The sequence below is a fragment of the Streptomyces sp. NPDC030893 genome, assembly GCF_055571535.1.
The window spans coordinates 56,426-114,096 of the sequence record NZ_JBVIFC010000003.1; the positions used below are offsets into that span (position 1 = coordinate 56,426).

The 57,671-nt window shown below is 73.0% G+C and carries 43 protein-coding genes and 1 pseudogene (2 of these 44 running past the window's edge); 19 read left to right on the plus strand and 25 right to left on the minus strand.

Translation table 11 applies throughout. The features are described from left to right. Positions 1-2,431, minus strand: the 5' portion of a protein-coding gene (locus ACZ434_RS08035; RefSeq protein WP_468453044.1) for an ATP-binding protein. 257 nt of this gene lie to the left of the window's left edge; the window shows 2,431 of its 2,688 coding nt (coding positions 1-2,431); the start codon lies at positions 2,429-2,431; the stop codon falls past the left edge of the window. 251 nt (positions 2,432-2,682) lie between these two features. Here ACZ434_RS08035 and ACZ434_RS08040 point away from each other — a divergent pair, with 251 nt between their 5' ends. Continuing rightward, complete coding sequence (locus ACZ434_RS08040) at positions 2,683-3,648, plus strand: DUF2510 domain-containing protein (protein WP_468453046.1); 966 nt, start codon at positions 2,683-2,685, stop codon at positions 3,646-3,648. 141 nt (positions 3,649-3,789) lie between these two features. Here the strand turns inward: ACZ434_RS08040 and ACZ434_RS08045 are convergent, their stop codons facing one another. The 6 genes from ACZ434_RS08045 to ACZ434_RS08070 form a co-directional block, all read right to left on the minus strand. Then, positions 3,790-4,404, minus strand: a complete 615-nt coding sequence (locus ACZ434_RS08045) for a TetR/AcrR family transcriptional regulator (protein WP_468453048.1) — start codon at positions 4,402-4,404, stop codon at positions 3,790-3,792. Positions 4,405-4,595: 191 nt separating this feature from the next. Next, positions 4,596-7,247 (minus strand): hypothetical protein, encoded by a 2,652-nt coding sequence (locus ACZ434_RS08050; protein WP_468453050.1) that lies wholly within the window; start codon positions 7,245-7,247, stop codon positions 4,596-4,598. Further along, on the minus strand, positions 7,244-10,699 hold the full coding sequence (locus ACZ434_RS08055) for a DUF5682 family protein (RefSeq protein WP_468453052.1): 3,456 nt from the start codon (positions 10,697-10,699) through the stop codon (positions 7,244-7,246). Before ACZ434_RS08055 ends, ACZ434_RS08050 begins: the two co-directional genes overlap by 4 nt. 95 nt (positions 10,700-10,794) lie before the next feature. After that, positions 10,795-15,837, minus strand: coding sequence for a DNA-binding protein (locus tag ACZ434_RS08060; protein ID WP_468453054.1), 5,043 nt, complete (start codon positions 15,835-15,837; stop codon positions 10,795-10,797). Positions 15,838-15,877: 40 nt separating this feature from the next. Beyond that, positions 15,878-16,759, minus strand: coding sequence for a DUF4132 domain-containing protein (locus tag ACZ434_RS08065; protein ID WP_468453056.1), 882 nt, complete (start codon positions 16,757-16,759; stop codon positions 15,878-15,880). A 165-nt stretch (positions 16,760-16,924) separates the two neighbouring features. Further along, positions 16,925-17,584: an MmyB family transcriptional regulator gene (locus ACZ434_RS08070; protein WP_468453058.1), complete on the minus strand. Its 660-nt coding sequence runs from the start codon at positions 17,582-17,584 to the stop codon at positions 16,925-16,927. Positions 17,585-17,806: 222 nt separating this feature from the next. Here ACZ434_RS08070 and ACZ434_RS08075 point away from each other — a divergent pair, with 222 nt between their 5' ends. The 3 genes from ACZ434_RS08075 (at position 17,807) to ACZ434_RS08085 (ending at position 19,406) form a co-directional block, all read left to right on the plus strand. After that, the gene (locus ACZ434_RS08075; protein ID WP_468453060.1) at positions 17,807-18,463 is read left to right on the plus strand and encodes a helix-turn-helix domain-containing protein; all 657 of its coding nucleotides are present in this window, start codon (positions 17,807-17,809) and stop codon (positions 18,461-18,463) included. A 32-nt stretch (positions 18,464-18,495) separates the two neighbouring features. After that, complete coding sequence (locus ACZ434_RS08080) at positions 18,496-19,035, plus strand: toxin-antitoxin system, toxin component (RefSeq protein WP_468453676.1); 540 nt, start codon at positions 18,496-18,498, stop codon at positions 19,033-19,035. A 152-nt stretch (positions 19,036-19,187) separates the two neighbouring features. After that, positions 19,188-19,406: a hypothetical protein gene (locus tag ACZ434_RS08085; RefSeq protein WP_468453062.1), complete on the plus strand. Its 219-nt coding sequence runs from the start codon at positions 19,188-19,190 to the stop codon at positions 19,404-19,406. Positions 19,407-19,564: 158 nt separating this feature from the next. Here the strand turns inward: ACZ434_RS08085 and ACZ434_RS08090 are convergent, their stop codons facing one another. Continuing rightward, the gene (locus ACZ434_RS08090; RefSeq protein WP_468453064.1) at positions 19,565-20,242 is read right to left on the minus strand and encodes a 4'-phosphopantetheinyl transferase family protein; all 678 of its coding nucleotides are present in this window, start codon (positions 20,240-20,242) and stop codon (positions 19,565-19,567) included. Further along, positions 20,239-21,150: a metallophosphoesterase family protein gene (locus ACZ434_RS08095; RefSeq protein WP_468453066.1), complete on the minus strand. Its 912-nt coding sequence runs from the start codon at positions 21,148-21,150 to the stop codon at positions 20,239-20,241. The genes ACZ434_RS08090 and ACZ434_RS08095 overlap by 4 nt, the downstream gene beginning before the upstream one ends. 240 nt (positions 21,151-21,390) lie before the next feature. Here ACZ434_RS08095 and ACZ434_RS08100 point away from each other — a divergent pair, with 240 nt between their 5' ends. After that, the gene (locus ACZ434_RS08100) at positions 21,391-22,521 is read left to right on the plus strand and encodes an ATP-grasp domain-containing protein (protein WP_468453068.1); all 1,131 of its coding nucleotides are present in this window, start codon (positions 21,391-21,393) and stop codon (positions 22,519-22,521) included. Positions 22,522-22,681: 160 nt separating this feature from the next. On the opposite strand, the gene ACZ434_RS08105 is transcribed toward ACZ434_RS08100, so the two are convergent. Beyond that, on the minus strand, positions 22,682-24,019 hold the full coding sequence (locus tag ACZ434_RS08105) for a 6-phospho-beta-glucosidase (protein ID WP_468453070.1): 1,338 nt from the start codon (positions 24,017-24,019) through the stop codon (positions 22,682-22,684). 201 nt (positions 24,020-24,220) lie between these two features. Between ACZ434_RS08105 and ACZ434_RS08110 the strand changes: the two genes are divergently transcribed. From ACZ434_RS08110 to ACZ434_RS08155, 10 genes are all read left to right on the plus strand, one after another. Further along, positions 24,221-25,417: a sensor histidine kinase gene (locus tag ACZ434_RS08110; RefSeq protein WP_468453072.1), complete on the plus strand. Its 1,197-nt coding sequence runs from the start codon at positions 24,221-24,223 to the stop codon at positions 25,415-25,417. Then, entirely contained in the window at positions 25,414-26,082 is a 669-nt protein-coding gene (locus ACZ434_RS08115; protein WP_468453074.1) for a response regulator, read from the plus strand. The genes ACZ434_RS08110 and ACZ434_RS08115 overlap by 4 nt, the downstream gene beginning before the upstream one ends. A 130-nt stretch (positions 26,083-26,212) precedes the next feature. Then, positions 26,213-28,324 (plus strand): MMPL family transporter, encoded by a 2,112-nt coding sequence (locus ACZ434_RS08120; protein WP_468453076.1) that lies wholly within the window; start codon positions 26,213-26,215, stop codon positions 28,322-28,324. A 315-nt stretch (positions 28,325-28,639) separates the two neighbouring features. Continuing rightward, complete coding sequence (locus ACZ434_RS08125) at positions 28,640-30,052, plus strand: glycoside hydrolase family 16 protein (RefSeq protein WP_468453078.1); 1,413 nt, start codon at positions 28,640-28,642, stop codon at positions 30,050-30,052. Between the two features lie 481 nt (positions 30,053-30,533). After that, positions 30,534-32,255, plus strand: a complete 1,722-nt coding sequence (zwf, locus tag ACZ434_RS08130) for a glucose-6-phosphate dehydrogenase (RefSeq protein ID WP_468453080.1) — start codon at positions 30,534-30,536, stop codon at positions 32,253-32,255. Beyond that, complete coding sequence (opcA, locus tag ACZ434_RS08135; protein ID WP_468453082.1) at positions 32,252-33,187, plus strand: glucose-6-phosphate dehydrogenase assembly protein OpcA; 936 nt, start codon at positions 32,252-32,254, stop codon at positions 33,185-33,187. Before zwf ends, opcA begins: the two co-directional genes overlap by 4 nt. Then, positions 33,180-34,823, plus strand: coding sequence for a glucose-6-phosphate isomerase (gene pgi, locus ACZ434_RS08140; RefSeq protein ID WP_468453084.1), 1,644 nt, complete (start codon positions 33,180-33,182; stop codon positions 34,821-34,823). The genes opcA and pgi overlap by 8 nt, the downstream gene beginning before the upstream one ends. Positions 34,824-34,829: 6 nt before the next feature. Beyond that, on the plus strand, positions 34,830-35,714 hold the full coding sequence (gene gnd, locus ACZ434_RS08145) for a phosphogluconate dehydrogenase (NAD(+)-dependent, decarboxylating) (RefSeq protein WP_468453086.1): 885 nt from the start codon (positions 34,830-34,832) through the stop codon (positions 35,712-35,714). A 5-nt stretch (positions 35,715-35,719) separates the two neighbouring features. Then, the gene (locus tag ACZ434_RS08150; RefSeq protein ID WP_468453088.1) at positions 35,720-36,304 is read left to right on the plus strand and encodes a histidine phosphatase family protein; all 585 of its coding nucleotides are present in this window, start codon (positions 35,720-35,722) and stop codon (positions 36,302-36,304) included. Positions 36,305-37,021: 717 nt separating this feature from the next. Beyond that, the gene (locus ACZ434_RS08155; protein WP_468453090.1) at positions 37,022-39,415 is read left to right on the plus strand and encodes an ATP-binding cassette domain-containing protein; all 2,394 of its coding nucleotides are present in this window, start codon (positions 37,022-37,024) and stop codon (positions 39,413-39,415) included. Positions 39,416-39,443: 28 nt separating this feature from the next. Here ACZ434_RS08155 and ACZ434_RS08160 read toward each other — a convergent pair whose 3' ends face one another. Continuing rightward, positions 39,444-39,890, minus strand: coding sequence for a PPOX class F420-dependent oxidoreductase (locus ACZ434_RS08160; RefSeq protein WP_468453092.1), 447 nt, complete (start codon positions 39,888-39,890; stop codon positions 39,444-39,446). Positions 39,891-39,937: 47 nt separating this feature from the next. Between ACZ434_RS08160 and ACZ434_RS08165 the strand changes: the two genes are divergently transcribed. Further along, positions 39,938-41,167, plus strand: coding sequence for a serine hydrolase domain-containing protein (locus ACZ434_RS08165; protein WP_468453094.1), 1,230 nt, complete (start codon positions 39,938-39,940; stop codon positions 41,165-41,167). A 1-nt stretch (position 41,168) separates the two neighbouring features. Here ACZ434_RS08165 and ribA read toward each other — a convergent pair whose 3' ends face one another. Continuing rightward, positions 41,169-41,828 (minus strand): GTP cyclohydrolase II, encoded by a 660-nt coding sequence (gene ribA, locus ACZ434_RS08170; protein ID WP_468453096.1) that lies wholly within the window; start codon positions 41,826-41,828, stop codon positions 41,169-41,171. Positions 41,829-41,869: 41 nt separating this feature from the next. Here ribA and ACZ434_RS08175 point away from each other — a divergent pair, with 41 nt between their 5' ends. After that, positions 41,870-42,652: a creatininase family protein gene (locus ACZ434_RS08175; RefSeq protein ID WP_468453098.1), complete on the plus strand. Its 783-nt coding sequence runs from the start codon at positions 41,870-41,872 to the stop codon at positions 42,650-42,652. A gap of 239 nt (positions 42,653-42,891) precedes the next feature. Here the strand turns inward: ACZ434_RS08175 and ACZ434_RS08180 are convergent. The 5 genes and pseudogenes from ACZ434_RS08180 to ACZ434_RS08200 all read right to left on the minus strand — a co-directional run. After that, positions 42,892-43,740 (minus strand): annotated as a pseudogene (locus tag ACZ434_RS08180) (lysylphosphatidylglycerol synthase transmembrane domain-containing protein); the annotation flags it as partial. Further along, positions 43,737-44,783, minus strand: coding sequence for a class I SAM-dependent methyltransferase (locus tag ACZ434_RS08185; protein ID WP_468453099.1), 1,047 nt, complete (start codon positions 44,781-44,783; stop codon positions 43,737-43,739). The gene ACZ434_RS08185 and the pseudogene ACZ434_RS08180, both read right to left, overlap by 4 nt. Then, positions 44,780-45,997, minus strand: coding sequence for a glycosyltransferase family 4 protein (locus ACZ434_RS08190; RefSeq protein WP_468453101.1), 1,218 nt, complete (start codon positions 45,995-45,997; stop codon positions 44,780-44,782). The genes ACZ434_RS08185 and ACZ434_RS08190 overlap by 4 nt, the downstream gene beginning before the upstream one ends. Then, on the minus strand, positions 45,994-46,392 hold the full coding sequence (locus ACZ434_RS08195; protein WP_228970310.1) for a 6-pyruvoyl trahydropterin synthase family protein: 399 nt from the start codon (positions 46,390-46,392) through the stop codon (positions 45,994-45,996). The genes ACZ434_RS08190 and ACZ434_RS08195 overlap by 4 nt, the downstream gene beginning before the upstream one ends. 115 nt (positions 46,393-46,507) lie before the next feature. Beyond that, positions 46,508-47,503 (minus strand): zinc-dependent alcohol dehydrogenase, encoded by a 996-nt coding sequence (locus ACZ434_RS08200; RefSeq protein ID WP_468453104.1) that lies wholly within the window; start codon positions 47,501-47,503, stop codon positions 46,508-46,510. 108 nt (positions 47,504-47,611) lie between these two features. Here ACZ434_RS08200 and ACZ434_RS08205 point away from each other — a divergent pair, with 108 nt between their 5' ends. Further along, a complete protein-coding gene (locus ACZ434_RS08205; protein ID WP_468453106.1) occupies positions 47,612-48,373 on the plus strand; it encodes a CDP-alcohol phosphatidyltransferase family protein in 762 nt (253 codons plus the stop codon). Between the two features lie 111 nt (positions 48,374-48,484). On the opposite strand, the gene ACZ434_RS08210 is transcribed toward ACZ434_RS08205, so the two are convergent. Next, on the minus strand, positions 48,485-49,027 hold the full coding sequence (locus ACZ434_RS08210; RefSeq protein ID WP_468453108.1) for a hypothetical protein: 543 nt from the start codon (positions 49,025-49,027) through the stop codon (positions 48,485-48,487). 176 nt (positions 49,028-49,203) lie between these two features. On the opposite strand from ACZ434_RS08210, the gene ACZ434_RS08215 reads away from it, so the two are divergent. After that, positions 49,204-49,794: an HD domain-containing protein gene (locus ACZ434_RS08215; RefSeq protein WP_468453110.1), complete on the plus strand. Its 591-nt coding sequence runs from the start codon at positions 49,204-49,206 to the stop codon at positions 49,792-49,794. A 65-nt stretch (positions 49,795-49,859) separates the two neighbouring features. Here ACZ434_RS08215 and betT read toward each other — a convergent pair whose 3' ends face one another. The 7 genes from betT to ACZ434_RS08250 form a co-directional block, all read right to left on the minus strand. Beyond that, on the minus strand, positions 49,860-51,986 hold the full coding sequence (gene betT, locus ACZ434_RS08220; RefSeq protein WP_468453112.1) for a choline BCCT transporter BetT: 2,127 nt from the start codon (positions 51,984-51,986) through the stop codon (positions 49,860-49,862). A gap of 129 nt (positions 51,987-52,115) precedes the next feature. Continuing rightward, positions 52,116-53,675, minus strand: coding sequence for a GMC family oxidoreductase (locus tag ACZ434_RS08225; protein WP_468453114.1), 1,560 nt, complete (start codon positions 53,673-53,675; stop codon positions 52,116-52,118). A 46-nt stretch (positions 53,676-53,721) separates the two neighbouring features. Beyond that, positions 53,722-55,188 carry an aldehyde dehydrogenase family protein gene (locus ACZ434_RS08230; RefSeq protein WP_468453116.1) on the minus strand — a complete coding sequence of 489 codons (1,467 nt, stop codon included), beginning with the start codon at positions 55,186-55,188 and terminating at the stop codon, positions 53,722-53,724. Positions 55,189-55,316: 128 nt separating this feature from the next. Then, on the minus strand, positions 55,317-56,762 hold the full coding sequence (locus ACZ434_RS08235) for a tetratricopeptide repeat protein (RefSeq protein ID WP_468453118.1): 1,446 nt from the start codon (positions 56,760-56,762) through the stop codon (positions 55,317-55,319). Next, complete coding sequence (locus tag ACZ434_RS08240; RefSeq protein ID WP_468453120.1) at positions 56,678-57,184, minus strand: hypothetical protein; 507 nt, start codon at positions 57,182-57,184, stop codon at positions 56,678-56,680. The genes ACZ434_RS08235 and ACZ434_RS08240 overlap by 85 nt, the downstream gene beginning before the upstream one ends. Before the next feature lie 31 nt (positions 57,185-57,215). Further along, positions 57,216-57,623, minus strand: a complete 408-nt coding sequence (locus ACZ434_RS08245; RefSeq protein WP_468453678.1) for a CHAT domain-containing protein — start codon at positions 57,621-57,623, stop codon at positions 57,216-57,218. A 42-nt stretch (positions 57,624-57,665) separates the two neighbouring features. Next, positions 57,666-57,671 carry the 3' end of an Hsp70 family protein gene (locus ACZ434_RS08250; protein WP_468453122.1) on the minus strand. Its footprint extends 2,094 nt past the window's final position, so only the last 6 of its 2,100 coding nucleotides appear in the window; its start codon lies beyond the right edge, outside the window — the gene reads right to left on this strand; its stop codon occupies positions 57,666-57,668.

Sequence of the window (57,671 nt, forward strand, 5' to 3'; positions counted from 1 at the left end):
CGGTGTCCGTGCCGAGGCGTTCGGCGTGTCGGCGGACGTCGACGGCGAGCCGGGCGGCACGGGCGGGGTCCTCGGTGGCGAGGGCGCGGGCGAGGTCGGCGGCGCCGAAGACGTGCACGGGGTGGTGGTGACCCCGGGCGGCCGCCGCCTTCTCCGCGGCCTCCAGTTCGTTGATGCCGTCCTTGGTGCGGCCGACGGCGAGCAGCAGCCGGCCCCGTACGGAGCGCGGGTCGGGCAGCACGATGGTGGACGGGTAGGGCGGGGTGAAGCCGTGCCGTTCCGCCATCGCCCAGGCCTCGTCGACATGACCGCGGGCGAGCAGGGTGTCGACGAGATTGCAGATGGCCGTCCAGTACAGGGGCAGTCCGCGGCCGACGCGCTCGGCGAGGCGCAGGGACTCGCGCAGTGACTCCTCCGCCGCCTCCAGCCGGCCCCGCCTGCGGTGTGCCAGACCGACGTAGGCGTGCGCCAGGGCGAGGTGGCCGCCGCTCCAGCCCGCCGTGTCGTAGGCGTGCAGGGCCTCGCTGTAGAGGCTTTCGGCGCGGTCGAGACGGTCGGTGTAGGCGTAGGAACTCGCCAGCATCAGCAGGAGTTCGACACCCCACTCGGAGTCGGTCCAGCCGAGCCCGGGTGCGAGGCGGCCGTTGACCAGGGCCCGGTCGCAGACCTCGACGATCTCCTCGGCGTTCTCGCCGCGCATCATGGCGTCGAAGCCGCGCAGGATCAGCAGCGCCCGTTCGGCGTTGTCGCGGCCGGTGCAGGTGGCGGCGAGGCCTGCGAGGCGCTCGGAGCGGTCGGGTGTGACGGTCTGGCCCGCGTGGATGCCCTCCCACATGAACTGCACCGCCTGGAGCCGCATGCGGGCGGGGCCGGGTTCCAGCCGGGCGGCCTCCGCCTCGACCGTGCGGACGGCCTCTTCCATCTGGTCGTTGTGGAGCAGGGCCTGGGAGAGGCGGATCACGGCGTCCACGCGCCGGCCGCCGTCGAGGCCGGGCATGCCGAGCGCGGTGCGCAGATGGCCGATGGTGCGGGCGGGCGCGGTGAGGAAGGTGGCGCTGCCCAGTTCGTACAGGACGTGCGCGTGGACCTCGGGGCGGGGTGGTTCCTCCAGCGCGCGTTCCAGGCAGCGGCGGGCGGCGTCCGGGGCGCCGACGGCGAGGTGTTCGCGGGCCGCCTCGCGCAGTTGCCAGACGAGTTCCTCGTCGTCGTCCGGGTGCACTTCGAGGAGGTGGCGGGCGGCCGCCGCGGCGCCGCGGCCGGAGTCGGTGACGATCCGGGCGGCTATACCGTGCATGGCGCGGCGCAGGGCGTCGGGGATGGAGTTGTAGACGGCGGTGGCGATCAGGGGGTGGACGAACTCGAGGTCCGCCGGTCCCGTGCCGCCCGTCGCCGCGGGGTCGGGGGCGGTGAGGATGCGGGCGCTGCGCAGGAGTTCGGCGCAGCGGGCGGCGGCGTCGGGGCTGAGGGTGGCGAGCCGGGCGACCAGGTCGACGGTGATGCCGGTGCCGAGGATGGCGGCGGCCCAGGCGAACCGGGTGGCGTCCACGCCGAGTTCTTCCAGGCGGGCGACGAGTCCGCCGCCGCGGGCGGAGCGGTTGAGGTCGCGCAGTTCACCGGCGTGGGCCTCGACGGGGTCGAGTTCGCTGTCCTGGACCTTGGCGAGGAGTTCGACGGTCTCGTAGGGGTTGCCGGCGGTGACGGCCCACACCTCGCGGCAGAACGCCGCGTCGGCGTTCTCGCCGAGTGTGGCGCGGGTGAGTCCGGCCGCGGCGTCCGGGGTGAGGGCGCTGAGGGTGGTGACGGGGCGGTCGGCCGCGGCGGCGACGGCGTCCAGGTGCCGGGCGCTCGTGCCGGAGATGTCGCCGGGGCGGCGGGCCACGACGACGAGGACGGACAGGTCGGCGAGGCGTCCGGCGAACGCGGCCAGCCAGTACAGGGTTTCCTGGTCGGCCCAGTGGGCGTCGTCGATGAGCAGCACCAGCGGCCAGTCCCGGCGGGCCAGCCGGCGCACGGCGGCCACGAGTCCCTCGCACACGCCCTGCGGGTCCGCGTGCCGGTCGCCGGGGTCGGCGATGCCGAGGGCGGGGCCGGCGATGTCGTACCAGTCGCCGAGGTATTCGCGGGCCTCCTCCGGCAGCATCGACACCAGGGCGGGCTGCAGGAGTTGGCGTACGACGTTGAAGGGGACGGAGCGCAGGGTCTCGCCGCCGCGGGCGGACCAGACGGTGCAGCCGCGCCGTTCGGCGATGCGGCGGGTCTCCGCCAGCAGGGCGGTCTTGCCGAGTCCCGCCTCGCCCCGGAGCACCAGCAGGCTGCCCGGCGAGGAACGGTCGGCGCACAGGATGTCGACGGCCTCCGCGATGGCGGCGACTTCCTCGTCGCGCTCCCACAGGGAAGCCGAGGGAGCGGCCGGGGGCCGTACCTCCGTCATCCCGCTACCTCCCCGAGTCGCCCGAATGACGTACCGGTCCCGAGCGTAGTCCTCCGTCCGCTCGAGCGGTGCCCGCTCGGCGCACGTGTTGCCGTGACGGGTGACACGGAACACGACGAGTCGACGCAAGTCGCCCCCCACCAGGGGTCCTGACGGTCGACAGCGGTCGAGGGCGGGGTACCGAAACCCCGGGACGGGTGGGGCGGGGGCTCTCTCATCCGGCTTTCACCGTCGCCGAATACGGTGGGGGCATGACGCAGGTGACTCCTCCCGGGTGGTACCCCGACCCCGGGCAGACGAATGACGGACCGGCCACCGAACGCTGGTGGGACGGCGCGGCCTGGACGGATCGGGTCCGGCCGGCGGGGTCGGCCGCCGCATGGGGTCCGCCCGCGCCGGACGCCGCGGCCGGGCCGGCGTATCCGGCCTACCCGGTGTATCCCGCTCCGCCGCCGCCCGGACGGAGCCACAAGGTGCGCAACGGCATAGCCGTCGCGGTGGCCGTCGCCGTCCTGGCGAGCATCGGGGTGGGCGTGTACGCGCTGACGGACGACGGCGGGGGCGGGGACGCCACGGCCTCGCAGTCCCGGGGCGGCCCGGACGGACGGGACGGCCGGCCGGACGGCGGCCCGGACGGCGGCGGGGGCGAGGAGTCCGGACCGGACGCCTCCGAGCCGCCCCGGGTGGAGAGCGGTTCGGTGACGGACGCGCTGAGCGGCATCAGTCTGCCCATTCCCGACGGCTGGTACGGCCAGGAGCTCCAGGTGGGCGCCTCGGTGACGTCGGAGGACTCCTACGACTGCCCCGGCAACACCTCCAAGAGCTGCACCAAGGGCGGTGCGTACTCGGCGCCGGCCCTGGTGTTCGGCAGTCGCGGCTCCACCGCCGAGGAGGTCGCCAAGGCGGACATCGCCGAGAACGCCGAGGAGAGCTACGGCGGGGACGCCTACGGGAAGATCACCTCGCACGACGTCCTCGCCTCCAAGGCGGTGACCGTGGCCGGGCAGAAGGGCTACCTGGTGCGCTGGAAGGCGGTGACCAGCAAGGGCTCGGACGGGTTCGTCCAGTCGCTCGCCTTCCCCTCCCCCGCGCAGCCGAAGCAGCTGGTCGTGGTGCGTTTCGGGGTGGACACCGACCAGACGCAGGCCGTCCTCGACGAGATCACCGAGGGCATCGAGGCGGCGTCGGGCGGCGGCGGCAACGGCCAGGACGTCTGACGCGCCGTGGGTCGACGGCCGGGCGGGGCGCCCCTCCGCTCAAGGGGCGTCCCACCCGGCCGGGGTGCGCGCCGCCCCCGTCCCCACGGTGCGGCGCGGGCGGGCCGTCGTCCGGTCGTGCCGGTGACGGCGGCCCGGGTCTCATTCGAGGCCGAGTGCCGGCAGTACGGCGGCCTCCACGAACCGGATCAGGTAGTCCGCGTCCGCGTTGCGTCCGTCCAGCAGGGGCCGCACGCGCAGGACTCCGAAGATCTGCGCCGGGACGTACTCCAGCGCGGGATGGCCGGCGTCGACCTCGCCGCGCTCGGCCCCGCGCCGCAGGATCCGCGCCAGCGCGGCGAGCTCCGGGTCCACCAGCGCCTCGCGCAGCGCCTGCGCCAGTTCCTGGTCCTGGGTGACCGCGTGCCCGAGCGCCTGGAGCAGGGCGGTGTCCTTCGGGGACCACTCCCCCGCGCGGCGCGCCACCTCCCGCAGGTCCCCGGCGAGGGTGCCGGTGTCGATCCGGGCGAACCGTGCCTGACCGCTGGACCGCAGGGCCGCGGCGACGAACCGGGGCTTGGTCCCCCACTGCCGGTAGAGGGTCGACTTGCTGCACCGTGTGCTGGCGGCGACGCCCTCCATGGTGACGGCGTCGTAGCCGCACTCACGGATCTGGTCCAGCACGGCGTCGAAGAACTCCCGCTCGCGCTCCGGGGTGATCTTGGAGCGGCGCGAGGCACCGGCCGGCGCGGGCCGGTCCGTGTCCTGCGACGTCATCGTCTCCTGCTCCTCGTCCCTCGGGATGTGTCCTGTCCGCCGGTTTCCACTGTACCGGTACGCGAGCGTATCGGTACATCACCGTATCGGTACGTGATCGTTTCGATGGGCGGGCGCGGCGCTGTCCGGCGCGCCGGCCCTCCGGGGTTCCCGCGTTCCCGCGTTCCCGCGTTCCGGGCGGGGCGCGCCTCTCATCCCCGCCAGGTTTCGCGGCGCAGGGCCGCCTCGGTGCCGGCGAGGTAGACGGCCGTGGCGAGCCACTGGGCCGCGTACCGGTCCGGGCCGCCGTCCTCGAACCGGCCGAAGGCGTCGCGGGTGCGGTGCGCGGCGACCGCGGCGAGCGCGGCGGCGAGTTCCGCGCCGGTGGTGAAGCCGTCGCGGCGCAGCGCGGCCACATGACCGCGGTGCTCGTCGTCACGCGCGGGTTCCGCGGCGGCCCGGCGTCCGCCCGCGACGGCCAGCTCGACCAGCCGGCGTATCCGCCACAGCGGGGGGTCGCCGGCGGAGGCGGCGGGCGCGGACGGGGCGGGCAGGTCGGGTGGGAAGTGCTCGTCCTCCAGGTGGTCGTAGCCGAGATCGGCGCGGCCCCGCCGGTCGGGCGGGAGGCGCAGGGTCGCCCCGGTGCCGGGTACCGGGGCGACGGCGAGCGGGCGGAGTGACGACGGGCGGCCGGGGTCGGGGCGGCCGGCGACCCGGATCCGCAGCCCGGGGTGGGCGCCCAGCCGGCGGAGGTTGGCGGTGTGGGCCAGGCCGGGGTGGCGGTGGGCGGGGGCCAGCCGGACGGGTGCGGCACCCTGCTCGGGCAGTACCCGGACCAGCAGGTCCTCGCCGTCCGTGGCGAGCACCTCCACATCGCACACGGTCAGCGGGCCGGCCTGTCCGGGACCGTAGGAGGCCGCCGGGAAACCGTCGTCGGTCCCCGTCGTGCGGGAGGTGACGGTCCAGGGCCGTCCGGCGGCGGAGGCGGCGCGGACGCCGGGTTCCGGGAGCAGGCGGCCGTCCGGGGCGACGACCGCTCCGGAGAGGACCAGGCCGCCGCGGGAGAGCCGGAAGTGGTCGGTCAGGAAGGACCGGATGGCGACATGGGCGCCGCCGGCGCGGCGGGCCCGGACGGGGCCGCCGGGCTTGACGTCGGGGAGCATGTACCAGCGGCCGTCGTCGTCGGTGAGGTGGGTGACCACCCCGCCGAGGCCGTCGGGGCCGATGACCGGTTCCCGGCAGACGCCGTACAGCCGCAGCGGCCCGTCGGGGCGGAGGTGCCGACGGACGGTGCCGATCAGTGCGGGCTCGGCGTCGGCGGACTTCAACCGATGGGCGACGAGGAGGAGTTCGGTGAGCGAGGCCACCAACGCGGTGAGGGCACGCGGACGGTGCGGGTCGCGCTCGTCCCGCAGACGGCGTACGACGTCCAGCGCGGCGGCTTCCGCACGGTGGAGGCCCGCGAGGCGAGCGGTGTGGGCGGCGCGGAGCAACTCCGCCTGGACCACCGCCCCCGCACCGCCGGCCCCGGCGGACAGCACGGCCGCACCGGCCGCCCAGACCGCGGAGGCGGCACGGACCTGCTCGCCGCAGGGACCGACGGACGCGGCGACCGGGGCACGGGCGGATACCTCGCCGGGACCGGTGGCACGACCCCGGCCCGACGGATGCCCCTCAGCTGACGAACGCTCCTGGCCCACCGAACGGCCCCGGCCCGACGGGGGCTCCGGGGCGGTGGGCGGCTGATGATCCGGGTCCGGGCACCCGTCCCCGTCCGACAGGCGGCCCCGGTCCGACAGGCGGCCCCGGTCCGTTAGGCGGTCTCGGCCCGGCGGCTGCTCCGGGACGGTGGGCGGCAGGTGTTCCGGGGCCGGGTGGCCGCCCCCGTCCGACAGGCGGTCCACGTCCGGCGGGCAGTCTCGGCCCGGTGGGCGGGCCGGGGTGGTGAGCGGCTGGTGGGGCGGGTGACCGTCCCCGTCCGGCAGGCGGTCTCGGCCCGGCGGCTGCTCCGGGACGGTGGGCGGCAGGTGGGCCGGGGACGGGTGACCGTCCCCGGCCGACAGGCCGCCCCGGTCCGACAGGCGGCCTCGACCCGACGAGCGGTTCGGGCTGGTGGGCGGCAGGTGGTCCGGGGCCGGGCAACCGTCCCCGGCCGACAGGCGGTCCACGTCCGACAGGCGGTCCACGTCCGACAGGCGGTCCACGTCCGGCGGGCAGTCTCGGCCCGGTGGGCGGGCCGGGGTGGTGAGCGGCTGGTGGGGCGGGTGGCCGGCTCCGTCCGACAGGCGGTCTCGGCCCGGCGGCTGCTCCGGGACGGTGGGCGGCAGGTGGGCCGGGGACGGGTGACCGTCCCCGGCCGACAGGCCGCCCCGGTCCGACAGGCGGCCTCGACCCGACGAGCGGTTCGGGCTGGTGGGCGGCAGGTGGTCCGGGGCCGGGCGACCGTCCCCGGCCGACAGGCGGTCCACGTCCGGCGGGTGGTCCACGTTCGGCGGGCAGTCTCGGCCCGGTGGGTGGGCCGGGGTGGCGGGTGGCTGGTGGGTCGGGGGTGGGGCGTGGTTCGGGGCGGGCGGTGTCGGGCAGGCCGTGAGGATTGCTGCCCGGTGCAGGCAGCGGGGGGCCAGCAGGCAGGTGCAGTGGACCTGTCCGGCCTCCGTGAGGGTGCCGGACGCGGCGGGGGTCAGGGTCACCCAGGTGTCCTCGCCGCAGCGGACGCGGAGCGTTCCGGCGCCGGTGGTGACCGGCGTGCCGGCCAGTGCCTCGACGGCCGCCTCCAGTCGGCCCCGAAGGCGCGTGGTCAGGCTCTCCACCGCGGAGGCGACCACCTCCGGCGCGGCCGGCGGGAGGGGGAGGGAAGGGCTCATCGGGTCGCTCCACGGACGCGTTCGCCCACCCAGCGGGCGAGTGACAGGGGGCTGAGGGCGGCCACCGGCATACCGGCGTCGACGAGTTGCCCGGCCACCGGCACCGAGTAGCGGGGGATGCCCTCGTCGTTCAGCGCGGCGCAGCCCAGCAGATGGACACCGGAGGTGACCAGGGCCTCGACCTCGGCCAGCAGTCCCTCGACGCCGAAGCCTTCCTGGAAGTCGCTGACCACCACCATCAGCGTCCGGTCCGGCACCTTCACCAGCGTGCGGGCGTGCGCCAGCCCGGCCGCGATGTGGGTGCCGCCGCCGACCTTCACCTCCAGCAGCAGGGAGAGGGGATCGTCGACCCGGTCGGTGAGGTCGACGACCTGGGTGTTGAAGGTGAGGAAGTGCGTGGAGAGCGCGGGGACGCCACCCAGTACGGCGGCGGTCAGCGCCGACCAGATGACCGCGGCCTCCATCGAACCCGACACGTCGACGACCAGAATCAGCCTCCAGTCGCTCTGCCGGGCCGCGCGGGTCTTGAACACCGGCCGTTCGGGGACGACTTCGACCGTGCCGTCCTCCAGCCGGCGGCTGTGGACCAGGTTCTCCCGCAGGGTGCGGGCCAGGTCGAGCCGGCCGCCCGGACGCCGGGTGGGGCGCGGCGTGCTGAGGCCGGTCAGCGTGGGGCGCAGCCGGGTGGCGAGCTCGCGGGTGAGTTCCTCGACGAGCCGTCTGACGAGCGGCCGCAGGTGCGCGATCCGCTGCTCGGGCATGCCCCTGGCGACCGTGAGCACGGCGGAGAGCAGTTCCACGGACGGACGTACCGAGGCGGGGTCGAGGTGGGCGATCACGTCCGTACGACCCTTCGCGGCGGCGCGTCCCAGGACCTCGTCGCGGATGTCCACGCCGAAGAGCGCCTCGACTTCCTCGGCCCAGTGCCGGACGCTGGGGTAACCGGGCTCGCCCTGGCCGCCGGTGAGTTCGTCCGCGTCGCTGTCGGGGGCCCCTGCCGCCTCCCCTGCCTCGCCATCGGCGCCGCCCTCCATCTGCCCGTCCCGTCCGAACAGTTCGTCGAGGGCGTAGGCGTACGGTCTGAGTTCCGGGGGCAGTTGCGCCGTCTCGTGGCCGAGCAGCAGCCGCCAGCGGTCGGCGGGACACAGCCGTGCAGTGCCGCGCCCCGGCCCGTCCGGCGTGCGCGGCGGCCCTGCGGGAACGGACGTGTCCGCGGGCGCGGGGCCCGCCAGGTCCGCCAGGCCCACCCCGCTCAGCAGCGCGAGCCCCGCGCTGTCGGCCTCGGCCCACCGACCGATCAGTTCGGCGGGTGCCGCGAGCCGGAGGTCGGGCCGGTCGCCGAGACGGTCGGTCACGGCCGTCAGCAGCCGTCCCCGGCCTTCCGGGGTGAGCGCGCGGAAACCGCCGCGCAGCGCGGTGAGCCGGTCGAGGAAGTCCCGGTCGCTCATCGTCTCGACGCGCTCCAGGAGCGGATCGAGGGCCGTGGGCACGGACTCGATCAGTGGCCCGGCGGCGATGAGCAGACCGGTGAGCCGGCGCTCCAGCCGGTGCCGGGTCTCCGGTGCGTTCGCCGAGTCGACCCAGCCGGCCAGCCGTGTGCCGAGCAGGGCGGAGCTGTCGAGGTCGAGCAGCACACGGGCGGCGAGGGCCGCTCCCTGGACGAGGGGCGAACCGGTGCGGGCGAGGTCGTACAACTCCCCTTCCAGGCGCAGCCCGAGCCGGTCCTCGCCGCTGCGCAGGGCCAGGGTCACCACGGCGACGGCGTCCTCCGTCTCGTCGCTCCCGGCCAGCCCCGGCAGGGCGCGGACGGCGGCTTCCAGCAGGGTGCCGGTGAGCGCCGCCGCCCGGGTACGTGTCCGCCGTGTGGTGCCGGGCAGGTGCTCGCGGCGGATCGACTCCAACAGGTCGAGCGCTTCGAGCAGTTCGGGAAGGGTGGCCGCGGCGGGCAGGACCCGTGCGGCCTCGGTGAGACCCTCGCCGGCCAGGGTGGGCAGGGCGCAGCGGGCCGCGGCGCGCAGGAGAGCGATCAGCCGGGCGGGGGTGACTCCGTCGGAGTCGCACGCGCGGCGGTGGTGCTCGCGCAGGGTGCCCTCGGCGGCCTGGGCGGCGGTGACGCCCCGCAGGCCGACCAGGTCGAGCCGGGCGGCGACCGCGGGGGTCCAGGCGGCCTGCCAGCGGGTGGTCAGGGCGTTCCCCTCGCCCGCGGCGGACACCGTGGCGGGTTCCGCGTAGCCCACCCCGCAGGCGTGGAGCCGCTGGAGCAGGATCTCGCGCCGGGCGTCGAGGGAGGACCGCAGGGGCGAGAGCCGGATCTCGCGGCGGGCGGGGCTGTGCGGCCCGGGCAGCCGCAGCGACGCCAGTTCCGCCTCCGCCCAGGGGCCGAGCCCGGAACGGGGTGTGCCGGGGGCGAGCCTGCCGCGTCCGGTGCCGACCAGCACCGGTTCCACGACCCGGTCGAGGGGGTCTCCGTGGCCCAGTACGGACGTCACCGCCTCCCGCAGTTCGCTCCGGCCGGGTGCCGGAAGGCCCCGCAGGCTGCCCAGGTCGCAGGCGAGGCGCAGGGTCTCGATCGCCTCGCCGGTTCCGGCGGTGTGCCCGGAGGCGCGGATCTCCCGGCAGATCTCGGTGACGAGGCGGGCGGCGGCGTCGCGGATCCGGCCGGGGTCGCCCCCTGCGTCGAGCACCGTCTGCTGCCAGCGCGGGTCGCGGATGCCGGCCGGGTATCCGGAACGGGAGTCCAGCAGGGGGAAGGCGTACGGGACGAGCGAGGTGACGACCGGCGGGCCCGAGCCGGCGGCGTCGGCGGCGATGTCCCCCGCCCCGTCCTCGGCCAGGGCGGGCGCGTGGAAGGCACCGGTCACGGCGGCCACCCTGCGCTTCCCCGACTCGGCGACGATCCGGCGCATGTGCGCCTCGCGGGCGAGGTCGGCGTCCGTGATCCCGCCCCGGGCCCGCAGGTCCTGGCGCACCGCCAGGCCGAAGCCGAGAGCGGCCCGGCGCACGGCCTCCGGGGTGCTGCCGGGGGCGAGCGCCTCCACGGTGCGGTCCCACAGGCCGTCCGCGTCAAGTCCGGGCGCTTCCGGGCCGGTTGCCGCCCCGGCGGGCCACCCCGGGTCCGCGAGGGGCAGATCGCAGCAGATCACCTCCGCCCCGCGTTCCCGTGCCCAGCGGATCGCCGCGAGTTCCGGGGAGAAGTCGGCGAGGGGGTAGAAGTGCAGTGCTCCGTTCTCGTGGGCTCCCGAGAGGGCGACCGGTGCGACGGTGCGCGGATCGGAGAGATACGGCAGCCACGGCTGGAAGTCGGCCGGCAGTTCGACGCAGACGACCTCGGCGTCGGCGGCGTCCAGCAGCCGGGGTACGGCGGCGGCCAGGGCCGGGCTGTGGTGCCGTACGCCGATCAGGTACGGCCGGGTGCGGGCCGCCAAAGCGGCGGTCTCCTCGTGTGCGGTCATGGGTCCCAGCAGGCGGGTCGGCGGGGGACGGCCGTGCCCGACGGCCGTCCCCGTTTCTTTCCGGTACTCCGAACTCGCGGCCTCGCCGCCGGAGTTCAGCGGCGGCGCTTCCGCGGCCGCGGCACCTCCAGTTCCTCCAGCTGCGGACCCTCCCCGTCCCGGACCCGCTGCCAGGCCTCGCGGTAGAGACCGGCGACGGGCCGGAGGGGCACGACGACGCCGAGGACGGGGTCCTCGCCCTCCAGCAGGTCGTACATCGGCAGTTTCCAGCGCTCCAGCGGCAGGTGCGGGTTGGTGAGCTGGGTCCAGCCCCCGGGCAGGAACAGGGAACGTCCGGCCTTGGAGCGGTTGCCCTCGATGACGAGGTCGGTGCCGGCGAGTTCGGCGCGGGCGGCCCGGAGCCGGGCCGTTCCGCCGCGCTGCGCACCCCAGCCGGTCCAGCGGGCGGTGTTGCGGTCGGTGGGGTCGGGCATGGCGAGCAGCATCAGGTAGAGGACGGCGGCGTCCTCACCGATGCCGTACCGCTCGGCCGCCTCGGTGACCAGGTCGGGCACGGATCGGGCGGGGTCCTGCGGCCACCAGTGTCCGTCCGCGTCGCGTTCGCCCGCCGCCGGGTTCCCGGGGTCGGCGAGCAGTTCCGCGAACGGCCGGTCGTGGACCAGACGCAGCGCGGTCTGCTGGGCGTTGGGACGCTCGCCGGTGAACACCGCCGCCAGGTGCGGGTCGTTGCCGGTCGCGTCCAGCAGCGCGGACCGGATGGCGGGGACGGGTCCGGATCCCGCCCCGCTGCCCAGCAGGACCGCGCCGTGGCGCACGAAGGCGTCGCCGCGCTCCGTGGGCTCTCCGGCGGCCCGCTGGTAGGCCCCCCAGTCGATCCTCCCGTCGAGCGCGAGCAGCAGGTCCGGATGGGCGAGCCGGTCACGCAGCGCGGTCAGTACGCCGGGCAGGGTGGCGCGGACCGGGTCGCCGGAGGGGAGACGGTGGGCGAGCCACGCGGCCAGCGCCACCGATCCCTTCATGACGTCGTTGTCGAACCCCGGTCCGTTCTCGGCGGATTCGACGTAGTAGCGGCCGAGCTTCCAGGTCAGGTCCCGGGTCAGCCGTGGCTCGGTGGCCAGGTCGACGAAGCCCTGCAGTGCCTGGGCGGGTGCCCATCCCGGGGAGGCCACGGTGCGGACCGCTTCGTGGAGCACCTCCTCGGGTACGGGGGTGCGCCGGCCCAGCCGGTCGTTCCAGACCCCGGCCGCGCGGGCGGCGTCGGGGCCGTCCGTCCACAGCCGGGACGGGTCGTCGGGGAGCAGTGCCGCGACGACGGCCTGCCGGGCGCCCGCGTCGAGGGACTTCAGCTGGTCCTTGGCGACGCGCGCGTCGGCCGACTTCACCCCGATCGTCTTCAGGGTCGCGGCGGGCACCGGCTCACGCTTGTCGTCGATCATGGGCAGGCCGGCGACCACCAGCCGGGCCATGGTCGGGGTGACGCCGGTGAGCCGTGCGAACTCCTCGGCGGCCGTGGGGAACCAGGGCGCCGGGCCCCGCTCGGCGAGCTCGGCGCGGAACGCCGCGGCCCAGCCGGCCTGCCGTGTCGTCTCCGGTACGAACGGCCGGGCGGCCAGCAGGGTGTAGGGCGCGGGTGCCTCGAACCGGCCGGACGGGTCGTGGAAGAGCGCCCCGTAGTGCCTGCCCGTGGGCTCGTCCACGTTCCACTCGCCGAGGAAGTCGAACGACCGGTACGGGAACAGCAGGAACGCGCCGCCGTCGAGGTTCAGCACGGTGGCGTCCGCGTACCCCTTGATGGCGTCGGGCCCCTCGAACAGGCTCGGGTCCAGCCGCAGCCGGACAGCCCGCCAGTGGCCGGGGTCCAGCTCGGTGAGGCCGTGCGCGTCGAACTGCTCGAAGAACGCGTCCAGCGCCACCCGGTGTTCCTCCACGGTGGCTGCCGAAGCGGCCCGCAGCGCCACCACCGCGGGCAGCACGGGCAGCGCCGAGGAGTCCACCTTCTCCAGCGACTCCTCCTTGTCCAGCTCGACATGGGTGCGGCCGGTCGGTACCGGCTCGATCATGCCCCGCATGGACCGGCCGACGAGGCCCGGCAGGTCGTGGATGAAGTGGTAGGAGTCGTAGTACGAGGGACGCCAGCCCAGACCGGTCAGGCCGACGCCGTTCACCGCGGCCTCGAGCAGTTCGTCGCCCACCTTGGGGCGCGGCTTCACCTCGACGATCCCGGCGACCGCGGCGTCGAGCCGGGCCCGGGCCGCGTCCAGGACGCGCTGCTGCTCGGCTGCGAACCTCACCACCCCGGTGATGCCCGCCCGCAGCGCCTCGTGACCGACCTCCGGCAGCCGGGTGCGCACCAGGTCGGGCACCAGGTCCGCGCCGTGTCCGGACGGCTCCGTCCCCGGCTCGTCCTGGTTCTCCGTGTTCCGCGACGCCTCCTCCACGGCGGCGTTCAGCAGTGCCGTCACGGTGTCGTCGCCGATCCGGCGGAGCGCCGCGGAGCCCTCGGGGTCGCGGGGCAGGAGCTGGTGCCAGTAGCGCAGGGGCGGCAGCAGCGGGGTGCCCGCGGCGAAGGCTCCACCGCTGTGGTTCCCGGGGATGTGAGCGAGCGACTCCCCGTCCGGGTCGATCAGTGCGGTCTCATCGCGGTTCCGGACGACGGCGAGGAGCCGGTCGGTGCCGGGGAACCGCAGTGCGTGGGCCGGGTGCTTGCCGATGGCGGACGGTACGACGACCGAGCGCCCGGACAGGTCCTCGCCCCGCAGTGAGCCGCCGGGCAGTTTCACGACCCGCCAGCCGAGCAGTCCGTCCACCGGTGCGCACAGCGGCCCGTTGACGGCGGAGGGAGCGGGGTACAGCCAGACGGCTTCCAGCGTGCTGCCCTCGGGCGCGTCGGACAGGGCCCGCGCACACCAGTCCGGTGCTCCGGGCGCGCCGTGCGTGTTGCCGGCCGGGTCGTAGGAGAGCCAGGCCCGGTCGCCTTTTCCGGTGTTCCGGTCCTGCCAGTCCCGCACCCAGTACGTCGTGCCGTCGCTGATCACCTGCCGCCGGCCGGGAACGGTCGTGTCTCCCCTGCGGAGTACGCCGTGGCCGAGGGTGCGGCCGCCGCCGGGGAGCGGGAGGGACACGGGGGCCAGGCCTCCGTTGTATCCACCGCTCCCGTCCGCCTTGGCGAGATAGGCGCAGCTGGGGTCGCTCTCGACCGGCATCGGCGGTGCGTCCGCGGAATGGTGCCAGTAGCCTTCCATGCCGGACAGGGCGGACGAGTACCACCAGACGAACAGCTCACCGTCGACGTACTGGAAGTCTCCCCTCCCGTAGCGGAACGACGTGTCGGGCGGAAGGCGCAGTTCATGGGTGAGGACCGTGCCCTCCGCGCCGATCACCCGGGCCTGTCCGCGGCCCAGGACGACGAGATGGGGCCAGGCCTCGGAGACACGCAGGTCCTCGGCCGGATCCTTCAGCGCGAAGGCTTCGAGCGCCTCGTCCCAGGCGGGCCAGCCCAGTTCGTCGAGGATGCCGGTGCGCAGGGTGCGGGCCAGGGCGGGCGCGATGCCGGTGGCCAGTGCCTCCCGTACCTGGTCGGCGGCGGTCGCCAGCGCCTCCCCCGGCAGCCAGGACGGTGTGTTGAGGGCGCCGTAATAGCCGGGGAGTGCGGGCAACTGCCTGGTGCGGTACTTCCGGCAGACCTGGGCCACCCACGCGGCGAGCATCGGCCGTCCGCCGGGGGACTCGGCCAGGGCGAGGACCGTCTGCTTGCCGTTCCCCCATCCGTGGGCGGGGCATCCGCGCCGGAACGCCGCGTGGAAACGGCCGTCGGCCTCCAGCGCGACCAGGTCGCGCCGCGGTTCGCGTACCGCCCAGTCGTCCAGGTTGAGATCCTGGCGGCGCCCCGGCTTCGCCACCGGTATGTTGAGTGACAGGAGCTGGTCGAGAAGGTCCACATCACCGACCGGGGGCGGCAGCAGGTCGCCGGCCGCTTCGAGTTCCGCACGCAGCGCGCCGGCCATCCGGTCGACGAGCGGGTACAGCTCCCGAGGGGCGTTCCAATAGCTGCCGGCCCCGGCCAGTTCGACGAATCTGCGCAGCCATCCGGCCGTACCGTCGGGGGAACGCGCCTCGTCCGGCAGCGTGTCGTCGCACAGTCCGGCGGTGGCTCCGGACTGCTCCAGCAGGTCGAGCCACTGGGGCAGTTCGTCCCGGTCCCACTCGGCGGGCAGCAGCCCCAGCAGGGTGCCCCGGACGGCCGGCTCCTGCCCGGTCAGCCGGAGCAGGGCCTGCCGGTGGGCCTTCCACCAGGCGGGCGGGGCCTTGACGGTGCCGGGCAGCGTCAGCATCTCGCGCAGGTAGGCCATCTCCTCCGTCTGCGCGTCCTTGCCCGCGACCGCCTTCGCCAGTTTGCGCAGCTCGGCCACGCCCGGGCTCGACGGGGGCAGCCCGTGCGAGGCGAGGCGGACGAACAGAGCGCGCAGATGCCGGAACGCCGTCGCCGCGGGGACACGGGAGATCAGTCCCTTGGCGTAACTGGAGAGCACCTTGGTCGGTACGGCGCCGGCCAGCGCGAACTCCAGGAACACGGCGTCCATCCGCGCCTCGTCGAACGGCAGCGCGTGCGCCGTCTCGGCCTTGCGGGCGTTGACGAACATCATCGACGCGTACGACGTCTCGCCGGCCGCCAGGAACACCCGGCCCGCCTGCTCGTAGAAGGTGGGCAGGAAGTGCGGTACGGAGCCGGCGAGCCGTTCGCCGATCGACTCGTAGGCGGCGCGGGCCCTCTTCGGACGGGACCGCACCGTCCGCGCGACCTTGTCCATCTCCTCGACCAGGGACATGGCCAGATGTCCGTCCGAGGGGTGACGGGCCAGCACCCAGTCGGGGAAGCCGAGAGCCCGGTGTTGTCCGACACCGACCTCCACCGGTTCGCCGTCGGGCCGCAGTCCGAGGAAGCCCGCGTCCCCGGTCCCCTCCTGCGGGGTCAGGCGTACGACGATCCGCCCGTCGAGGCCCGGATGGCGGTAGGCCCGGGCGAACATGGGCACGGCCCGCTCGCCTCCGCCGGTGGTGCCCGGCGGCAGTACCGCACCGGCGCGGAGCAGTTCCTCCACCTCTGCCGTCGCCCCGTCGCGTGTCGTCCCGTTGCTCATGCTCGCGTGCCTTTCGTGGATATGCGATCCGCCGTGCCGTTCACCGGGCGCCGTCCGTGGTCACGGTGCGGCCGGCGTGCAGGGCCGCGGCCATGCGCATGCCTTCGGACCAGGCCACGGGGCCGACCTCGGCCAGCGGAAGACATCCGTGGCCGTCCTCGTCGCCCCAGGTGAGGTAGCCGGTCCACGCCCTTTCCTCGGTGTAGGGGTCGCTCATGCCGACCGAGGTGGTGACGATGCGCCCGGCTTCCCGGACCCGGTCGGTGACGCAACTCCCGGAGATCGTGTATCCGAGGGACGTGGCACGGGCGGAGAGATGGAACCACGACCGGTACTCCGCGCCGGAGAACTCCTTGACGAAGTCGGTCCTCCCGTCGAGGTCACCGGGTTTGTGCCAGGTGGCCCGGTCGAGCTGCTCCACCCCCTGGACCACATCCAACTCCGCCGCGAAAGCGCGCAGTTCCTCCAGGTCGGGCAGGAGCACCGGGTGGGGCAGGGTCACCGTGCGGGGGGTCAGGCGGACGGTCTCGCCGTCCAGGTTCACCACCCGCAGCGTGCCGGAGTCGTCGGCGTCGCGCAGGAAACCGACGTCGTCGGGGCCGTCGCCGGCCACCACGATGTCGCGCAGGGCCGCCTGCCATGCCTCGTCGGGCCAGACCCGGGCCAGCAGACCGGTCGGCACCGGCAGCGAGGACACCATCCACGTGGTGACCTGTGCCGCGCATTCGGCGGCGTGCCGGTCCAGCCACTCGGCGAACCGCTGGAGTTCGATCACCTCCGGGCGGTCCCGTATCTCCGCGGGCAGGTTTCCCTCCTGTTTCCGCTCCTGCCCGGGCGGGGACCCCGCCGACGCGGACCGGGCCACCACCCGGCCGTCCACCAGGGCGACTTCGTACGTGTCGCCCGCTGCCAGCCAACCCATGGGTACTTCGCCTCTCCACCAATCGGAAACCGGCACAGCGCATCCGGCGGCCTCGACCGGCCCGCCCTGCTGTGACGTTGATCGAAAGACTAGGGGCACCCACCGACAGTGAAGGTTGATCCGCCCGCCGCCCGCCGCCCGCCCGTACTGGACCGGGCGCGGCGCTCAGTCGGCGGCGTGGACCACCCGCAGGTGGGAGGCGGCGCGGCGGGCCCTTCGGTGCCGGGCGGGGGCGCGGCGGGTCTCCCGCAGGACGAGGGTCAGCCGGGTGCAGCCCATGTCCTGGAGGGTGCCGGTCGTCTCGACGACGACGCGGCACTCCGTGGCACCCCAGCGCGGGTCGGGGTGCAGCAGCGGACGTACGGCGCCGTCGGGTTCGGCGGCCCGTGCACCGACGGACCGCAGCCAGTGCGGCAGCCCGTGCCGGTAGGCGGCCTCCATGATGGGGTCCTGGGCGATGTCGCGGCGGATGGCCTGCAGTCCGTGGTCGTGACCGTGGCGCTCGACGGTGTCGGCGAAGTGGGCCAGCATCGGCAGGCACCAGCTCGACTCGTGGTCCCCGAGGACCGTGGCGGCGTCCGGGTGGAAGAGGACGAACCGGAGGAAGTTGTCGTCGGGCAGGGCCGTGGGATGCGGCTCCACGTCCTGGAAAAGTGTCCGGAAAGCACTGTTGGTGAGCAGCACGTCCCAGCGGTGGTCCATCACCAGGGAGGGGAACGGGGACGCCTCCAGCAGAGCGGCGTAGTCCCGCAGATAGGCCTGGGCCTCGGGGGTCCCGGTGCCGGGCCGCGGTGCCGGCCGCCGCCCTCCTGCCTGAAATGCCATCGGGAGGTCACCCCTCTTGCCTGTGCGGCCCTGACGCGGGCCCCGATCCTGGTGCCCGGACACACGGCATGTCAACTATCGTGGCATTTCACGGCGGTTGACGGCCGAAATTGGCCACAGTTGTGGCGAGACCTGGATGTGAGTTCGAACTACCGGCTAGTCTCCGTGAAGTTCACGGCAATCGCTCGTGAGAAGCCTGTGGGAGACGTAGGAGATCTTTCGGTGACGGGTGGCTTCGAGGGTCCGGGCACCGCGCCGACGGCCGCGCTGCCGGCCGTCGTCGCCCGCGTCACCGCACTCGTCGAGCGGCTCGACGCGGCGCACGCCGAGGTCTTCGACGTCGGCCGGCTGTCCGTCACCTCCGGTGTCCCGGAGCCCGTGGTCAAGGCGCTGCTGGGCGGCCGGGCGGCGGGCGAGCCCGATGTGCAGGCGAGGTTCGTACAGCGGCTGGACCTGCTGCGCCGCACCCGGCTGAAGCCGAACGGCCGCAAGTACACCCAGCAGGAGATCGCCGACGGCGCCGGCATGTCCCGCCAGCAGGCCGGAGCGCTGATCAACGGCGACCGGCGGCCCACCATGGAGCACTGCGACGCCATCCAGCGGTTCTTCCGGGTGCACGCCGGTTTCCTCACCGCCGAGGACTCCGAGGCGCTCACGAGCGCCCTCCAGCACACGGAACAGGAACTGCTCCAGCAGCTCGCGGACCGTGAGAGGGAGGCGGCGGCAGCGGCCGACGACCCGCTGGAGCGGCTGCTGCAGGACCACGGGGTGCGTGGGATCGCCTGGCGGGCCGCGCAGCTGCCCACCGACCAGCACCGCGACAAGGTCGCGGAGTGGCTGGACATGCTCCTGGAAAGCGTCCAGCGGCCCAAGTCGTGACCCCGGGGAGAACTGTGGGCATCGGTAGGGAAATGCGCCGCCTGTGCGGCGAGTTGGTCGCGGAGCTGACGCTTCCCGTCCCGGCGCGGCCCGCCGATCTGTACGCCGCCCTGTGCGAGGGGATGAGCCGGCGGAGGGGCCGGCCCGTGCTGTTCCGCACGGCGGTCTTCCCGCCGGGGACGGCGAGCGGGCTGTGGCTGGACATGACGCACCAGGATCTCGTGGTGGTCGAGGAACGCACCGCTCCCGACCACCAGTTGGTGATCCTGGGTCATGAGCTGTGGCACATGAAGGCGGGCCACTGCGGCCGTCATGTCGCGGGCGCGGAGGTCGCGACCCGGTTACTGGACGCGGTACCGGACGAGGACGCCTTGCGGGCGACCGTGCTGAGGGTCGCCGCCCGCACCCGTTTCGACCTCGCCGAGGAGAAGGAGGCCGAGGCGTTCGGCCTGCTGCTGGCCAGCAAGTGCCGCACGCTGCTCGCCGGTTCGGCGCTGCGCGGGCCGGTGCAGCGCGATCACCTGGCGGGCCGGATCGGGGCCTCGCTCGGGTACCTGGGTCCGCAGAGCTGAGCGGGCGCGCCCCGGCGCGCGAGCCCCGCCGGGCGGGCGAACGGGGCCGTGGGGCGGCCCGATTGTCAGTGGTGGGCGGCAAGCTGGGGGCACGCCCCCTCCGTGTGCGGGGGCGCGGCATTCGACGACCACGACACGGGGAGAGCCGAGCGATGCCCAGCGCCGTACCGACCGACCGCGAGCGCACCGCCGTCCAGGCCTATCTACGGCTGCTGCACACCGTGCGCGCCGCCTTCGACACGCAGACCGGCCCGCCGATCGTCCCGCCCTCCGTACTCGCCGAGGCGGAGACCGCACTGGCCCGAGCGGGCCTGACGGGCAACGAGCAACAGTTCTTCCGCATGCTCCACGACTGGCACCCCCGGCAGTAGACCGAGCCACCCCAGGGGCGCGGGGAACCGCACGACCAACCCCGACCCACACCCCCAGGGGCGCGGGGAACTGCGCGACCAGCCCCCACGCACCCGCAGCCGCCCGACCGCCCCCGGCGGCACCGCACCCCCGACTGCTCCGGCGAGGCCAACGGCCGTCAGGTGTGCGGTACCGCGATCGCCGTCGCGATGAAGCCGCCCTCCGCGCTCCAGCGGCCGCTGAAGTGGTCGATGCGGCGTCCCCCCACCCGCGGCCCGGGAACGAGGAGGGTGGCACGGAATCCGCCCCGGGACGACTCGCCGTCGTCGGCGAAGAGGTCGATGTCCGCTTCCATGAAGTCCAGCCACTTCCCGGTGAGCGGGAACCATGCCTTGTAGACCGACTCCTTGGCGCTGAACAGCAGCCGGTCCCAGTGCACGGCGGGCAGCCGCCCTGCCAGCGCGGCGATCCGCGCCGCCTCCTCGGGCAGTGCCACGGCCCGCAGGACGCCCTCGGGCAGCGGCCCGTGCAGTTCGGCGTCGATGCCCACGGACGCCAGGTCACCGGTGCGGACCAGGGCGGCGGCGCAGTACCCCAGGCAGTGGGTCATACTGCCGGCCAGTCCCTCCGGCCAGACCGGGGCGCCGCGCTCACCGGGCAGTACGGGCCGCGCCGGCACACCGAGCTTCTCCATCGCGCGGCGGGCGCAGGAGCGTACGGCGGTGAACTCCCGGCGGCGCTTGAGGACGGCCCGCTCGATCAGCGTCTCCTCCTCGGGGTACAGCGGGGCGTCGGCCCCCTCGTCGCCGTAGGCCTCCACCGTGACCACCGTGGGCGGCAGCAGTTCCCCGATCACCGTCCGCCGGCCTCTCCGGCGTCGGCGGCCTCTCCGGCGTCTGCGGCTTCCGCGGCTTCCGCGGCTTCCGCGGGCACGATCCGGCGCAACTGCCCCGGTGGCCGCTCCCGTTTGCGCCACTCGCGCGGATAGCCCACCGACACCTCCTCGAAGCGGATCCCGTCCTGCCAGGTGGTCCGGGGGATGTGCAGATGGCCGTAGACCATGGTGCGGACGGGGAATCTGCGGTGCCAGTCGCCGGTCAGTACGGTGCCGCACCACATCGCGAACTCGGGGTACCAGAGCACCTCCGTGGGATGACGGTGCAGCGGGTAGTGGTTGACGAGGACCAGCGGCAGGCCGTCCGGCACCTCGGCGAGCCGGCGCTCCGTCTCCGCGACCCGGGCCCGGCACCAGTCCTCACGGGTCGGGTACGGGTCGGGGTGCAGCAGACGCTCGTCGGTGCAGACGACCCCGGTGCCGTGCGCGTACTCCAGCCCTTCGGCCTTGGTGGCGCAGCCGGACGGCAGGAACGTGTAGTCGTACAGCAGGAAGAGGGGTGCGACGGCCACCGGGCCGCCGGGTCCGTCCCAGACCGGGTAGGGGTCCTCGGGCGTGACCACTCCGAGGTCGCGGCACTGTTCGACCAGGTGCTCGTAGCGGGCGACTCCGCGCAGGGTGACCGCGTCGCTCGGGTGGGTCCACAGCTCGTGGTTCCCGGGTGCCCAGACGACCTTGGCGAACCGGCCGGCGAGGGTCTTGAGGGCCCAGCGGATGTCCTCGACGGTCTCCGCCACGTCACCGGCGACCAGCAGCCAGTCCCGCTCCGACTCCGGCCGCATCTCCTCGACCAGGGCACGGTTCTCGGCGTAGCCGATGTGCAGGTCGCTGATGGCCCACAGTTGCCCGCCGCCGTGCGTCGCCGACATCACCCGTCGTCCCTTCAGCAGCCGTCACCGAACGTACCCACGAGATCACATCCGCGTCGCCGGAACAAGCAACACCCCGCTCGTGTGCGTGGTATCAGGACCAGCCGCCGAAGCCGTATGATCGCCCCGACACCACCGCCGTGAAACGCCCTTCGCACAGGGCGGTTTGGTGACCCTCCATACGTCTGCCCGGGCAACGGGCCGCTGAGCCCTGCCCGCGAACCGTGAAAGGCGGCCCGCATGGTCTCTCGCGTACGCGTCTGGCTCAACCGCACGTACGCGGAGAACGTGTTCTTCATGGATCAGCTGAGGCGAAATCCCGGCGACCGTGCCGTCGAGATCCATGCGACCCACGGCGACCCCGACTCGCCCGTGCTGGCCGCCGCCGACACCGCCGAACTGGAGCCCGAGGGGCTGTCCCCGGCGGCGTACGTCGAGTACGCGCTCACCCAGTGCGCGCGGCGTGGCATCGATGTCTTCGTCCCCCGGCTGCACCAGTCGGCGATCGTGGCGCACCGCGTCGAGTTCGAGGCGGTGGGCACGGCGCTGCTGGCGCCGCCGCCCGAGGCGGTGGCGGTGTTCCTGGACAAGGTGATCGCCTATGAGGCGGTCCAGGCGGTCGGCGTACCCGTGCCGCCGTGGTGGCGGGTGCGCGGCGCGGACGAACTCCTGGCGGCCGTCGAGGAGTTGGAGGGCGGCGGGCACCGGGCGTGTTTCAAGCCCGCGTCCGGCGCGGGCGGGGTGGGCTTCCGGGTGATCACCCGGGACCCGTTCTCGCTCGCGCAACTGAGCGGCTTCCCCAGCCCGTACGTGCCGCTCGGTCTGGTGCTGGAGGCTCTGCGGCGGGCCGAGGAGCCGGTGGACTGGCTGGTGATGCCGCGCCTGGAGCAGCCCGAGGTGTCGGTGGACTGCCTGACCGGGCCCGACAACCGGATCCGGCTGGCCGTGGGGCGCACCAAGAACGGACGGCGCCGGGGCTTCACGCTGCACGAGCAGTGGCTGGAGCCGGCCCGGCGGATCGCGGAAGGCTTCGGTCTGCACCACCTGTCGAACATCCAGTTCCGGATGTTCGGCGACCGGCCCGTGCTCATGGACGTCAACACCCGGCCGGCGGGCGGGCTGCATCACCTGTCCCTGTGCGGTGTGAACGCTCCGTGGGCGGCGGTGCGGCTGGCGCTCGGCGACGACCCGGGCGAGCTCACACCGCCGTTCCTGGGCCAGGACTACTCGGTGGTGTCCGGTCCGCGGCCGCTGCTGCCGGTGGCGCTGCCGCAGCAGCGGGGCGAGGTGACCTCGGCGGCGCTCGGTGCGGTACCGGCTCCGGTGGCGCCGCCCGTGGAGCCGAGGACGGCGACCGGGGCGCGCCCGTAGAAATTCTTCCGGGAAATTCCCGCCGGGGGTGTATCAGAGGCCGGGGTGCGTGCTCTTGATGGTGTCGGCGACTTGGGGAAGCCGCCGGGGGGAAGCACGGGGGAACGGGGGGCTCGGGTCGGTCGGCCGCTGTCACGGGGGGCGACCGGCCGACCCGAAGCTAAGCCAGGTAGGCGAGGCCGGGGTGGACCGCGGTGTAGCCGTCGACGAGACGGCGGGCGGTGTTCACGGAGTCGACGAGCGGATGCAGTGCGAAGGCCTTGACCGCCGTCGCGCGCGAACCCGACCGGGCGGTGGCCAGCACCTCGCGTTCCACGGCCTTGACGGCGCAGACCAGACCGGTGGCGTGACCCGGCAGCGGGTCGGCGGCCACCGGGTGCGCGCCGTTGGCGTCCACCAGGCAGGGCACCTCGATCACGGCCTCCGCGTCCAGCGGTGACAGGGTGCCGCGGTTGCGGACGTTGAGGATCAGGGTGGTGCGTTCGTCCCGGGCGATGGCCCGCATCAGGGCGAGGGCCACCTTCTCGTAGCCGCCGGAGAGATCGTCGGCCTCGCGTTCGCCCGCCCCCGCCGCCTCCCGGTTCTCGGCCATGTAGGTGGCCTCCCGTTCGGCGCGGGTGCGGTCCCACAGGTCCAGGGCGGAGACGCCCGGGTCGCGCGTCCCGGCGTAGAAACGGGCCTGCTGGTCGTGGAGGAACGCGCCCCGGGTCCGCTCGGCCCGCCGGTGGGCGTCCACGGCCTCGCGGTCGAAGTAGTAGTAGTGCAGGTACTCGTTGGGGACCGCCCCCAGGGACCGCAGCCAGTCCGCGCCGAAGAGCCTGCCCTCCTCGAAGGAGCCGAGCAGTGCCGGATCGGCGAGCAGCCGCGGGAGTTCGTCACGGCCGGCGATCCGCAGGCCGCGCACCCAGCCGAGGTGGTTGAGGCCCACGTAGTCGATCCACGCCTCCTTCGGGTCCGCGCCGAGCACCCGGGCGATACGGCGGCCGAGGCCGACCGGCGAGTCGCAGATGCCGATGACGCGGTCGCCGAGGTGCTGGGCCATGGCCTCGGTGACCAGGCCGGCCGGGTTGGTGAAGTTGATGACCCAGGCGTCGGGGGCGAGCCGGGCCACCCGGCGGGCGATGTCCACGGCGACGGGCACGGTGCGCAGACCGTAGGCGATGCCGCCCGCCCCGACGGTCTCCTGCCCGAGCACGCCCTCGGCGAGGGCGACCCGTTCGTCGTCCGCCCTGCCTTCCAGGCCGCCGACGCGGATCGCGGAGAACACGAAGTCGGCGCCGCGCAGCGCCTCGTCGAGGTCGGTGGTGGTGGTCACCCGGGGGGCGTCGGGCACCCCGTCGGCCTGCTCGGCCAAGACCCGGGCGATCGCGCGCAGCCGGCCGGAGTCCACGTCGTGCAGCACGACCCGGGTCACCCGCCCCTCGGCGTGATCCGCGAGCAGCGCCCCGTACACCAGCGGAACGCGGAACCCTCCGCCGCCCAGAATCGTCAGCCTCACATCCGCACCCTTCCCACCACGACGAACGTGGACGACCCTACTCGCGGCACGTGCGTGCGCGGCGCGGCCGCGCGGCCGCGCCGCGCACGCACCCGCCACCGGCGCCCGGGTCCGAGGTGCTGCGAAATCCCTCTCACCGGTGAGGACGTGACTCCCGGCCCCTCGTGATACTGGGACGGCCCCCGCCCCGAGGAGCCGCTCATGTTTCTCCGGTCCGCCCTCACGCCGGTCGTCAGCCGCTGGCGTCCGGCGAATCCGTACGCCCTCGACACGGCGCTCGCCGCGCTGGTGCTGTTCGCCGTCTCCCTGCAGTGGATGTTCCCCGACGAGGGTGACGACCCGCTGACCTGGCAGGGCTGGCTGCTCGGTGCCGCCACGGCCGTACCGCTGATCTGGCGGCGGCGGGCACCCTGCGCAGCGGCGTGTGTCGTGTCGGTCGCCACGCCGGCGCAGGCGCTCCACCACGCGCCCCCGCCGGACGTGATGTACGGCGGGATGGTCGTCCTGTACACGCTGGCCACCGTGGGCAAACCCTGGCAGCGCCGGATGATGCTCGCGGGGTGGGTGATCGGGGTCGTCGCGACCATGCAGCACCAGACGAACAAGGAACCCTTCGAGTACGCCTTTCATCTGATGGGTATCGTCTGCGCCTACGCCCTGGGCATGCTCACCCGCGTGCAGCGTGCCTACACGACGGAACTGGAGGACCGGGCCGGCCGGCTGGAGCGCGAGCGGGCCGCCGACACGGCACGGGCGCGGGCCGAGGAACGCTCCCGGATCGCCCGGGACATGCACGACATCCTGGCGCACGCGGTGAGCCTCATGGTGGTGCAGGCGGAGGCCGGACCGGTCGTGGTGCGCAAGGACCCGGAACGCGCGGAGGCCACGTTCGACACCATCGCGGCGACCGGACGGGACGCGATGGCGCAACTGCGGCGGATCCTCGGGGTGTTGAAGGAGGAGCGGGCGGACGCCGAGGTGGTGCGGCGGCTGCCGCAGCCGAGGGTGACGGCCCTGCCGGGACTGGTCCGCCAGGTCGAGGAGTCCACGGGGCTGCGCACCGAGCTGCGGACCAGGGGCGAGCCCTGCCCGCTGTCCTCGGACACCGAGGTCGCGGCCTACCGTGTGGTTCAGGAATCGCTCACCAACACGGTGAAGCACGCCCGCGCTTCCCGCGCGGTGGTCGAGCTGGACTGGGCGGAGGACGGGGTGACGCTCACGGTGACGGACGACGGACGGGGCCCGTCCGGGCCGGTCCGCGGACACGGGCTGATCGGCATCCGGGAGCGGGCCGCGGCCTGCGGCGGCAGCGCCGAGACCGGCGGCGGGCCGGACGGCGGATTCCGGGTCGTCGTACGGCTGCCCGCGGCCGCCGACCGCGAGGGGGCGCTCGGATGAGCATCCGGGTGGTCGTCGCCGACGACCAGGAGCTGGTCCGGGCCGGTTTCGGCATGATCCTCGACGCCCAGGACGACATCGAGGTGGTCGCCGAGGCCGGTGACGGCGAGGAGGCCGTCGCGGCGGTGCGCCGGCATGCGCCGGACGTGCTGCTGCTCGACATCCGCATGCCGGTGACGGACGGTCTGGAGGCGGCCCGCCGGGTGTGCGCGCAGTCCGCCTGCAAGGTGGTCATGCTGACCACGTTCGACCTGGACGAGTACGTGTACGAGGCGTTGTACGCGGGCGCCAGCGGCTTTCTGCTGAAGGACGTCCGCCGGGACGACCTGGTGCACGCGGTACGGGTGGTCGCGGCCGGTGACTCGCTGCTCGCCCCGGCCGTGACACGGCGGCTGGTGGCGGACATCGTACGCAGCCGCAGGGAACGCGCCGCCGAAACGGCGGCCCCCGCACGCCTGGACACCCTGACCGCTCGCGAGGTGGAGACCATGCGGCTGCTGGCCCGGGGGCTGTCCAACGCGGAGATCGCCACGATGCTGTTCGTCAGCGAGCACACCGTCAAGACGCATGTGAGCAACGTGCTGAGCAAGCTCGGTCTCAGGGACCGGGTGCAGGCGGTGATCTGCGCGTACGAGACGGGGCTGATCACGCCCGGCTCCCCCTGAGGAGTGAGTGCGGGGGCCGCCTCCCCCGTACGGGCGAGGCCCGCGAACCCCTCCCCCCGGCGATCCGGTGACCCACCTCCCGGCACGAGTCTGAGGCGTGTTGACGCACCATCACTCGCCGGGAGGGACCGTGCTTTCCTCACTCGTCCGGGCGGCCACACGCCGCCCCACGACCGTGATGCTCCTGTGGGGGCTCTTTCTGCTGCTGGGCTTCGGGCTGGGGACGGGAGTCTTCGCCCGGCTCTCCGACAACGTGCCCGAAGTGCCCGGAACCGAGTCCGAGTCGGCCGCCCGGTACCTGGACCGGGCGGACCCGGCGGGCGAGTCGATCACCGGTGTGGTCGCCGGCACCGCCGTCTCGGACCCGGAGCTGCGCGCCGATGTCGAGCGGACCGTGGCCGACGTGCGCAAGGTCGCCGGGGTCGCCGCCGTGCCCGACCCGTACACCACGCCCGGGCTGACGGCGGAGGACGGGCAGGCGCTGATCGTCCGGGTCACGCTGGAGGGCGGACTGGACGACGACGCCGAGGAGCGCACCCTCGACGCCGCCGCCGGCCTGATCCGGCAGATCGACGCACCCGACGTCCATGTGAGCGGTGGCCCCCTGCTGGGACTGCAGATGGGAGAGCGGGCCCAGGAGGACGTGAAGAACGCCGAGTTGATCTCGCTGCCGGTGGTACTGGCGCTGCTGCTCGTGGTGTTCGGCGGGCTGCGGTCGGCGCTGCTGCCGCTGATCGTCGCGGTCAGCGGCATCGCCGGGGCGTTCCTGGCGCTGTTCGCGTTCAGCGGGGTCACCGACATCTCGGTGTACGCGATCCAGGTGACGACCATGCTGGGGCTCGGACTCGCGGTGGATTACGCCCTGTTGATGCTGGTGCGCTTCCGTGAGGAGCGCCGGCGCACCGAGGACGTCGTCGAGGCGGTGCACCGTACGGTCGCCGCGGCCGGGCGGACGGTGCTGTTCTCCGGGCTCACGGTGGCCGTCAGCCTGACCGGGCTGCTGGTGTTCCCGAGCGTGTTCCTGCGCAGCATGGGCCTCGCGGTCGCCGCCGTGGTGGTCATCGACATGCTGGCGGCGCTCACCCTGCTGCCCGCGCTGCTGGCGCGGTTCGGCGGGCGGATCCCGCCGGCGAAGACGCCGAAGAGCGGCGTGGAGGGCCGGTTCTTCGCCCGTGTCGCCCGGTTCGCGGCCCGGCGCAAGGTCGCCGTACTGGCCGTGGTCGTCCCTGCGTTGCTGGTTCTGGCGCTGCCCGTGTCCGGGATGAGCATCGCCGTAGGGGACGCGCGGCAGCTGCCCGCGGACACCGAGGCGCGGCAGCTGCACGACACCGTCACCGGTCACTTCCCGCCGGGCACGGGCGTCTCGCCGGTCACCGTCGTGGTCGGGCCCGGCGCGGACGCCGCGACCGTTGACCGGATCCGGGAGCTGTCGCCGCGTGCCGAGACGCGTCAACTGCCGGACGGCGCCTCGGTGATCGAAATCCTGCCGCCCGGCGAGAGCGACGGCACGGCGGCGACCGAGCTGGTCGAGCGGGTACGGGAGGTGCGCGGCGACGAGCCGGTCGAGGTCACGGGCACCGCGGCCCGGCTGGTGGACTTCCGCGAGATGTTCGCGGAACGGGCGCCGTGGGCGGCCCTGACCGTCCTGGCCGGCATCCTCCTGCTGCTGTTCGCGTTCACCGGGTCGGTGCTGCTGCCGCTGCGCACCATCGCCACGACCCTGCTCAGTCTGGGCGCCGCGCTGGGGGTGGTGGTGTGGGTGTTCCAGGACGGCCACCTCGCGGGGCTGCTCGGCGCCGAGGGGCTGGGCGCGCTCAGCCTCACCGCGCCGCCGCTGATCGTCGCGATCGCGTTCGGGCTCGCCATGGACTACGAGCTGTTCATCCTGGCCCGGATGCGCGAGGCCCGGCAGCGCTCCGGCGACGACCGGGAGGCCGTGATCACCGGGCTGCGCCGCTCCGGACGGGTGGTCACCTGCGCGGCGCTGCTGCTGGCGGTGGTCTTCGCCGCCTTCATGACGGGCGGGTTCTCGCCCATTCTGCAGATCGGCCTCGGTCTCACCCTGGCCGTCCTCATCGACGCGACGGTCGTACGGATGCTGCTGGTGCCGGCCACCATGGCCGTCCTCGGGCGTCGCGCCTGGTGGGCGCCGGCGCCCCTGCGCCGGGCACACGACCGCTTCGGCCTGCGGGAGGAGCCCGAGGAGGAGGAGCCCCGGCCGCGGGTGCCGACGGGGGTGTGAGGAGCTGCCGCGGCCTTCGGGGCGCGGGGAACTCCGAGAGGACCACGACGCGCCCCTCGGACGGAGCGATGGGCACGACGCCCGGGGCATCCCGGCGTCGTGCCCCTCCGGCGTTCACGGCACCCCTTGCACCCCCTTTCGCGTCATTCGGGACCTGAACTCTCCCCGCCCGCAAGGACTTTCTCGGCTACACCTCTTGACGGCGCAGGGGCCGCAGAGCACATTGGCGTCACTCTGAGAGCGCTCTCACGCGGTGTTCCAGGCTCTCGAACGCACCCCCCGCACAGACCATCCGTACCGAGAGGGCATCCCCACATGAGTGTCACCTCCGGCATACCCCGCACGCTCCGCAGACCCCGTCCGATACGGCGGGCTCTGGTCGCCGTCGTCGGCACGCTCGCTCTCGCGGCGGGCGCGGCGACCGTCTCGGGTCCGTCCGCGAGCGCCTCCGTACCGCCTCCGCCGTCGGGCTGGACCCAGGTCTTCGCCGACGACTTCGACGGTCCCGCGGGCAGCGGTGTCAACACCGCCCATTGGCGGTACTCCACCGGCACGGGTTACCCGGGCGGCCCCGCCAACTGGGGCACCGGCGAGATCGAGACGATGACGTCCAGCAGGGAGAACGTCTCCCTCGACGGCAACGGCAACCTGCGCATCACCCCGCGGCGTGACGCGTCCGGCAACTGGACGTCGGGCCGCATCGAGACCAACCGCACCGACTTCCAGCCCCCGGCCGGCGGCAAGCTGCGCGTCGAGGGCCGTATCCAGTCGCCGAACGTGACGGGCCCCGCCGCCAAGGGCTACTGGCCCGCGTTCTGGATGCTGGGCGCCCCCTACCGGGGCAACTACTGGAACTGGCCGGCCGTCGGTGAGCTGGACATCATGGAGAACACCCAGGGCAACAACACGGTGTTCGCCACGATGCACTGCGGCACCGCACCGGGCGGCCCGTGCAACGAGCACAGCGGCATCGGCGGTTCGACCACCTGCCAGGGCACGACCTGTCAGGCGGGCTTCCACACCTACCGGATGGAGTGGGACCGCTCGACGAGCGTGGAGGAGATCCGCTTCTCCCTCGACGGGAACAACTTCCACACCGTGCGCGAGAACCAGGTCGACGCGACGACCTGGGCGAACGCCACGAACCACGGCTACTTCATCATCCTCAACGTGGCGATGGGCGGCGGCTTCCCCGACGCCTTCGGCGGCGGGCCGGACGCGGGCACCCAGCCCGGCCACCCGATGCTCGTCGACTACGTGCAGGTGCTGACCTCCGGGGGCGGCGGCGACCCGGGCGGTCCCGGTGAGCCCGGCAGCCGTGATGCCTACGGCACCATCCAGGCCGAGTCCTACGACGGCCAGTCCGGCACGATGAGGGAGTCGACCTCGGACTCCGGCGGCGGCCAGAACGTGGGCGCGCTGGCCAACGGGGACTGGCTGCAGTTCAAGGGCGTGCGGTTCGGCTCGAACCCGGCCCGGCAGTTCTCCGCTCGGGTGGCGAGCGGTGCGGGTGCGGGCATCAGCGGGCTGGTCGAGGTGCGCCTGGACAGCCGGAGCAACGCGCCCATCGGCAGCTTCGCGGTGGGCAACACGGGCGGCTGGCAGTCGTGGCGGACGATCCCGGCGAACATCGGCAACGTGACGGGCACGCACGACGTCTACCTGACCTTCACCAGCGGTCAGCCGTCGGACTTCGTGAACGTCAACTGGTTCACCTTCGGCCACTGATTCCACCCCCCACACCGGCCCCCGGGCCGCAAATGAGGGCTCCACGCGCCTGTGGAGCCCTCTTTCGCGTGCCTGTCCGACGTGAGCACCCCACCCGCAAAAGTCACACTTCCAGGGGCCCGCCTCTCCGGACGGCGCCCCGGGCGCGACCCGGGCCGGCCCCGAACGGACCAACGCTCACCCGTCGGGGCGTACCGGTCCGCGAGCCGTTCCGCCGCGGTCCGTGCGGGCCCGCGTCGCGCGTCGCCGCCGGGGAATCACCCGCCGTCGCGCGCGGTTGACGTCACCGCGAGGAAGAAGGCGATCACCGTGAGTGAAGCGACCGCGAGCCCGGAGCACTCCGGGTCCCGCCGGCCCTCTCCACGGAGGGTCCCCCTACGGGGTGAGGGACCCCGTGGACCGGGACACCCTGTAGGTGGAGAGCAGGCCCGGCCGCCGTGGGGCGGACCGGGGTCTCGTACGGCGAGGGAGTTGACGCGCAATGACCGACGGGACGACCGAGCCGGGAACCGACGTCCCCGGCGGCACGACCGGAACGGCGGTGGAGGACCCGGCGACCGCGGCGGCAGCGGCCGGGGCGCAGCCCGCGCGGGACGGGGCAGAGGACGGGACACAGGACGGGGCCCAGGACGGGGCCCAGGACCCGGGGGAGGTCCTCACGGCCCTCCCCGCTCCCCCGGCCGGCTGGCCGAATCCGCTGCGCGACCCGCGGGACCGGCGGCTGCCCCGGATCGCGGGCCCGTCCGGTCTGGTCATCTTCGGGGTGACCGGCGACCTGTCCCGCAGGAAACTGATGCCGGCCGTGTACGACCTCGCCAACCGGGGTCTGCTGCCCCCGGGCTTCTCGCTGGTCGGGTTCGCCCGCCGGGACTGGGAGAACCAGGACTTCGCCGAGGTGGTGCACAACGCGGTCAAGGAGCACGCGCGGACCCCGTTCCGCGAGGAGGTGTGGCAGCAGCTCTCCGAGGGCATGCGGTTCGTGCCCGGCGACTTCGACGACGACCAGGCGTTCGAACAGCTGCGCAAGGCGGTCGACGAGCTGGACGCCTCCCGGGGCACCAGCGGCAACTACGCCTTCTACCTCTCCGTACCGCCCCGGTTCTTCCCGAAGGTGGTGCAGCAGCTGAAGGAGCACGGGCTGGCCGACGCGCCCGAGGGTTCCTGGCGGCGCGCGGTGATCGAGAAGCCGTTCGGCCACGACCTGAGGTCCGCGGAGGAGCTGAACGGCATCGTGCACGAGGTGTTCGACCCGGAGCAGGTCTTCCGGATCGACCACTACCTGGGCAAGGAGACCGTCCAGAACATCCTGGCGCTGCGTTTCGCCAACCAGATGTTCGAACCGATCTGGAACCGGTCCTTCGTCGATCATGTGCAGATCACCATGGCCGAGGACATCGGCATCGGCGGCCGTGCGGGCTACTACGACGGTATCGGCGCCGCCCGGGACGTCATCCAGAACCATCTGCTCCAGCTGATGGCGCTCACGGCCATGGAGGAGCCGGCCTCCTTCGACGCGGCCTCGCTGCTGACGGAGAAGCTGAAGGTGTTCCGGGCCGTGCGGCTCCCGGACGACCTCGGCCTGCACACGGTGCGCGGACAGTACGCGGGTGCCTGGCAGGGCGGTGCGAAGGTGCGCGGCTACCTGGAGGAGGAGGGCATCGACCAGGGCTCCACCACCGACACCTACGCCGCGATCAAACTGGGTGTGAACAACCGCCGCTGGGCCGGCGTGCCCTTCTACCTGCGCACCGGCAAGCGGCTCGGCCGCCGGGTGACCGAGATCGCGGTGGTGTTCCAGCGGGCGCCGCACTCCCCCTTCGACTCCACCGCCACCGAGGAACTGGGGCAGAACGCCATCGTGATCCGGGTCCAGCCGGACGAGGGCATGACCGTCCGGTTCGGCTCCAAGGTGCCGGGGACCTCGATGGAGCTGCGGGACGTGACCATGGACTTCGCGTACGGCGAGTCGTTCACGGAGTCCAGCCCGGAGGCGTACGAGCGGCTCATCCTGGACGTCCTGCTGGGGGACGCCAACCTCTTCCCCCGCCACCAGGAGGTGGAGGAGTCCTGGAAGATCCTCGACCCGGTCGAGGAGTACTGGGCGTCGCACGGCAGGCCGGCGCAGTACACATCGGGCAGCTGGGGACCCGCGGAGGCCGACGAGATGCTCGCACGAGACGGACGGAGCTGGCGCAGGCCATGAAGATCGACCTGACCGACACCACGGCAAGCAAGGTCAACAAGGCGCTGGTGCAGGGCCGCCGCGCCATCGGCACACCCGCCGTGGGCATGGTCCTGACGATGGTGATCGTCACGGACGAGGAGAACGCCTACGACGCGATCAAGGCGGCGGAGGAGGCCTCGCACGAGCATCCCGCGCGCACCCTGGTCGTCATCAAACGGCACGCCCGCAACCCGCGTGAGCGCACCCGGCCGCGGCTGGACGCCGAGGTACGGGTCGGCTCCGAGGCCGGCACCGGGGAGACGGTGGTGCTGCGGACCTACGGCGAGGTGTCCGACCACGCCGACTCGGTGGTGCTGCCGCTGCTGCTGCCGGACGCGCCGGTGGTGGTGTGGTGGCCGGCCGACGCGCCCGAGAACCCCGCGCGGGACCCGCTGGGCGCGCTGGGCCAGCGCAGGATCACCGACCTGTACGCCGCCGGGAACCCCATGGAGGTGCTCCGGACCCGGCGGCGCACCTACGCGCCCGGTGACACCGACCTCGCCTGGACCAGGCTGACGCTGTGGCGGTCCATGCTGGCGGCCGCCCTGGACCAGGCGCAGGCGACCGTGACGTCGGCGGCCGTGGAGGCCGAGGCCGACAATCCGGCCGCCGAGCTGCTGGCGCGCTGGCTGGAGGCACGGCTGCGGGTCACCGTCGACCGGGTGGTGACCGCGGGGCCGGTCGTCACAGCGGTCCGGCTGCGCACCGAGGACGGGGAGGTCGTCATCGACCGTCCCGAGGGACCGCTGGCCACCCTGACCCTGCCCGGGCAGCCCGCGCGCCGGCTGGCCCTGAAGGTCCGTCCCACCTCCGAACTCATCGCCGAGGAGCTCAGGCGCCTCGACGCGGACGAGATGTACGCCGTCGCCCTGCGCGGCGAGGCCACCGAGGAGGCGCCCGCTCATGTCTGACGTCCCCGAGCCGACCCGGCGCCCCGAGTGGGCCGCCCTGGCCGACCACCGCGCGGACGCCCTGCCGCAGCCGGACCTGCGCGCGCTGTTCGCCGAGGACCCGTCCCGCGCGGAACGGTACGTCGTACGGGTGGGAGACCTGCGCATCGACTACTCCAAGCACCTGGTCGACGACGAGGCCCTGGCCCTGCTGCAGGAACTGGCCGTGGCCGCCGATGTGTCCGGACTGCGGGACGCCATGTTCCGCGGTGAGCGGATCAACGTCACCGAGGACCGCGCCGTGCTGCACACCGCGCTCCGTGCCCCGCGGGACGCCGTGATCGAGGTCGACGGGGAGAACGTCGTCCCCGCCGTGCACGACGTGCTCGACCGGATGGCCGACTTCGCCGGCCGGGTCCGCTCCGGTGAGTGGACCGGTCACACCGGCAGGCGCATCCGCACCGTCGTCAACATCGGCATCGGCGGCTCCGACCTCGGCCCCGCCATGGCCTACGAGGCGCTGCGCGCGTACACGGACCGCGACCTCGCCTTCCGGTTCGTGTCCAACATCGACGGCGCCGACCTGCACGAGGCGACCCGGGACCTGGACCCGGCCGAGACGCTGTTCATCGTCGCGTCCAAGACCTTCACCACCGTCGAGACCATCACCAACGCCCGCTCGGCCCGGACCTGGCTGCTCGGCGCCCTGAAGGACGAGGCCGCCGTCGCCAGGCACTTCGTCGCCGTGTCGACGAACGCGGAGAAGGTCGCGGAGTTCGGCATCGACACGGCGAACATGTTCGAGTTCTGGGACTGGGTCGGCGGACGCTACTCCTACGACTCGGCGATCGGGCTGTCCCTAATGATCGCCATCGGCCCGGACCGCTTCCGGGAGATGCTCGACGGGTTCCGCATCGTCGACGAGCACTTCCTCAACGCGCCGGCCGAGGCCAACGCTCCGCTGATCATGGGGCTGTTGGGGATCTGGTACAACAACTTCCTCGATGCCGAGTCGCACGCGGTGCTGCCGTACTCGCACTACCTGTCGAAGTTCACCGCCTACCTCCAGCAGCTCGACATGGAGTCCAACGGCAAGTCGACCGACCGCCGGGGCCGCCCCGTCACCTGGCAGACCGGACCGGTGGTGTGGGGCACCCCGGGCACCAACGGGCAGCATGCCTACTACCAGTTGATCCACCAGGGGACGAAGCTGGTCCCGGCCGACCTGATCGGCTTCGTCCGCCCGGTCGCCGAGCTGAGCGACGAACTCAAGGCGCAGCACGACCTGCTGATGGCCAACCTGTTCGCGCAGGGACAGGCGCTGGCCTTCGGCAGGACCGCCGAGGAGGTACGGGCGGACGGCGTGCCCGAGGAGCAGGTGCCGCACCGCACCTTCAGGGGCAACCGTCCCACCACCACGATCCTGGCCACCGAACTGACCCCGTCGGTGCTCGGCCAGCTCATCGCCCTGTACGAGCACAAGGTGTTCGTGCAGGGCGCGATCTGGGACATCGACTCCTTCGACCAGTGGGGCGTCGAACTCGGCAAGGTCCTCGCCAAGCGGGTCGAGCCCGCCCTCACCACAGGAGCCGACGTCCCCGGCCTCGATCCGTCCACGGCCGCGCTGGTGGCCGCCTACCGCGAACGCAGGAAGTGAACTGACATGCAGATCGGTCTCGTTGGTCTCGGCAAAATGGGCGGCAACATGCGCGAGCGCATCCGCAACGCCGGCCACACCGTCATCGGCTACGACACCAATCCCGAACTCTCCGACGTCGCCCACCTGTCCGACCTCGTCGACCGGCTCGACGGTCCGCGCGCGGTGTGGGTGATGGTCCCGGCGGGCGCCGTCACCCAGCAGGTCATCGACCAGCTGGGGAGCCTGCTCAAACCCGGCGACACCGTCGTCGACGGCGGCAACTCCCGCTGGACGGACGACGAGAAGCACGCCAGGGAACTGGGCGCCCGGGGCATCGGCTTCGTCGACGCGGGCGTCTCGGGCGGCGTCTGGGGCCTGAAGAACGGGTACGCCCTGATGGTCGGCGGCGACGAGGAGCACGTGGAGCGGCTGAAGCCGATCTTCGACGCGCTCAAGCCGGACGGCCCGTACGGCTATGTCCACGCGGGCAAGGTCGGCGCGGGTCACTTCGCGAAGATGGTCCACAACGGCATCGAGTACGCCATGATGCAGGCCTACGCCGAGGGCTGGGAGCTGCTGGAGAAGGCCGACTCGGTGACCGACGTCCGGGAGGTGTTCCGCTCCTGGCAGGAGGGCACCGTCATCCGCTCCTGGCTGCTGGACCTCGCGGTGCACGCCCTCGACGAGGACGAGCACCTGGAGCGGCTGCGGGGCTACGCGGAGGACTCGGGCGAGGGCCGCTGGACGGTGGAGGCGGCCATCGACAACGCCGTCCCGCTGCCGGCCATCACGGCGTCGCTGTTCGCGCGGTACTCCTCCCGGCAGGAGGACTCGCCGCAGATGAAGATGATCGCGGCGCTGCGCAAGCAGTTCGGCGGTCACGCCGTCGAGTCGCCGAGGAAGGCCTGACGGGCGTGGGCGATCTGCTGCTGGCGCGGCACGGCGAGACGGAGTGGAGCAGGGACGGCCGGCACACCGGCCTCACCGACCTGCCGCTGACGCCGAGGGGCGAGGCCCAGGCAAAGTCCCTCGCCCCGCTGCTGGCGGGCCGGGCCTTCGCACTGGTCCTCACCAGTCCCCTGGTCCGCGCCCGGCGCACCGCGGCGCTCGCCGGCCTGACGAGCGCCGAGCCGGAACCCGATCTGCGGGAGTGGGACTACGGAGGCTACGAGGGGATCACCACGGCCGACATCCACCGCACCCGGCCGGGCTGGTCCCTGTGGACGGACGGGGTGCCGCCCGGCCGCGAGTTCCCCGGCGAATCACCGGAGCAGGTGGGCGAGCGCGCGGACCGGGTGCTCGCCGGGTTGGCCGGGCCACTGGACGAGGGGGACGTGATGCTGGTGGGCCACGGCCACCTGCTGCGCGTCCTCACGGCCCGCCGCCTGAACCTCCCCCCGGCCGGCGGCCGCCTCTTCCGCCTGGAAACAGGCACCCTCTGCCGCCTCTCCCTCGAACACGGCACCCCGGTCATCACGGAGTGGAACACCCGCCGCTGACACGGGCCCGAGACCCGGGCCCCCGGCACGGGACGCGCGGCCGGGCGGCACCGGAGTGGGCGCGGGCTGTACCGACATACGCCTCCGCCACCCGGTCGCAAAGAGGCCCGGGGCCGAAGCCCCCAAGAGCGGGACGGGCGGAGTGACCTGAAGCGACACGGAGCCATGCCGATACACGCCTCCACCACGCGGGCGGCAAACCCGCCCGGGGGGAAGCCCCGAGGACAGGACGGAAAGGGCGGCGGCGTGACCTGAAGCGGCACGGGTCCATGTCGACACCCGCCTCCGCCACGCGGGCGGCAAAGGGGCACGGGGCCGTGCCGATGTGCGTCTCCGCCGGGCGGGGGGCAAGGGGGTCCGGGGGCGAAGCCCCCGGGGACGGGACGGGAAGGGGCGGCGGGGGCGAAGAAGCCCCACCCACCCCCACGGCGCCAACGGTCCCGCTCCCGCCACACCGCGGAGCCCACCCCGTCAGGAATGAAGAAGCGCCCCGGGCCATCCCCCACCTAGCCTAGCCTTGGCGCGAGGCCCAGCCGGGTCCGCCGCTCGGACGCACGGCGAGCCGGCGACCCGACGACCCGGCGAGCCACAGCCGTACACGGCCGTGCTCGCGCCACCCACCGACGACCGGACGCCCTGTCCGAACCCGGCCGGACCAAGCCGGGGAACGCGCCGGCGGTGACCGCGACGGCGGCCCCGCCCGACGGATGGAGAACGATGAGCAAGGCCACGAGGACGGACCGGCAGCCGGCCGATCCGCACGCCGCCGACAGCCACGACCTGATCCGCGTGCACGGCGCGCGCGAGAACAACCTCAAGGACGTCAGCGTCGAACTTCCCAAGCGCCGGCTGACCGTGTTCACCGGCGTCTCCGGCTCGGGCAAGAGCTCACTCGTCTTCGACACGATCGCCGCCGAGTCGCAGCGGATGATCAACGAGACGTACAGCGCGTTCCTGCAGGGCTTCATGCCGACCCTGGCGCGCCCCGAGGTCGACGTGCTCGAGGGCCTGACCACCGCGATCACCGTCGACCAGCAGCGGATGGGCTCCGACCCCCGCTCCACGGTCGGCACGGCCACCGACGCCAACGCGATGCTGCGGATCCTCTTCAGCCGGCTCGGCAAGCCGTACTTCGGCCCGCCCGGCGCGTTCTCCTTCAACGTCGCCTCGATCCAGGCGAGCGGCGGCTTCACGGTCGACCGCGGTGCCGAGAAGACCAAGACGGAGAAGGTGTCCTTCAACCGCACCGGCGGCATGTGCACCCACTGCGAGGGCCGTGGCACGGTCTCCGACATCGATCTCGCCCAGCTCTTCGACGACTCCAAGTCGCTCTCCGAGGACCCCTTCACCATCCCCACCTACACCGGCGGCGGCTGGGTCGTGCGGGTGATCGCCGAGTCGGGCTTCCTGGACCCGGACAAGCCGATCCGCGAGTACACCAAGAAGGAGCGGCACGACTTCCTGTACCGCGAGCCGACCAAGGTGAAGATCAACGGCATCAACCTCACCTACGAGGGGCTGATCCCCAAGCTCCAGAAGTCGATGCTCAACAAGGACCGGGAGGCGATGCAGCCGCACATCCGGGCCTTCGTGGACCGGGCGGTCACCTTCGCCACCTGCCCCGAGTGCGACGGCACCCGGCTCACCGCGGGCGCGCGGTCGTCGAAGATCAAGAAGATCAGCATCGCCGACGCCTGCTCGATGGAGATCAGGGACCTCGCCGAGTGGGTGCGCGGCCTCGACGAACCGTCGGTGGGGCCGCTGCTCACCGCGCTCCAGCACACCCTCGACTCGTTCGTGGAGATCGGTCTCGGCTATCTGTCACTGGACCGTGCCTCGGGCACCCTGTCGGGCGGTGAGGCCCAGCGCGTGAAGATGATCCGCCACCTCGGCTCCTCGCTCACCGACGTCACCTACGTCTTCGACGAGCCCACGATCGGCCTGCACCCGCACGACATCCAGCGGATGAACAACCTGCTGCTGCGCCTGCGCGACAAGGGCAACACGGTGCTGGTGGTGGAGCACAAGCCGGAGGCGATCGCCATCGCCGACCACGTCGTCGACCTCGGTCCCGGCGCCGGCACGGCGGGCGGCACCGTCTGCTTCGAGGGCACCGTCGAGGGGCTCCGGGCGAGCGACACGGTCACCGGCCGCCACCTCGACGACCGGGCCTCCGTCAAGGAGTCGGTCCGCGAGCCCACCGGCACGCTCGCGATCCGGGGCGCGAAGGCGAACAACCTGCGGGAGGTCGACGTCGACATCCCGCTCGGCGTGCTCACCGTCGTCACCGGTGTGGCGGGCTCCGGCAAGAGCTCGCTGGTGCACGGGTCGATCCCCGCCGAGGAAGGGGTGATCGCGGTCGACCAGACCCCGATCCGCGGCTCCCGGCGCAGCAACCCGGCCACGTACACCGGACTGCTCGACCCGATCCGCAAGGCGTTCGCCAAGGCCAACGGGGTGAAGCCGGCCCTGTTCAGCGCCAACTCCGAGGGCGCCTGCCCCACCTGCAACGGCGCCGGCGTCATCTACACCGACCTCGGCATGATGGCCGGTGTCTCCACCACCTGCGAGGACTGCGGGGGCAAGCGGTTCGACGCGTCGGTACTGGAGTACCGCTTCGGCGGCCGCGACATCAGCGAGGTGCTCGCGATGTCGGTGACCGACGCCGAGGAGTTCTTCCGCGGCGGCGAGGCGCGGCTTCCGGCCGCCCACAAGATCGTCGAGCGGATGGCGGACGTCGGTCTCGGCTATCTCACCCTGGGCCAGCCGCTCACCACCCTGTCCGGCGGCGAGCGGCAGCGGCTCAAGCTGGCCACGCACATGGGCGACAAGGGCGGTGTCTACGTCCTCGACGAGCCGACCACCGGCCTGCACCTCGCCGACGTCGAGCAGCTGCTCGGCCTGCTGGACCGGCTGGTCGACTCCGGCAAGACGGTCATCGTGATCGAACACCACCAGGCGGTCATGGCGCACGCCGACTGGATCATCGACCTCGGTCCCGGCGCCGGCCACGACGGCGGCCGTGTCGTCTTCGAGGGCACCCCCGCCGACCTGGTCGCCGCGCGCTCCACCCTCACCGGCGAGCACCTCGCGCAGTACGTCGGCGCCTGAGGCGGCGCCCGCGCACGCGCCCGGGGCGTTACGCCCCGGCGCGGCGCGGGATGCCGTACGCCCGTTCCACCCTCAGCCGCAGCACCAGCCGCCGGTCGCGGACCATCGCCGCGCGGTAGTCCTCCCAGTCGGGGTGCTCGCCGTTGACGTCGCGGTACAGCCGGATGAGCTCCTCCACGGTCTCGTCGTACGGGTCCGCGGCGACGGGTGACAGCTCTGCGGCCCCCTCGGCCACCGTGTAGGCCCACCGGTCCGGGGTGGTGACGTGGTAGGAGGCCCGGGGGTCCCGGCGCAGATTGCGGGTCTTGGCGCGATCGTCCGTGAGCGACACGCGGATGACGCGCTCATCGGGGTAGTAAGCGTGCGTGACGTTCGACAGCTGGGGCCGCCCGTCGCGTTTCAGTGTGACGAGCACTCCTCCGTTCCCCTCGGAGAGCAGGGCGAGCAGTGCGTTCTGTTCGGCGTCCTGAGTCATGACTCGATCAACGGTCCGCACCGGGCCGGCGTTCCCCGAGGAGAGCGATGGACGTACTGCGCCGGGAGACCACCCCCGGGGAGGCCGGGCTGGACGCGGGGGCGCTGGGGCGTCTGGACGGGCACTTCGCCCGCCTGGTCGACGAGGGGAAGCTGCCGGGGTTCCTCGTCGCCGTCGCCCGGGACGGACGCGTCGCGCACCTCACGACGTACGGGGCGCGGGACGTCGCGGCCGGGCTGCCGGTGGAGAGCGACACGCTGTGGCGGATCTACTCCATGACGAAGCCGGTGACCTCGGTGGGCGCGCTGATGCTGATGGAGGAGGGGCTGCTGTCGCTGGACGACCCGGTCGCCCGTCACCTTCCCGCCTTCGCGGAACCCCGGGTGTACGTGAGCGGCTCCGGTGACCGGGTGCGCACCCGTCCGGCTTCCGGCCCCCTCCTCGTACGGCATCTGATGACCCACACCGCCGGGCTGACGTTCGCCTTCTACCACGCCCATCCCGTCGACGCGCTGTACCGGGAGGCCGGGCTGGAGTCGTCGGTGGCTCCCGGGGCGGACCTCGCCGGGACGACCGACGTGTACGCGAGCCTGCCACTGCAGTTCGATCCGGGGACCCAGTGGAACTACTCGGTCGCCTCGAACGTGCTGGGGCGGATCATCGAGGTCGTGTCGGGCCGTCCGCTGGGCGAGTTCCTCGCCGAGCGCGTCTTCCGTCCGCTCGGCATGAGGGACGCCGGTTTCCAGGTCACCGACGAGCAAGCGCGGCGCCTCGCGGAGCTGTACGGGGAGTCGGACGACGGTGGCATCGAGCCGATCCCGGGCCTGCCCCTGCGGGGCCGTCCGCGTTTCCTGTCGGGCAGCGGCGGCCTGGTGGCCTCCGCCCACGACCTGCACCGTTTCATGGAACTGCTGCGCCGGCGCGGCGAACTCGACGGCAGTCGCCTGCTCGCTCCGCACACCGTGGACCTGATGACCCGCAACCACCTCCCCGGCGACGCCGACCTGCGCGCCTTCGGCAGCCGCCCCGCCCACGACGAACCCGGCAACGAGGGCGTCGGATTCGGTCTCGGCGTCTCGGTGGTCGTCGACCCGTCCCGCACCCAGGCCCCGTCGAGCCCGGGCAGCTACGGCTGGAGCGGGGTGGCGACCACCACCTTCTGGGTCGACCCGGGCCGCGACCTGACCGTGCAGTTCTGCACGCAGGTGCGGCCCCGGTCCTCCCACACCGTCTTCCGGGACCTCAAGCGGCTGGTGCACGCGGCGGTGACCGGCTGACTCAGGACAGGTGGGCGACCGCGTCCAGATGGGGCAGGTGGTGGTCGAGGCGCTCCCGCTTGGTGCGCAGGTAGGTGATGTTGCTCTCGCACGGCGGTATCAGCAGCGGCACCGTCTCGGCGACCTGGACGCCGTGCCGTACCAGCGCCTCCCGCTTGCGCGGGTTGTTGGACATCAGCCGCACCGACCGCACGCCGAGGTCCTGGAGCATCCCGGCGGCGACGGCGTAGTCCCGGGCGTCCACCGGCAGACCGAGCGCGAGGTTCGCCTCGACGGTGTCCAGCCCCTCCGCCTGCAGCGCCATCGCGCGCAGCTTGGCGAGCAGCCCGATGCCGCGGCCCTCGTGGCCCCTCAAGTAGACGACCACGCCCGCCCCTTCGGCGACGACCGCGCGCAGCGCCGCCGCGAGCTGGTCGCCGCACTCGCAGTGCTGGGAGCCGAAGGCGTCACCGGTCAGGCATTCCGAGTGCAGCCGGGTGAGGACACGGTCGCGGCCGAGGTCGCCGTACACCAGGGCGACTTGTTCGTCGCCGCGGTCGTGGTCGAGATAGCCGACCGCCTGGAACTTCCCGTACACGGTGGGCAGCGGCGCATTCACGACGCGTTCCACGCCGGTCCGCCGCTGAGGCTTCTTGCCGATGACGCCTACTTTTTCTGTCATGATTCTCGAGTTCCTAAGCAGAGACGAAAGGCCGTGACGATATGGGTGGTTCACACAAGCGGTCGGCGGCATACGGCCCGGTGCACGGTCTGTTGCCGGCGGATACTACTGAGGATGTACGGACGCGGGGAGCCGGCGTCTCACAGCAGATCGCGGTACTTCCGGTCGGGAGTTTCGAGCAGCACGGTCCGTATCTGCCGCTGGCGACCGACACGCTGGTCGCCTGCGCGATCGCGCGGGAGATCGCCGGGGCCCATCCGGTGCACCTCCTCCCTCCGGTGACGATCTCCTGCTCGCACGAGCACGCGGCCTGGCCGGGGACCGTCTCCCTCTCCTCGGTGACCCTGCACGCGGTGATCAGGGACATCGCCGACTCGCTGCGCCGCTCGGGCGTGGACACGCTGGTCCTGGTCAACGGCCACGGCGGAAACTACGTACTGGGCAACGCCGTTCAGGAGGCCTCCGCCCGCGGTGAACGGATGGCGCTGTTCCCGGCCCCGGAGGACTGGGAGGCCGCACGCGAACGGGCCGGTGTCGTCACCTCGTTGCTCACCGACATGCACGCGGGAGAAATCGAGACCTCCATCCTTCTGCACACTCATCCCGAATTGCTCCGCACCGGTTATGAGACTTCCGATCACGTGGCGGACGACCGACGCCATCTCCTGACCCTCGGCATGCCCGCTTACACGGATTCCGGCGTCATCGGCCGCCCTTCCCTGGCCTCGGCGGAAAAGGGCAAGGAACTCCTGGCAAGCCTGACGGATTCCTTCGCAGCATATTTCTCCCTCCTGACCACACCTCCCAGCCCGTCCGGCGTCTGAGGACGAAGCCGCCCGCCATCCCCCAGCCCGTCCGGCGTCTGAGGACGAGGCCGTAGGCCGACGGGGGGTCCGGGGGCAACGCCCCCGGGGACGGGACGGGAAGGGGCGGCGGGGGCGAAAACGCCACGGCCGGTACCACGCACACCGCCATACCACCGCACAACCATCACCACCGCCCCCGGCAGACTCGCCACCAGACTGAGCACGCCGTACACCACGGCGACCGTGAGCCCCACGCCCGCCCCCAGCCCCGCCGCCCCGAACGCCCACGCGGCAACCCCCTCCCGCGGCCCCCAGCCCCCCACGTTCAGCGGCAGCCCCATCGCCAGCAGCGCCAGCACGGCAAGCGGCAGCAACTCCCCCACCGAGGCCCCCGCCCCGACGACATCAGCGGCCAGCACGAACATGGCGACATAGCCGGCCAGCACCACGACGGAGGACACGACGACACCGGGCGCGCTGCGCCGTGAGCACAGCCCCTCCCGGGCCTCCCCCAGCATCCGCGCCCCCCACCCACGTCCCCTCGCCGGCCGTCCCGCCGGCACCCGGTTCATCCGCAGTGCCAGTACCACCGCACCGGCCCCCAACACCCCGAGCCCGGCCACCGGTACCGCCTGCCGCACTTCCCCCAGCACCGGCGACGGCATGCTCACCAGCACCACACCCCCGGCGAGGAACAAGGCGAGCTGCCCGGCCGTCCGTTCCAGCACCACCGCCCGCACCCCGCGCCCCAGGTCCCCCGCGTCCTTGCCGTGCCGCACGGCCCGGTGCACGTCCCCGACGACGCCCCCGGGGAGGGCCGCGTTGAGGAACAGGGCACGGTAGTAGTCCGCGACCGCGGCCCCCAGCGGCAGCCGGATCCCGATCCCCCGTGCCACCAGGGCCCAGCGCCACGCGCTGAACACGGTGGTCACCAGCCCGATCGCCAGCGCGGCGAGCACCGTGGACCCGTCGATGCGCCGTATCCCGTCCGTGAACGCGCCGGTGCCGAGCCGCCAGAACAGCACGGCGAGGATCGCGACACCGGCGAGGGTGCACAGACGGGTGCGCACGGCGGGGGTGTTGAGCCGCGCGAGCAGACCGCTCATGCGGCCGCGTCCACCGGCCGGCACAGGGCGAGCAGGTCGCTGTGCTGGACGACCACCCGCAACTCCCCCGCCGCGCAGGCCTCCAGGCGCTCGGCCAGGTACCGCTCGGCGCGTGCCGCCAGCTCCGGCCGCTCCTCCACCGCGGCGCCGACCCATCCCCGCAGCCACTGCTCGGTCAGCGCGGCCTGTCCCGGCCCGAGACGCCAGGGGCTCGGGTTCAGCTTCACGGTCGCGCCGCGCTCGGCGAACGCCTCGGCGGCCACGGTGACCGCGTCCGGGCCGAGCAGACCGCCGCGCCGCTGATGGGCGTTGAACGCCTCGGTGATCTCCTGGTCCATCGGATGCGGTGCGGTCAGCTCCACCCGCCCCGCCACCGACAGCGTCAGCAGAGCCGGGCAGCCGGCCCCCGCGCAGGCGGCGGCGAGGGCGTCGATCTCCTCCCGGGTGAGGACGTCGAGCAGCGCCGACGCGGTCACGAGGGAGGCGCCCGACAGCGCGTCCGCGGTGAGCCGGGCGACGTCTCCGCGCCGGGTCTCGACGGTGACGTGGCTGCCGTCGGCGGCGGAACGCGGCGAGGCGACGGCGGCGAAGTGCAGCAGGTAGGGATCCCGGTCGTGCAGGACCCAGTGCTGGGCTCCGTCGAGGTGGGGCGCCAGCCAGCGGCCCATCGAGCCCGTGCCGCAGCCGATGTCGTGGATGACGAGACCGTCCGCCCTGCCCGGCAGATTGGCGAGCCGGATACGCAGCGGGTCCAGCAGTTCGTACGAGCGGGCGGCGGCGTCGGCCGGTTCGCGCAGCTGGAGCCACTCGGGCGCGTAGCGGGCGGGTTCGTCGTCGCCGGTGTCGCGCAGCCGCAGGGTGGCCCGCTCCCCCGGGCGGGGGGCGGCGGGGCCGGCGCCGGGAATGACGGACGGGCCCGCGGTGGCGTTCTCGGGTTCCACGGTGCTCCCCGTCCGTCCGGTCAGTGCGTCCGTGACGTCCCGGGGGCCGGGCTGGGCCGGGATCGTCCCGCCGTGCTGGGTGGTGGTCGCCGGTTCGGTCATGCGGCCCTCCGGGGTTCGGTCGGGAGCCGGCGCAGTACCGCGGCCAGGCTCTGTGCGGTGCTCGCCCAGCCGCCGAGCGCGGCCCGCCGGCTGCGGGCGGCCGCCTTCAGCCGGCGTCGTACGTCCGCCTCGCCGAACCAGCCGCGCAGTTCGGCGGCGATGGCGGCGGGGTCCTCCGGCGGGACGAGAATGCCGGGCACTCCCCCGTCGGGTGCGCGGCCGACCGCCTCGGGCAGTCCGCCGACGTCGGTCGCCAGCACGGGGATGCCGCGCGCCAGCGCCTCGGTGACGGCCATTCCGTACGTCTCCGCGTACGAGGTGAGCACCATCAGGTCGGCGGCGGCGTAGCTCGCGTCGAGTGCGGCCCCGGTCCGCGGTCCGGCCAGGTCCAGCCGGTCCTCCAGGCCGTGGCGGCGGATGAGGTCGCGCAGGTGGGCGACGTAGGCGGGATCGTGTCCGAGCCCTCCGACGAGCGAGCAGCTCCACGGCAGGTCGGCCACGGTCGCCAGGGCCTCCACGAGCCGGTGCTGGCCCTTGCGCGGTGTCACGGCGGCCACGCACAGCAGCCGCGAGACGCCGTCGGTGCCGGGCGCGAGGGGTGCGATGTCGGCGCCGGGGGCGGCGACGTGGACGCGTTCGGGGGCCAGGCCGTGGTGGGAGACGAGGCGGCGTACGGCCCAGTCGCTGGTGGCGATGACGGCGGGGACCGCTCGCAGCACCGCGCGTTCACGGGTGTCCAGTTCGGCGGCGACGGCCGTGTCGAGCCCGGTCTCGTCGGCGAGCGGCAGGTGGACGAGTACGGCCATGCGCAGCCGGCCCTGCTCGGCCTCCGGGACGATGATCTCGGGCACCCCGCAGGCGACCAGTCCGTCGAGCAGGACGACGCTGCCGTCCGGCAGTTCGCGCAGGGTGCGGGCGAGTTCGGCCCGGGCTGCGGCGCCGGGCCGGGGCCAGTCACCGGCCACCGGGTGCCGGTGCACCTGCCAGCCGAAGCCGGGCAGGTCCAGGCAGGCGCGGCGGTCGTAGGCGTTGCCGCCGCTCGGTGCGGCCGGGTCGTCGACACCACCCGGCATCACGAAGTGCACGGAGCGCAGGGACATGGGGATGATCCCGCCGTTCCTCGGAAAGGACGCCTGCTGGGGAACGTGGTCCAGGCGGGCGGTACCGGCCCGCTCGACCGTCCTGTGGGTCCGGTGGATGGTCGTGTCGGTCACAGCGCACGCTCGTAGCTCGCCCAGGCGATGTGCGACTCGTGCAGGGTGACGGCGATCTTCGCGATGCCCTTGGCGCCCTCGCCCAGGGCTCCCTTGTGGATGCGTTCGGCGAGCCGGTCGGCGATGACCTTGGCGAGGTACTCCGTGGAGGTGTTGATCCCCGCGAAGTCCGGTTCGTTGTCGAGGTTGCGGTAGTTCAGCTCGCCGACGACGGCCCCGAGTTCCTGTGTGGCGAGGCCGATGTCGACGACGATGTTGTCCTCGTCCAGCTGTTCGCGCCGGAACGTGGCGTCCACGAGGAACGTGGCCCCGTGGAGGCGCTGGGCCGGTCCGAAGACCTCGCCGCGGAAGCTGTGGGCGATCATGATGTGATCGCGGACGGTGATGCTGAACAACGGACGACCCTCCAGGTGCGGCGCGTCTGTTCCCCGGCCGATCTCCGGCGGGGATTGCCGTGTAGTACGGCTGACCGTCTTCCCCTGTTCAGCGTCCGCCACGTCTTTTCTCAGGTCAGGCCTGTTCGTTCCGGTCGGGGCCGGCGTAGCGCACGCGGTGGCACAGGGCGGGGATCTCGCCGGAGGCGAGGCGGGGCATGACGTCGGGCAGTTCGTCGAAGGCTGACTCGCCGGTGATCAGGGCGTCGAGGGCGGGGTCGGCGAGCAGGTCGAGGGCGAGGGCGAGCCGGTCGGCGTAGCTGCGGTCGGCGCGGGTCGGGGAGACGGTGCCGACCTGGCTGCCGCGGATGGCCAGCCGCCGGGAGTGGAAGGCCTCGCCCAGCGGAAGGCTCACCTTCCGGTCGCCGTACCAGCTCAGCTCGACGACGGTGCCCTCGGGGCGGAGCAGTCCGAGCGCCGTGGCGAGCCCCTGTTCGGTGGCGCTGGCGTGCACGACCAGGTCGCATCCGCCGAGGGCGTCCGCGGGCGGGGCGAATCCGACGCCGAGGGACTCGGCGGTCTTCGCCCGCGCGGGGTCGGTGTCGACGAGCTGGACGCGCACGCCGGGGAAGCGGGCCAGCAGCGCGGCCACCGAGCAGCCGACCATCCCTGCGCCGACCACGGCGATCCGGTCACCGACCAGCGGCGCCGCGTCCCAGAGGGCGTTGACGGCGGTCTCCACCGTGCCGGCGAGCACGGCCCGCCCGGCGGGCACGCCGTCGGGTACGGGTGTGACGGCGTGCGCGGGAACGACGTACCGCGTCTGGTGCGGATGGAGGCAGAAGACGGTGCGTCCGGTGAGCGCGTCGGGCCCTTCCTCCACCACTCCCACACTGAGGTAGCCGTACTTCACCGGCCCCGGGAAGTCGCCCTCCTGGAACGGTGCCCGCATCGCGGTGTGCTGGCTCTCGGGCACTCCGCCGCGGAAGACCAGCGTCTCGGTGCCGCGGCTCACGCCCGAGTAGAGCGAGCGGACCAGCACCTCCTCCCGGCCCGGCGCGGGCAGGGTGAGCTCACGGATCGCGCCCCGACCAGGTGAGTCGAGCCAGAACGCACGGGCGGTGCGGTTCATCGAAATCCTCCTGAACGATCGGGAAGCTGCACGCGTACCGAGTGGTGCACAGGCCGCGCACAAGGTAGCGGCGTTGATCGACTCTGTCACACGGCCGGAGGGTGTTCGGTGGCCCTGAACAACAGTTACGACGCGAGGCTCGTACAGCAGGAGACCGCCGTGGGGGCGGGCGTACAGATCCTGTTGCTGGCCCTGATCGGTACGGCGATCGGTATGGGCCCGGCGGGCTGGCTGACCGGCCTCGCGTTCGCGATCGCCACCTGGGCGGTGCTCTCCCGGGCGCTGCACCGGTCGCGGCTGCGCTCCTTCGGCGCGGCGAACCGGGTCACGCTGGGCCGGGCCACCCTGGTGGGCGGGGTCACCGCGCTGGTCGCCGACTCGTTCCAGGACTCACCGCCCGTCTCCCTCCTCGTCGGTCTGACCGCCGTGGCCCTGATCCTCGACGGCGTGGACGGCAAGGTGGCCCGCAGGACCGGTACGTCGACTCCGCTGGGTGCCCGCTTCGACATGGAGGTGGATGCCTTCCTGATCCTGGTGCTGAGTGTGTACGTGTCGATGGCGATGGGTCCGTGGGTGCTGCTGATCGGCGGCATGCGGTACGTCTTCGTGGCCGCCGCACGCGTCCAGCCGTGGCTGACCGCCCCGCTCCCGCCGAGCACCGCCCGCAAGACGGTGGCCGCGCTCCAGGGTGTGCTGCTGCTGGTGGCGGGCGCGGCCCTGCTGCCGCAGGCGGTCAACGTCGCCGTGGTGGCACTGGCGCTGGGCCTCCTGGTCTGGTCGTTCGGCCGGGATGTGCTGTGGCTGTGGCGGACGTCCCGGGTGGAGGCGACTCCGGCCGGATGCGAGGTGCGCGAGCTGGTCGCAGGCTGAGCCTCCCCGGCGGGCCGGCCGGATACGACACGCACGGCCGCTTCACCTCCGTCCGGTCCCGGGTCCTGAACCGGTGCGCCGAGTTCAGGGACTGCTGAACCGCCCCTCCGGCTACTCGATTCCCGTGGCGTCGAGCAGCCGGACCACGTCCTTGCGCCCGTGACCGAGCAGCCGGGCGCGGTCGGCCGTCATGAGCACCAGGTGCGCGACGATCTTCGCCGCGTATCCGTCCTCGGTGCCGGCGTCGGACCACTCCTCGGGCTTCTCGACTCCCAGGCCGTTCATCACCAGCCCGTGCTCACGACGGATCTCCGCGACGGTGCCGGCGACCGCGTCCACCAGCGTCTTGCCCGGCCGCTCGCACTCCAGGGCGAAGCACCCCCGGTCGACCGGCACACAGCCCTCCGGCGGGCGCGCCCGCACCCCCGCGTACCGCTCGTCCTCGAACGCGCCGAGCGTGAACTGCTCGTGCATCAGGGCGAAGCGATAAAATCCGGGCGGCACCGGTGGGGGTGGAGGCGTGTACTCCCACCCGGCGTCCTCGTACAACTGCCGCTTCACCTCCTCCCGGTCGGCATGGGTCACCGTGAAGCCGCCCGCGTCGTTGCGCCCGGTCGTCGTACCGTCGGGGTTGCGGTGGACATGCAGGTTCATGGACTGCTCCCGTTGCCGTGGTGAGAGGGGAGAAGGTGACGGAAACTCCCGTCACCAGCTCGAACGGCCCGCGACGCCACCGCGTGCCCGCTGTGCGAGGCTCCATCCGATCGTGTGAAACCGGGTGCGACGGGAACTCCCGCCCGAGTCGGCGGAGCGGTTGTTACGCTCCCCCGGTGAGGATTCCGGCACCCGATGAGATCCGCGCGCTGCACCGGAAGTACGCGCCCGGCCCCGAGGCGTTCGCGCTCGTCCACACGCACTGCGAGATCGTCTGGAGCGTCGCCGAACGGCTCCTCTCCGCGCCCCGCCTCGCCCATCTCGACGCCGACCTGGTCCGCGCCGGCTGCCTGCTCCACGACATCGGCGTCTACCGCCTCTACGACGACGACGGCCGCCTGGACCACCGGAACTACGTCCGCCACGGGCTCCTCGGCCACGAGATCCTCACCGACGAAGGCTTCCCCGAGCCCCTGCGCCGCTTCTGCTCCCACCACACCGGAGTCGGCCTCACCCGGCACGACGTCGTCAGCCAGGGTCTGCCCCTCCCACCCGCCGACTACCTCGCGGTGACGGAGGAGGAGCGTCTGGTGATGTACGCGGACAAGTTCCACACCAAGTCACGGCCGTCGACGTTCCTCACCTTCGACGAGTACACCGCCCACGTCCGCCGCTTCGGCGAGGACAAGGTGGCCGCCTTCCGGGCTCTGCGCACCGAGTTCGGCGAGCCGGACCTCACCGGGCGGGCCCCTCGAACCGGCGCGTGACCGCTGCCCGGCACCGGCGCGAGAGGTCGTGAGCCGGTGACGGCATCCCGCCCGTGCCGGCCGGCCTACTCCTCCGGCAGGTGTGCGTCCGGGGCGTCCGGGCGGTGGACGGGAAGGCTGGAGCGGGCGGACGCCTCGTCGCGGACGCGCAGGAACTCCAGGTGCCGCTCGTACTGGTCGAGGCTGTCGGCGATGAGCTGGTCCCTGGTGTAGCCCATGACGTCGTAGTCCTGGTTGCCCTCGGCGAGCCGGACTTCGAAGCGTACGTAGGAGTCGTGCTTGCTGACCGACCGGGTGGCGAAGGCGGGGGTGGGCATCTCGACGGGCCAGACCTCGTAGACGAATTCGTCGTGGGCACCGATCGGCACGCGCAGGCCGACGTGGTCGAGGCCGGTCTCCTCGACGGTGCCTTCCAGGACCTCCGCGTCCGTACCCGCGTCCCGCAGTTCCGCCGCGACCTCCTGGAAGGCGGGGCGGCACACCTGGTCGACGAATCGGGCGGCCGCCCGCCGGCCGGGGAAGGCCATCGCCCGGGCCAGCCGGTGCTGCCAGGTCGGCGCTCCCGGCAGGCCGTGGTGGGCGATACGTCCGGACAGCGAGCCGGGCAGGGTGGTGATCCTGGCCTCCGCCTTCATCCGTTCGGTGCGCAGCGCGAGGAAGAGCCCGGCCATGATCAGGAACATCACGAAGGAGAACGGGAGCCCCATGATGATCGTGGCGTTGGTGAGTGCCTGGACGCCGCCCACGATGAGCATGGCGAGGGTGAGCAGCCCCGTCGCCACCGCCCAGAAGATGCGCAGCCACGTGGGCGCGTCGGTCACCGGGGTGGGCAGTTCGGCGCTGAGGTTGCCCATGACCAGGGCACCGGAGTCCGCGGAGGTGACGTACAGCAACAGGCCCACGAAGGTGGCGAGTCCGGCGCTGAACAGGAACCCCGGGTACTGCTCCAGCAGGGTGTAGAACCCCTGCTCGGGGACGTTCATGGCGGTGTCGCCGAACTCGGTGTTCCCGTCGCGCACGACGAACAGGGCGCTGTTGCCGAAGATCGCCAGGAAGAGCCCGGTGAAGAGGAACGGGATGACCAGGGTCGCCGCGATGAACTCGCGCAGGGTACGGCCGCGGGAGATGCGGGCCAGGAAGAGCCCGACGAACGGCGCCCAGGCGATCCACCAGGCCCAGAAGAAGAGGGTCCACGTGTCGAGCCACTCGGTGGGCTGGTCGTAGGCGAAGGTGTTCAGGGTCATCGAGGGGAAGCCGCTGACGTAGTCCCCGACGTTCTGGACCACGGCGTTGAGCACGCGGAACGGTTCGCCGACGACGAGGATGTAGAACATCAGCAGGGCGGCCAGGAGGATGTTGAGCTGGGACAGTCTGCGGATGCCCTTGTCGACGCCGGAGGCGGCGGAGAAGGTCGCCATCGCCACCGCGACGACGATCAGGGCGATCTGCGCGGCGAGCCCCTCCGGCACGCCGAAGAGGACCTTCAGACCGTAGTTCAGCTGCACCACGCCGATGCCCAGCGTCACGCCGATGCCGAACACGGTGCCGATGATGGCCGCGAGGTCGACGGTGTCACCGATCCGCCCGTGGATGCGGCGGCCGATGATCGGGTAGAGCGCGGAACGGATCGCGAGCGGCAGCCGGTACCGGAAGGAGAAGTAGCCGAGCGCCATGCCCATCAGGGCGTACATGCCCCAGCCGGTGATGCCGTAGTGGAACAGCGTCCACACGACGGCCTGCCGGGCGGCTTCGAGCGTCTGCGGGTCGCCCTGGGGCGGGGCGAGATAGTGGCTGACGGGTCCCGAGACGGAGAAGAACATGAGGTCGATGCCGATGCCCGCCGCGAACAGCATCGCCCCCCAGGTGAAGACTCCGTAGTCGGGCCTGGAGTGCTTGGGTCCCAGCTTGACCGTGCCGTACTTGGACACGGCGATGAACACGACGAACAACAGGTAGAGGGTCGCGGCGACGAAGTAGTACCAGCCGAACCAGCGGGAGATCCTGCCGACCGCCACACCGATGACGTCCTCCGCCCCGTCCGGGGTGACGATCGCCCAGATCGAGATCGCGAGCACGAGGAGGGCGGCTCCGAAGAAGACGACGGGTTTGAGCCGTACCGGGCCCGTCGGCTCGTCGTCCGCAAGGGTGTCCTCCGGCACCGATGCGGGATCCTTGTCTCCAGCGGTCGACACTGTCGTGTTCCTCCTTCGCCCGGGACCACCGGGACTGTCATCCACCGTGGCCCGCGGCGCACTTGAGGCGTTCGGCCGGGGCGGCGCCGGGGTCCGCCGTGCGGGTACGGCGGACCGCGCACCGCGGGGCTACCGGCCGGTGGGCCCGGAGCGGCCGGTGAGCAGGTCGGCGGCGCGTTCGGCGGCGAGCAGGACGGTCACCATGGGGTTGATGGTGGGCATCGTCGGGAACACCGAAGCGTCGACGACGCGCACGCCTTCGACGCCGCGCAGTCTCAACTGCGGGTCGCACACGGCCATCGGGTCGTCCGCCGCGCCCATGCGGCAGGTGCCCGCCGGGTGGTAGACGGTGTGGGCGACGCGGCGCCCGTACTCCGACAGGTCGGCGTCGGAGGTGACGTCCGGGCCGGGCGCCACCTCGCGGACGAGCCAGTCCCTCAGCGGATCGGTCGCGGCGACCTCCCGGGCCACCTTGAGCCCTTCGACGATGGTGCGTTCGTCGTGGCCGTCCGGGTCGGTGAAGTAGCGGAAGTCCAGGGCAGGATGCTCGGCCGGGTTGGAACTGCGCAGCCACATGCGGCCGGTGGAGCGGGCGCGGGGCACGTTCGGCGTCATGCACACCCCGTGCTCCGGAACCGGGTAGCCCAGACGCTCGGTGTTGACGGTGAACGGCACCTGGTAGAAGTGGAACATCAGGTCGGGCCGCGGCTGTCCCTTGTCCAGGCGCAGGAACAGTCCGGCGTCGGAGTCCATCGCGGAGTTGGGCGGCAGTGGGCCCTTGGTCTCCCAGACCATCACGGACTCGGGGTGGTCCAGCAGGTTCTCCCCCACGCCGGGCAGGTCGGCGTGTACGTCGATGCCCAGGCGGCGCAGGTCGTCGGCCGGGCCGATGCCGGACAGCATCAGCAGCCGCGGGGTGTCGATCGCCCCGGCGCACAGCAGGAGTTCACGGGTCGCGCGTACGGTGGCCGGCTCGCCGTCGGCGCCGCGGACGGCGACGCGGGTCAGCCTTCCCGACTCGTCGGTGAGCAGCCGGTGCGCCCAGGTTTCCAGGAGCAGCGTGAGGTTGGGGCGGTCCAGTACGGGGTGGAGGTAGGCGACGGACGCGGAGGAACGCAGGTTGCCCTCCGGTTCGTACGCCAGGGAGAAGAAGCCGACGCCGTCGGCGAAGGGTTCGGCGTTGAAGTCGTCGACGACGGGGACGCCGGTGGCGCGGGAGGCGGCGGTGACGAAGTCCTTGGCGATGGGATTGCGGTCCGCCTCGGCCACCGGGACGATCTTGGTGAGCAGCCGGTCGCGGTAGGGCAGGATCGTCGCCGGGTCCCAGCCGTCGCAGCCGCGGTCCACCCACTGGTCGAGGTCCTGCGGCAGCGGCAGGAAGCTGATCAGTGTGTTGTGGGAGGAGCAGCCGCCCAGTACGCGCGCCCGTGAGTGCAGGATGTGGGAGTTGCCGCGCGGCTGTTCGACGGTGGTGTAGCCGTAGTCGAACTCGGTGCCGAGCAGGTTGATCCAGTTGCGCAGGCGCAGGATGCGCTCGTCACCGACGTCGGTGGGGCCGCCCTCGATGACGCAGACACGGCAGTCGGGGTCCTCGCTCAGGCGGGCGGCGAGGACGCAGCCGGCGGTGCCGCCACCGACGATGACGTAGTCGTAGGAGGACTCGGCGCCGTGCGGGGTCGTGGAGGCCATGGGGTGCCTTTCTTCGGAACCGTCGGGGGTGGCGTGCCGCTCGCGCTCAGCCTTTGAACCAGCCGGACGGCCCGGGGGCGAGGTTCTGGTAGATGTGCTTGGCTTCCTGGTATTCGCGCAGGCCCGTGGGGCCCAGCTCGCGCCCGACACCGGAGCGGCCGAAGCCGCCCCACTCCGCCTGCGGTACGTAGGGGTGGAAGTCGTTGATCCACACGGTGCCGTGCCGCAGCCGCTGGGCGACGCGCTGGGCCCGGCTCGCCTCGGAGGTCCACACGCCGCCGGCCAGGCCGTAGCGGGTGTCGTTGGCGAGGTCCACCGCCTCGTCCTCGGTGCGGAAGCGCTCGACGGTGACCACCGGTCCGAAGACTTCCTCCTGCACGATGCTCATGGACTTGTCGCAGTCCGCGAAGATCGTCGGGAGCAGGAAGAAGCCGCGGCTCAGTTCCGGGTCGTCGGGTCGGGTGCCGCCGGTGACGAGCCGGGCGCCCTCCTCCTTGGCGGCGGCGATATGGCGTTCGACCTTGTCGCGGTGCTCGGCGGAGCTGAGCGGGCCGCTCTCCGTGCCCTCCTCCATGCCGTTGCCCAGGCGGATCGCCCGGGCGCGTTCGGCGAGGGCGTCGACGAACCGCTCGTACAGGGAGTCCTGGACCAGCAGGCGCGAACCGGCGGAGCAGACCTGTCCGGCGTGCAGGAAGGCGGCGTCCAGCGCGTAGTCCACGGCCGCGTCGAAGTCGGCGTCCTCGAAGACGATGTTGGGGTTCTTGCCGCCCAGTTCCAGGGCGATGTTCTTCGGCCCCTCGGCGGCGGCCGCCATGATGGTGCGTCCGGTGGCCAGGCCTCCGGTGAAGGACACGAGGTCGACCTCGGGATGCGACGTGAGCGCCGCGCCGACGGTCGCCCCGGAGCCGAGCACCAGGTTGGCGACACCGGGCGGCGCGCCGGCCTCCTCGATCAGCCGGATCATGGCGATCGTGGTGAGGGGCGTGGTCTCGCTGGGTTTGAGGACGAAGGTGTTGCCCGCGGCCAGCGCCGGCGCCACCTTCCACGACGCTTGCAGCAGCGGGTAGTTCCAGGGTGCGATGAGCGCGCACACCCCGACCGGCTGGTAGACGACGCGGCTGAGGACGTCCGGGCCGACGTCCACGACACGGCCGCCGTCCTTGCCGGCGAGTTCCGCGAAGTACCGGAAGGCGTTGGCCACGTCCTCCACGTCGAAGCGGGCCTCGGCCAGAGTCTTGCCGGTGTCGAGGGTCTCGGTGCGGGCGATCTCGTCGATGTCGCGCAGCAGCAGGTCGTGCACCCGCAGCAGGAGGTCGGCGCGCCGGCGGGTGGGGGCGTTCGCCCAGTCCTCCTCGTCGAAGGCACGCCGGGCGGCGCGCACCGCGCGGTCCACGTCGGTGGCGTCCGCCTCGTCGACGGTGGTGACGACGGAGGCGTCGTACGGGTTGACCACGTCCCGCCGTCCGCCGGCCGCCGCGTTCGTCCACTCACCGTCGATGTACAGCTCGCCCATCCCGCGTCTCCTTCGCATCCGACCGGTACCGATCGGTCTGCCGGTCGGCAACACGGCCATCGTGCGGCCGACGGCGGCGGGGCGCACGGTCGGCGTCGCGTCCGGGTGGTCCGGGTGACCCGGGCGGGTCAACGGCCGGGCGGGTCAACGGCCGGGCGGCGAGGGGGTCCGTCCGGGGCGGGGCGGTGATACGGGGGCGGAGGGCGGGGTGCGCGGGGCGGCCGTCGGATGGGGTGGGAGTGGCTCGGTGGCCCAGGGGACGGATACGGGCGTGGGGTCACGGGGCCGCCGACCTGGAGAGGTCCTGCGCCCGGTGGGCCCGGGCGGGCCGCTGGGCACACCGGCAAGGCACCGGACGGTACCGCCGGCGCCCCGGGTGGGCCGGGTCCGCCGCGTTGAGCGGGCGCGCTCCGGCCGACGACGCCGGGCAACGGGTGCCGCCCCGCTGTCGTCCCCCTGCGCGACGAAAACTCCGGCCGCGCCGTGTTGCGGCGGCATCGTGCGCGCGGGCACGGAATCCCCCTGGGCGGGCCTCGTCGCCGGCGCGCAACCCGCCCAGGGCAAGACCCTGGGCCCGGAGGGCCCTGTTCCGACTGCCCCGGCCCGACCCGGGGGCGGGGCAGGTCATACGGGGCCGGAGGCGCCGTCGTCCGGGCAACGGCTGCCCGCCCTGTGCGGCGCCCTTCGGGCCGGCAACAGCCACCCCCGCGTGAGGAGATCCCCTCCGGGTGATCAACCGAGGGCCGGTCCTTCGCGCAGCCAGGCCGGCTTCTCCTCGGCGTCCCGCAGACGGGGGTGTCCGGGGCCGTACATACGGTGGTATTCGCGCACGCAGCGGTCGAGCAGTTCGGCCGCCTCGGTGTGCCCGGCCCACGTCGATCAGCACGTTGGCGAGATTCCCCCGGGTGGCGACCGTCGTCGGGTGCTCCTCGCCGTGGAGGGCGACGCGTCCGTCCAGGACCGCGCAGGACGGGCACGGCATCCGCGTAGCGCTCCATGGCGTGCAGGACGGCAGCGAGGTCGTTGCGCGCGGTGAAGGTGGACTCGTGGTACGGCCCCACCGTCGCCTCCAGCGACCGCACGAGGGCGTGGATCTGCCGTTCCGCCTCGGCGTGACGGCCCAGCCGGACCAGGACGGCGCCGTAGTTGCCCCGGGCCGCGGCCGTGGCCTCGTGGTCCGATCCGTACCGGTCCTCCAGTCGGGGCACGAGAGCGCCCAGCGCGCGCTCGGCAGCCTCGTGGCGGCCGCACTTGAGCATCGAGGCGGCGTGGGTGTTGGCGGAGGAGAGAGCATCGGGGTGGTCACGGCCGAGCAGTCGGACACGGCGTTCCAGGACGTCCCGCAGGAGCGGCTCGGCCTCGGGGGCGCGGTCGAGGGCTTCCAGGACTGCGGCGAGCCGGGTGGCGCTGTGCAGGGTGTCGGGGTGGTCACGGCCAAGCGTCTCCGCCCGCGCGCGGGACGTGTCGCGCCAGGCGTTCTCGGCGAGGCTCAACTGACCGGTGGTGTGGCGGGCTCCGGCCAACTCGGCGTAGGTGCGGAGGGTTTCCTCGTGGCGGTCGCCGAGCCGGTCCACTGGGTGCGCGCCACGTGCTGATAGAGCTCGACGGCTTCCTCGCCCCCGCGCCCCTGGAGGGATACCAGTGCTCCGGCGAGTTCCCGCATGGCGGTGAGCGCGTCCGGGTGCTCGGGGCCCAGGGTGTCGATGGCGGACCGGGCTCGCATGGTGTGGATCTCCACGGTGGAGAGCTCCAGATGGGCGGTCTCCCGCTCCGGCCCACCGTTCGCCTGGATCGTGGCGACGATGCGTCCCCCGGCCGGCCGCCGCCCGTCGCCGGGCCCCTGTGCCGGCTGCCGCGTTCCGGTGCCCGGTGCGGCCTGCCCGTCCGTGTGCGCCCCGTGTTCCTGCCCGCCCTGCTGTTCCTGTCCGGGGTGCGGTGGCCGTGTGCCGGCGACCCGGCCGTCGTCCGAGGCTCGTCTCCGCCACCATCGCGCCATTCTGACCGCCTCCTCGTCGCTGCCGGTGCGTTCAGGCACCCGCGTGCACGTGTGCCGCCCACAGGCTGGGGGCGGCCGGGAACGCGGCGCGGCACCGCAGGACCGCCCGGTGCAGGGCGTGGGCCGTCCTCGAGTCGTCCAACTCCGGCGTGCCGGCGGGTCCTTCGATGGACATCTCCCCGTACAGAAGACGGGTGACACGGACGGCCACCGCGTCGTGCACCGGCCAGGGCGTTCCGACGGCGTTGGGATACCCGGCGAGTTGGAAGGCGGAGGTGATGTGGATCGCCTCGTCCGCCAGTTCGCCGCCGCACCGAGCCGTCTCGCAGCGGACATCACCGCGCTCCCGCGCACGAGGCTCCGACTTGCACTCGTGCGCTTCGAAAGAGAGCGGCGGCGATCCCGTCGGTGAATCCTTCTCACTTTCGTCGTCAGGAATAAGCCTGCCGTGCCCGCGAGACGCCCTGGCTGTCGAACAGAGTCAGCG

Coding starts and splice junctions, on each gene's coding strand:
- ACZ434_RS08200 (WP_468453104.1), bottom strand. CDS start 47,503: ATGAACCGCACCGCCCGTGCGTTCTGGCTCGACTCACCTGGTCGGGGC.
- ACZ434_RS08240 (WP_468453120.1), bottom strand. CDS start 57,184: ATGGCGCGATGGTGGCGGAGACGAGCCTCGGACGACGGCCGGGTCGCC.
- ACZ434_RS08185 (WP_468453099.1), bottom strand. CDS start 44,783: ATGACCGAACCGGCGACCACCACCCAGCACGGCGGGACGATCCCGGCC.
- ACZ434_RS08095 (WP_468453066.1), bottom strand. CDS start 21,150: ATGTCGGCGACGCACGGCGGCGGGCAACTGTGGGCCATCAGCGACCTG.
- ACZ434_RS08045 (WP_468453048.1), bottom strand. CDS start 4,404: ATGACGTCGCAGGACACGGACCGGCCCGCGCCGGCCGGTGCCTCGCGC.
- ACZ434_RS08125 (WP_468453078.1), top strand. CDS start 28,640: ATGAGTGTCACCTCCGGCATACCCCGCACGCTCCGCAGACCCCGTCCG.
- ACZ434_RS08115 (WP_468453074.1), top strand. CDS start 25,414: ATGAGCATCCGGGTGGTCGTCGCCGACGACCAGGAGCTGGTCCGGGCC.
- ACZ434_RS08060 (WP_468453054.1), bottom strand. CDS start 15,837: ATGAGCAACGGGACGACACGCGACGGGGCGACGGCAGAGGTGGAGGAA.
- ACZ434_RS08050 (WP_468453050.1), bottom strand. CDS start 7,247: ATGAGCCCTTCCCTCCCCCTCCCGCCGGCCGCGCCGGAGGTGGTCGCC.
- ACZ434_RS08065 (WP_468453056.1), bottom strand. CDS start 16,759: ATGGGTTGGCTGGCAGCGGGCGACACGTACGAAGTCGCCCTGGTGGAC.
- opcA (WP_468453082.1), top strand. CDS start 32,252: ATGAAGATCGACCTGACCGACACCACGGCAAGCAAGGTCAACAAGGCG.
- ACZ434_RS08175 (WP_468453098.1), top strand. CDS start 41,870: ATGGGTGGTTCACACAAGCGGTCGGCGGCATACGGCCCGGTGCACGGT.
- ACZ434_RS08155 (WP_468453090.1), top strand. CDS start 37,022: ATGAGCAAGGCCACGAGGACGGACCGGCAGCCGGCCGATCCGCACGCC.
- ACZ434_RS08230 (WP_468453116.1), bottom strand. CDS start 55,188: ATGGGCGAGCTGTACATCGACGGTGAGTGGACGAACGCGGCGGCCGGC.
- gnd (WP_468453086.1), top strand. CDS start 34,830: ATGCAGATCGGTCTCGTTGGTCTCGGCAAAATGGGCGGCAACATGCGC.
- ACZ434_RS08070 (WP_468453058.1), bottom strand. CDS start 17,584: ATGGCATTTCAGGCAGGAGGGCGGCGGCCGGCACCGCGGCCCGGCACC.
- zwf (WP_468453080.1), top strand. CDS start 30,534: ATGACCGACGGGACGACCGAGCCGGGAACCGACGTCCCCGGCGGCACG.
- ACZ434_RS08210 (WP_468453108.1), bottom strand. CDS start 49,027: ATGAACCTGCATGTCCACCGCAACCCCGACGGTACGACGACCGGGCGC.
- ribA (WP_468453096.1), bottom strand. CDS start 41,828: ATGACAGAAAAAGTAGGCGTCATCGGCAAGAAGCCTCAGCGGCGGACC.
- pgi (WP_468453084.1), top strand. CDS start 33,180: ATGTCTGACGTCCCCGAGCCGACCCGGCGCCCCGAGTGGGCCGCCCTG.
- ACZ434_RS08040 (WP_468453046.1), top strand. CDS start 2,683: ATGACGCAGGTGACTCCTCCCGGGTGGTACCCCGACCCCGGGCAGACG.
- ACZ434_RS08110 (WP_468453072.1), top strand. CDS start 24,221: ATGTTTCTCCGGTCCGCCCTCACGCCGGTCGTCAGCCGCTGGCGTCCG.
- ACZ434_RS08160 (WP_468453092.1), bottom strand. CDS start 39,890: ATGACTCAGGACGCCGAACAGAACGCACTGCTCGCCCTGCTCTCCGAG.
- ACZ434_RS08100 (WP_468453068.1), top strand. CDS start 21,391: ATGGTCTCTCGCGTACGCGTCTGGCTCAACCGCACGTACGCGGAGAAC.
- ACZ434_RS08225 (WP_468453114.1), bottom strand. CDS start 53,675: ATGGCCTCCACGACCCCGCACGGCGCCGAGTCCTCCTACGACTACGTC.
- ACZ434_RS08080 (WP_468453676.1), top strand. CDS start 18,496: ATGCGCCGCCTGTGCGGCGAGTTGGTCGCGGAGCTGACGCTTCCCGTC.
- ACZ434_RS08055 (WP_468453052.1), bottom strand. CDS start 10,699: ATGACCGCACACGAGGAGACCGCCGCTTTGGCGGCCCGCACCCGGCCG.
- ACZ434_RS08085 (WP_468453062.1), top strand. CDS start 19,188: ATGCCCAGCGCCGTACCGACCGACCGCGAGCGCACCGCCGTCCAGGCC.
- ACZ434_RS08165 (WP_468453094.1), top strand. CDS start 39,938: ATGGACGTACTGCGCCGGGAGACCACCCCCGGGGAGGCCGGGCTGGAC.